Origin of the sequence: Clostridium simiarum, assembly GCF_018919175.1 — a bacterium.
GTDB lineage: Bacteria > Bacillota > Clostridia > Clostridiales > Clostridiaceae > Clostridium_L > Clostridium_L simiarum.
Window position 1 is genome coordinate 1 of sequence record NZ_JAHLQL010000010.1, and the last position, 46,785, is coordinate 46,785.

At 28.8% G+C, this 46,785-nt stretch carries 32 protein-coding genes, 5 tRNA genes, 1 rRNA gene and 1 other annotated feature; of the genes, 27 read left to right on the plus strand and 11 right to left on the minus strand.

Annotated features, from left to right (window positions below):
• Position 1 precedes the first annotated feature (1 nt).
• The 15 genes from rrf to addA all read left to right on the plus strand — a co-directional run bounded on the left by rrf (position 2) and on the right by addA (position 18,859).
• Positions 2–118, plus strand: a 5S ribosomal RNA gene (gene rrf / locus KQI89_RS16700).
• A gap of 8 nt (positions 119–126) precedes the next feature.
• Positions 127–203, plus strand: a tRNA-Ile gene (locus KQI89_RS16705).
• A gap of 3 nt (positions 204–206) precedes the next feature.
• Positions 207–282 (plus strand) — tRNA-Ala (locus KQI89_RS16710).
• Positions 283–393: 111 nt separating this feature from the next.
• The gene (locus KQI89_RS16715) at positions 394–903 is read left to right on the plus strand and encodes an HD domain-containing protein (protein WP_032123294.1); all 510 of its coding nucleotides are present in this window, start codon (positions 394–396) and stop codon (positions 901–903) included.
• Positions 904–916: 13 nt separating this feature from the next.
• Positions 917–1,432 (plus strand): transcription repressor NadR, encoded by a 516-nt coding sequence (locus KQI89_RS16720; protein WP_032123284.1) that lies wholly within the window; start codon positions 917–919, stop codon positions 1,430–1,432.
• Positions 1,433–1,517: 85 nt separating this feature from the next.
• Positions 1,518–4,214 carry a UPF0182 family protein gene (locus KQI89_RS16725; RefSeq protein ID WP_216458056.1) on the plus strand — a complete coding sequence of 899 codons (2,697 nt, stop codon included), beginning with the start codon at positions 1,518–1,520 and terminating at the stop codon, positions 4,212–4,214.
• 101 nt (positions 4,215–4,315) lie between these two features.
• Positions 4,316–5,707, plus strand: a complete 1,392-nt coding sequence (locus KQI89_RS16730) for an NAD(P)/FAD-dependent oxidoreductase (protein WP_216458057.1) — start codon at positions 4,316–4,318, stop codon at positions 5,705–5,707.
• A 12-nt stretch (positions 5,708–5,719) separates the two neighbouring features.
• Complete coding sequence (locus KQI89_RS16735; protein ID WP_216458058.1) at positions 5,720–6,082, plus strand: DUF1667 domain-containing protein; 363 nt, start codon at positions 5,720–5,722, stop codon at positions 6,080–6,082.
• Between the two features lie 103 nt (positions 6,083–6,185).
• Positions 6,186–6,390: a binding site (T-box leader), on the plus strand.
• A gap of 74 nt (positions 6,391–6,464) precedes the next feature.
• The gene (gene serS, locus KQI89_RS16740) at positions 6,465–7,745 is read left to right on the plus strand and encodes a serine--tRNA ligase (protein WP_032123280.1); all 1,281 of its coding nucleotides are present in this window, start codon (positions 6,465–6,467) and stop codon (positions 7,743–7,745) included.
• A gap of 108 nt (positions 7,746–7,853) precedes the next feature.
• Positions 7,854–8,372, plus strand: coding sequence for a sigma-70 family RNA polymerase sigma factor (locus KQI89_RS16745; RefSeq protein WP_216458059.1), 519 nt, complete (start codon positions 7,854–7,856; stop codon positions 8,370–8,372).
• 3 nt (positions 8,373–8,375) lie between these two features.
• Positions 8,376–10,295 carry a beta-propeller domain-containing protein gene (locus tag KQI89_RS16750; RefSeq protein ID WP_216458060.1) on the plus strand — a complete coding sequence of 640 codons (1,920 nt, stop codon included), beginning with the start codon at positions 8,376–8,378 and terminating at the stop codon, positions 10,293–10,295.
• Between the two features lie 849 nt (positions 10,296–11,144).
• Positions 11,145–11,235: transfer RNA gene (locus KQI89_RS16755), tRNA-Ser, on the plus strand.
• Between the two features lie 30 nt (positions 11,236–11,265).
• A tRNA-Ser gene (locus KQI89_RS16760) sits at positions 11,266–11,356 on the plus strand.
• Between the two features lie 272 nt (positions 11,357–11,628).
• Entirely contained in the window at positions 11,629–15,102 is a 3,474-nt protein-coding gene (addB, locus tag KQI89_RS16765) for a helicase-exonuclease AddAB subunit AddB (RefSeq protein ID WP_216458061.1), read from the plus strand.
• Complete coding sequence (gene addA / locus KQI89_RS16770; protein WP_216458062.1) at positions 15,089–18,859, plus strand: helicase-exonuclease AddAB subunit AddA; 3,771 nt, start codon at positions 15,089–15,091, stop codon at positions 18,857–18,859. The genes addB and addA overlap by 14 nt, the downstream gene beginning before the upstream one ends.
• A 21-nt stretch (positions 18,860–18,880) precedes the next feature.
• Here addA and KQI89_RS16775 read toward each other — a convergent pair whose 3' ends face one another.
• The 5 genes from KQI89_RS16775 to KQI89_RS16795 form a co-directional block, all read right to left on the minus strand.
• A complete protein-coding gene (locus KQI89_RS16775) occupies positions 18,881–19,978 on the minus strand; it encodes a GerAB/ArcD/ProY family transporter (RefSeq protein WP_216458063.1) in 1,098 nt (365 codons plus the stop codon).
• A gap of 4 nt (positions 19,979–19,982) precedes the next feature.
• On the minus strand, positions 19,983–21,095 hold the full coding sequence (locus KQI89_RS16780; RefSeq protein WP_216458064.1) for a Ger(x)C family spore germination protein: 1,113 nt from the start codon (positions 21,093–21,095) through the stop codon (positions 19,983–19,985).
• Between the two features lie 12 nt (positions 21,096–21,107).
• Positions 21,108–22,190: a GerAB/ArcD/ProY family transporter gene (locus tag KQI89_RS16785; protein WP_216458065.1), complete on the minus strand. Its 1,083-nt coding sequence runs from the start codon at positions 22,188–22,190 to the stop codon at positions 21,108–21,110.
• On the minus strand, positions 22,183–23,661 hold the full coding sequence (locus KQI89_RS16790) for a spore germination protein (RefSeq protein WP_216458066.1): 1,479 nt from the start codon (positions 23,659–23,661) through the stop codon (positions 22,183–22,185). The genes KQI89_RS16785 and KQI89_RS16790 overlap by 8 nt, the downstream gene beginning before the upstream one ends.
• 309 nt (positions 23,662–23,970) lie before the next feature.
• A complete protein-coding gene (locus KQI89_RS16795) occupies positions 23,971–24,921 on the minus strand; it encodes an AEC family transporter (RefSeq protein ID WP_216458067.1) in 951 nt (316 codons plus the stop codon).
• A 178-nt stretch (positions 24,922–25,099) separates the two neighbouring features.
• On the opposite strand from KQI89_RS16795, the gene KQI89_RS16800 reads away from it, so the two are divergent.
• The 3 genes from KQI89_RS16800 (at position 25,100) to KQI89_RS16810 (ending at position 27,878) form a co-directional block, all read left to right on the plus strand.
• The gene (locus KQI89_RS16800; protein WP_216458068.1) at positions 25,100–25,648 is read left to right on the plus strand and encodes a sigma-70 family RNA polymerase sigma factor; all 549 of its coding nucleotides are present in this window, start codon (positions 25,100–25,102) and stop codon (positions 25,646–25,648) included.
• A 30-nt stretch (positions 25,649–25,678) separates the two neighbouring features.
• Positions 25,679–26,326, plus strand: coding sequence for a PH domain-containing protein (locus KQI89_RS16805; RefSeq protein WP_216458069.1), 648 nt, complete (start codon positions 25,679–25,681; stop codon positions 26,324–26,326).
• A 184-nt stretch (positions 26,327–26,510) separates the two neighbouring features.
• A complete protein-coding gene (locus KQI89_RS16810; protein ID WP_216458070.1) occupies positions 26,511–27,878 on the plus strand; it encodes a CCA tRNA nucleotidyltransferase in 1,368 nt (455 codons plus the stop codon).
• Positions 27,879–28,037: 159 nt separating this feature from the next.
• On the opposite strand, the gene KQI89_RS16815 is transcribed toward KQI89_RS16810, so the two are convergent.
• A complete protein-coding gene (locus KQI89_RS16815) occupies positions 28,038–29,840 on the minus strand; it encodes a MutS family DNA mismatch repair protein (protein ID WP_216458071.1) in 1,803 nt (600 codons plus the stop codon).
• A gap of 475 nt (positions 29,841–30,315) precedes the next feature.
• On the opposite strand from KQI89_RS16815, the gene KQI89_RS16820 reads away from it, so the two are divergent.
• Together KQI89_RS16820 and pepT are read left to right on the plus strand one after the other, a co-directional pair.
• Entirely contained in the window at positions 30,316–31,278 is a 963-nt protein-coding gene (locus KQI89_RS16820) for a 3'-5' exoribonuclease YhaM family protein (RefSeq protein ID WP_216458072.1), read from the plus strand.
• A gap of 162 nt (positions 31,279–31,440) precedes the next feature.
• The gene (pepT, locus tag KQI89_RS16825) at positions 31,441–32,667 is read left to right on the plus strand and encodes a peptidase T (protein ID WP_216458073.1); all 1,227 of its coding nucleotides are present in this window, start codon (positions 31,441–31,443) and stop codon (positions 32,665–32,667) included.
• 73 nt (positions 32,668–32,740) lie between these two features.
• Here pepT and rbr read toward each other — a convergent pair whose 3' ends face one another.
• The 3 genes from rbr to KQI89_RS16840 all read right to left on the minus strand — a co-directional run bounded on the left by rbr (position 32,741) and on the right by KQI89_RS16840 (position 34,974).
• Entirely contained in the window at positions 32,741–33,328 is a 588-nt protein-coding gene (gene rbr, locus KQI89_RS16830) for a rubrerythrin (protein ID WP_032123266.1), read from the minus strand.
• 57 nt (positions 33,329–33,385) lie between these two features.
• The gene (locus tag KQI89_RS16835; protein WP_216458074.1) at positions 33,386–34,258 is read right to left on the minus strand and encodes a DegV family protein; all 873 of its coding nucleotides are present in this window, start codon (positions 34,256–34,258) and stop codon (positions 33,386–33,388) included.
• Positions 34,259–34,434: 176 nt separating this feature from the next.
• Positions 34,435–34,974 (minus strand): TDE2712 family protein, encoded by a 540-nt coding sequence (locus tag KQI89_RS16840; protein WP_032123264.1) that lies wholly within the window; start codon positions 34,972–34,974, stop codon positions 34,435–34,437.
• Positions 34,975–35,146: 172 nt separating this feature from the next.
• Between KQI89_RS16840 and KQI89_RS16845 the strand changes: the two genes are divergently transcribed.
• From KQI89_RS16845 to KQI89_RS16875, 7 genes are all read left to right on the plus strand, one after another.
• On the plus strand, positions 35,147–36,361 hold the full coding sequence (locus KQI89_RS16845) for a metallophosphoesterase family protein (protein ID WP_216458075.1): 1,215 nt from the start codon (positions 35,147–35,149) through the stop codon (positions 36,359–36,361).
• A 9-nt stretch (positions 36,362–36,370) separates the two neighbouring features.
• Positions 36,371–39,946 carry an AAA family ATPase gene (locus KQI89_RS16850; protein WP_216458076.1) on the plus strand — a complete coding sequence of 1,192 codons (3,576 nt, stop codon included), beginning with the start codon at positions 36,371–36,373 and terminating at the stop codon, positions 39,944–39,946.
• A gap of 200 nt (positions 39,947–40,146) precedes the next feature.
• Positions 40,147–41,514, plus strand: coding sequence for an alanine/glycine:cation symporter family protein (locus KQI89_RS16855; protein ID WP_216458077.1), 1,368 nt, complete (start codon positions 40,147–40,149; stop codon positions 41,512–41,514).
• A gap of 137 nt (positions 41,515–41,651) precedes the next feature.
• Positions 41,652–41,728, plus strand: a tRNA-Arg gene (locus KQI89_RS16860).
• 309 nt (positions 41,729–42,037) lie between these two features.
• Complete coding sequence (locus tag KQI89_RS16865) at positions 42,038–42,745, plus strand: GNAT family N-acetyltransferase (protein ID WP_216458078.1); 708 nt, start codon at positions 42,038–42,040, stop codon at positions 42,743–42,745.
• A gap of 104 nt (positions 42,746–42,849) precedes the next feature.
• Complete coding sequence (locus KQI89_RS16870) at positions 42,850–43,701, plus strand: DMT family transporter (protein ID WP_216458079.1); 852 nt, start codon at positions 42,850–42,852, stop codon at positions 43,699–43,701.
• A 211-nt stretch (positions 43,702–43,912) separates the two neighbouring features.
• Positions 43,913–44,497: an ATP-dependent Clp protease proteolytic subunit gene (locus KQI89_RS16875; protein WP_216458080.1), complete on the plus strand. Its 585-nt coding sequence runs from the start codon at positions 43,913–43,915 to the stop codon at positions 44,495–44,497.
• 171 nt (positions 44,498–44,668) lie between these two features.
• Here the strand turns inward: KQI89_RS16875 and KQI89_RS16880 are convergent, their stop codons facing one another.
• On the minus strand, positions 44,669–45,253 hold the full coding sequence (locus KQI89_RS16880; protein WP_216458081.1) for a YcxB family protein: 585 nt from the start codon (positions 45,251–45,253) through the stop codon (positions 44,669–44,671).
• 86 nt (positions 45,254–45,339) lie between these two features.
• Positions 45,340–45,885: a hypothetical protein gene (locus KQI89_RS16885; protein ID WP_216458082.1), complete on the minus strand. Its 546-nt coding sequence runs from the start codon at positions 45,883–45,885 to the stop codon at positions 45,340–45,342.
• Positions 45,886–46,785 lie beyond the last annotated feature (900 nt).

Below are 46,785 nucleotides of genomic sequence, written 5' to 3' on the forward strand. Positions count from 1 at the left end.
ATCTGGTGATTATGGCTTAGTGGTAACACCCGTTCCCATTCCGAACACGATGGTTAAGCACTAAAGCGCTGATGGTACTGCAAGGGAGGCCTTGTGGGAGAGTAAGTCGTCGCCAGGTGAAAACAAGGATCTTTAGCTCAGTTGGTTAGAGCAACCGGCTCATAACCGGTAGGTCCGGGGTTCGAGTCCCTGAAGGTCCACCATATGGGGGTATAGCTCAGCTGGGAGAGCACCTGCCTTGCACGCAGGGGGTCAAGAGTTCGAATCTCTTTATCTCCACCATAAAGTCATGAACTTAGGTTCATGACTTTTTATTTTACCCTTGTTTACAAAATATTAATTATACATAAGTGGCTAATTATATTAGAATATAAGGGAGAAAGGGGAGCTTGTATGTTTTATAGGTTAAAACAGTTCTTATGGGATATAACATCTCCTTTTAAACCTATAGATGATGAGTTTTTAAATAAGTATTTAGATAAAAAAGAATTAGAAGTATTTAATGAATTAAAACCAGCCGAAAAGCATCATTGCATACGGGTAGCTAAGGATGCTTTAAATTATATAAATAAAGAAAATATTAAAGATACTGAATTAGATCAGTGCTGGTTTATGAAGATTTGCCTTTTACATGATATAGGTAAGAAGTTTGGGTCTTTATCGGTTATAGATAGATCTTTATTGGTTTTAATAAATAAGGTACTTAAAGGAAATATGTGTAAGTATAATAGTAGTAAAAAGGTAGACTTATATTATAATCATCCCATAAAAGGGTATATTTATTTAAAATCTTTAAATAAATATGATGATAGATTTTTATATATTATCAAAAACCATCACAATTATGACATTAAAGGAGATAAGTTATTGGATATACTAATATATTATGATAACTTAAATTAAAAGAGGTGATATTTTGGGTTCCAAAGAAAGAAGGGAAAGTATAGAAAAATTATTAATAGAGTCAAATGTTCCACAAAAAGGAATTGATCTTGCCAATAATTTTAATGTAACAAGGCAAGTAATTGTAAGAGACATAGCTATATTAAGAGCACAGGGGCTTAATATAATAGCTACACCAGAAGGATATATTATTCCTAATATGTATGTAAATCAAGTTAGAAAGCTAATAGCATTAGCACATAGCAGAGCTGAAATAGAAAGTGAGCTTAAATCTATAGTAAAATTTGGTGGAATAATAGAAGATGTAATAGTAGAGCATCCTCTTTATGGAGAAATTAAAGCCATGCTTATGATAAAGACTTATGATGATATAAGTAATTTTATTAATAAATTTAAGCAGTCTAATGCAGAGCCTTTATCTTCACTTACTGGAGGTGTCCACATACATACCGTTAGCGCTGAAAATAATGAAGTTATGGAAAAAATACTTCATGAGCTAAGAATTAAGGGATTTTTGGTATCAGATTAAATGGGATTATTTTTATGTAAGAGGTTAGTGCTTTTTAATGGAGTTATAAATCTCTGATATTTTGCAGGAGAGGAGTTTAATCACAATGAAGAAAAAATATAAATTAATAATACCTTTAGTACTTATTTTACTTTTATTTGTTTTTTTTATTGATGCAATAGTAGAATTTGTAATTAATGTAAAATGGTTTAGGGAAGTGGGATATCTTTCAGTATATTTTACTAAGATAGTTGCCACATTAAAATTGATGATACCTATATTTTTAATCTGTTTTATAGGAATTATGTTATATTATAAAAGTCTTAGAAAAAATTTCATAAAAAATAAAAATATAATAGAAATAAATGCAAAAACTAAAAGAAAGGAAAGTATAATTTTTTTTAGTTTTAATACCGTATTGTCTTTTTTAATATCCTATATAACAGCATCTACATATTGGTATAGGATTCTTCAATTCAGCAATTCTGTTAATTTTAATATAAAAGACCCCATCTTCAATAAAGATGTATCCTTTTATATGTTCAAACTTCCACTAATTCAATCATTATTTGCCGCTATGATGGTATTTTTAATAGTACTTTTAGTTTTAACATTTGTAGCTTACATAGCTATGAATACTAAGGATAAGATTCATAATATAGATTTAAAAAATCCATTTTCAAAAATGAAATCCATGAAAAGCAATATAACAAGCTATGTTGGAAAGCAGTTAGCTATATTATCTAGCTTATTCCTTATAATGATAGGAATATTTTATATTTTAAAAGCTTATTATTTAGTTTATAGTCCAAGAGGTGTTGCTTTTGGAGCAAGTTTTACTGATGCTAGAGTTAGCTTGTATTTCTATAGAGGTATATCTGTAGTTGCTATTTTATGCTCTATAGTTGTATTTATGAGCGTAATTAAGGGAAAAGTAAAACCAATAATAATATCCATAATAGCAATTGGAGCGCTTATATTGTTAGAAGGAATTACTTCTTCATTAGTTCAGCAATTTATGGTTAAATCTAATGAACTTGATTTTGAAAGACCTTATATTAAACAAAATATAGATTTTACAAGGAAAGCTTTTAACATTGATCAAATAAAAGAAAATTTATTTGAAGTAAAGAATGATTTTACAAAAGAAGATATAGGTAAAAATAGAGATATTATAGATAATATAAAACTTAATTCCTTTCAACCAGCCTTAGATTTTTATAATCAGGTTCAAGTAATAAGATATTATTATAATTTTAATGATATAGATATAGATAGATATAATATAGATGGAAAGTATACTCAAGTATTTATAGCGCCAAGAGAGATAAATTCAGATGAAATAGAACCAAATACATGGTTTAATAAGCATTTGGTATACACCCATGGATATGGTGTGGTAATGAGTAAGGTAAACTCTGTTACATCTGATGGAAAACCAAACTTTGTAATTAAAGATATACCGCCAGAAAATAGTACTGATATAAAAATAGACAATCCAAGAATATACTTCGGTGAAAATACAAATTATTATGCAATAGTAAACACAAATCAAAGAGAGTTTGATTACCCTAAAGGGGGAGAAAATGAGACCAATAAGTACGATGGAGCTGCTGGTATAAAAATGTCATTTATTAATAGAGTCTTATTCTCTATAAAAGAAAAAAATATAAAGTTTATGCTATCTAATGATATAACTAAGGATAGTAAGATATTAATTAATAGGAATGTAATGGAGAGAGCTAAAACTATAGCACCTTTCTTACATTATGATAAGGATCCTTATATGGTTATACAGGATGGAAGCTTATATTGGGTTTTAGATGGATATACTACTTCAGATAAATATCCTTTCTCAGAGCCACATAAAGAAATAAATTATATACGAAATTCAGCAAAGGTAGTAGTGGATGCTTACAATGGTGATATCAATTTTTATATTTCAGATAAAAATGATCCTATAATAAATAGCTATTCAAAAATATTTAAAGGATTATTTAAAGATATAGATACTTTACCTAAAGAGTTTGTTGAGCATTTTAGATATCCAGAGGAGATATTTAATATACAATGTAGCGTTTTAGGAAAATATCATATAGTAGATCCAGAAGTTATTTATAATGGCGAAGACTTATGGGAGATATCTAAAAACCAAAAGGAAGTTAAGGCTGAATCAAAGCCTACTGAATCATCTTATATAGTTACAAGGTTACCAGATCATGACAAAGAAGAAATGATACTTTTTGAGTATTTTAATATGAGGAATAAAGAAAATATGGTAGCTCTATTTGGAGCAAGAATGGATGGAGATAATTATGGAAAATTAGTTTTATATAAATTTCCACCTAGTAAAACCATATATAGCCCATATTTATTTAAAAATCAGATTAATCAAGATCCTATAATTTCAAAGGAACTTTCCCTATGGAATACAGAGGGATCAAGAGTTGATTATGGAGATACTATAATATTACCTATAAAAAACTCTCTTCTTTATGTAGAGCCATTATATTTAAAAGCTAATGGAACAAATAGTATACCAGAGATGAAAAGGGTTATTGTTTCCTATGGAGATAAGATTGTTATGGCTGAAAATATGGAAAAGGCTCTTGAACAGATATTTAGCAATAATGTAGATAACAAAGCTACTGGAGGTACATCTACATCTGGCAATGAAAATATGAAATTGGCTAAAGATTTATATGATAAAGCTTTAGAGGCACAGAAAAATGGAGACTGGTCAAAATATGGAGAGTATATAAATGAATTAGGAAAAGTATTAGAACAATTAGGTAATAAATAAAAAAGATAATGTTTAAAAATTATCTCCCTCGCTGTAAAATATAGTGAGGGAGATAACTTTGTGACATGATTATATTTGTATTGTTAGGAGGATTTATTTATATGGATTATGATGTATTAGTTTTGGGCGGAGGAATAATTGGTTGTGCTGTGGCCTATGAACTTTCAAAATATAATCTTAATATAGCCCTTATAGAAAAGGATTATGATGTAGCTGATGATGTGGCTATGGTAAATGCAGATATAGTTTATGATGGTATAGAGTGCAAAGATGGGCTTATGGCAAAGTTAGAGATTATGGGTAATAAAATGCTAGAAGAAGTTACTTCTAAATTTAAAGTGCCATTTAAAAGAACAGGCTCATTAATAATAGCAGAAGATGAGAAGTCTGTAAAAACAATAGAAGATATGTATTTAAGAGCTAAAGATAGAGGCATAGACAATGTAGAAATCATAGATAACAATGAAGTGTATAAGCTAGAGCCTAATTTAACTATTGAAGTTAAAAAGGCTATATACTCTAAAAATATAGGTGTTGTTAGTCCATATGATTTAGCTATAGCTTATGCAGAAGTGGCTTTTGATAATGGAGTAAATTTTAGATTAGAAGAAGAGGTTTTAGATATACAAAAGTTATCTAAAGGTCTTAAGGTAACTACAAATAAAAATAAGTTTACTTGCAAGGTTGTTGTAAATACAATACCTAAGGACATGTATTCTATAGATACTGACAAAACCTATGAAAAGGAAAAAAGTGAAATACTTACATATATGCTTTTAGAAAATGAGTATAAAAACTATTTTTCAAAGGTTGTATTTTCTATGAAAGAGGATGAAAAAAAATACTCTGTTCCAACTTTAACTGGAGGGATTATTGGAGCATCTATAACACAAAATGTAGTTGATTTTAGCACTGCTTTAAATAGTGTATCTAGACTTATAGGCAATATAAATACTGAAAGTATAAAGACTGTGTATCATTCAAATTTCTATAGAGATAATATAATTGTAGATGATAGCGAAATAAATCAAGGATACGTAAAGGTTATGGGAAGAAATTATTCTCAGGTGACCTTGGCACCGGCTATAGCAAACTTAATTTGTGAAAGTATAACTAGCAGTTTAAAAAGTAAAAACAAGAAAAATTTTATAGATAAAAGAAGAGATTTTTATAAATTTAGGGAATTATCTATAGAAGAAAAAGATCAAATAATAAGCTTAGATAAAAGATATGGAAAGATAATATGTATGTGCAATCAGATAACAGAGGGAGAGATAATAGATTGCATAAGAAGACCTTTAGGAGCTAGGACTGTTGAGGGAATAAAGAGAAGAACTGGAGCTACTTTTGGAAATTGCCAAGGTGCATATTGTTTAAGTAAAATAGTATCTATACTTGCAAGAGAGACTGATAAAAAGCTTACGGAAATTATTAAGGACTCCAAGCATTCTAAAATGTTAATAGGAAGGATTAAAGAGTTTAATGAGATGTAAGGGGGAATAAAATTGATTGATAAAATATTATGTGAAGAGTGTCCCAAAAGGTGTGTTCTTGACATATATAAATATGAGGATGAAATTGAAATAAAGGGAAATCAATGTGAAGTAGGTATAGAGTACGGAATAAAAAGAATGAGAGATAATAAAAGAATATTTACAACTCTTGTTAGAATGAAAGGTTCTTCAAAACATACTGTGGTGCCAGTTAAAAGCAGTGCCCCTATAGATAAAAGCTTATGGATTGAATGTTCAAAGGCTTTAAGTAGACTACATGTTGGTCCACCTATAAGTATTGGAGATATTATATGTAAAAACATTTTAAATACAGGAGTAGATATAGTGTGCAATATAAACGTAAAGAGAGATTAAAAATATTACACATAAAATGTATTTTATGTTGTTATAAATAATTTATATGGTATAATATTGACATGATTTGATATAATATATATAATATAATATAAAAAAATAATACAAACCGTTGAAGAGGCTAGTATTAGAGTAATAGGTTAAAGAGAGTCAGTGGAAGGTGTAAACTGATACCTTTACTTTAAGAATCCACCTTGGAGGGACTGTGATGAGCAGTACGGATTTTCCGTTAAAATTTATAAAGAGAGTCAATTAGATATATTTAGTTGATTAACTAGGGTGGCAACGCGGAGCTTTTCGTCCCTTATTGGGTAGAGGCTCCTTTTTTATTTGTCTAAATTAATGTATTTTAATAAATATTAAGGATAAAAGGAGTGGTATCATGTTAGATTTAAAAAGAATAAGAAAAAATCCTGAAGAAATTAAAAAAGCTTTGGCTGATAGAGGGGAAGATTTTGATGTATCAGTCATAGATGAAATTGTAAACTTAGATGAAGAAAGAAGACAAATCTTAGTTGAAGTTGAAACCTTAAAAGGAAAGAGAAATCAAGTATCTTCAGAGATACCTAAGCTTAAAAAGGCTGGGGAAGATGTAGAGCCTATAATGAAGGAAATGAGAGAGCTTGGAGATAAAATTAAGGAGTTTGATATTAGAGTTTCAGAAATAGATGAAAGAATAAAGTATATAATGCTTAGAATACCTAATATACCAAATCCTAAGGTTCCAGATGGAGCTTCTGATGAAGACAATATAGAAATGAAAAAATGGGCAGAGCCAACAAGCTTTAGCTTTGAAGCAAAAGCTCACTGGGATATTGCTTCAAACCTTGACATTATTGACTTTGAAAGAGCAAGTAAAATAACAGGATCAAGATTTGCTATATACAAAGGACTAGGAGCAAGACTTGAAAGAGCTGTTATTAATTATTTTCTAGATAAGCACATTTATGATAATGGATATACTGAAATATTACCACCTTTTATGGTTAATAGAGAGAGTATGACTGGTACTGGACAGCTTCCAAAGTTTGAAGAGGACGCATTTAAACTTTCTAATGAGGATTATTTCATGATTCCTACAGCAGAGGTTCCTGTAACTAATATGTATAGAGATGAAACTTTTAATGGGGATATATTACCTATAAAACATTGTGCTTATAGTGCTTGTTTTAGAGCAGAGGCTGGTTCTGCTGGAAGAGATACTAGAGGACTTATAAGACAACATCAATTTAACAAAGTTGAGCTAGTTAAATTCTGTAAACCAGATCAGTCTTATGAAGAGTTAGATAAGCTTGTAGCTGATGCAGAGTCAGTACTTCAAGGATTAAATCTTCCTTATAGAATGGTAAGAATATGTAAAGGTGATTTAGGATTTACTGCTGCATTAAAATATGACTTAGAGGTTTGGATGCCAAGTTATAATAGATATGTTGAAATATCAAGCTGTAGTAATTTTGAAGACTTCCAAGCAAGAAGAGCTAACATTAAATACAAGGAAACTCCAAAAGACAAACCTCAATTTGTTCACACATTAAATGGATCAGGGCTTGCTATAGGAAGAACTGTAGCTGCAATACTTGAAAACTTCCAAAGGGAAGATGGAACTGTAGAAATTCCAGAAGTATTAAGACCTTATATGGGTGGGGCTGAAGAGATTAAGTAATAAGTAAAAAGATTAACGCAAAAATATTATTTTGTGTTAATCTTTTTTTATATATTAAAACTATTTTTAACATAGGTACGTCTAATTTATGAAGGGAGGGGGAATATATTGGATATTGAGAATTTAGTTAAGCTTGCACAAAAGGATGAAGATAATGCTTTTTATGAGCTTATTTCTTTAAATAAAGAAAAAATGTATGTTACGGCTTATGCTTACGTTAATAACAAAGAGGATGCTTTAGATATAGTACAAGAATCTGTATATAAAGCTTACACTTCAATAAAAAAGCTTAAAGAACCTAAATTTTTTAATACCTGGATAACTAGAATAGTTATTAATTGTTCCATTGATTTGGTAAGAAAAAATAAAAAACTTAAGATAAGCAAAGAAGAGGAATTAATGATAAATGGAGCTTACTTAGGGGATTTAAAGGAAGAAAAGATAGATTTAAGAGAAGCTATAAGTTGTCTTGATGAAAAATTTAAGGCTGTAGTTATATTAAAATACTTTCATCAATTAACCTTAGTAGAGGTAGCGGATACGTTAGGGATGCCACTAGGTACTGTAAAAACCTATCTTAATAAGGCGCTGAAAGCTTTAAGGATAGAACTAAGGGAGGTAGATTAGATTATGAATAATGAAAAAGATATTGATAAATATTTTGAAGGTATTGAAATTCCTAAGGAACTAGATTTTTCTATAGAAAAAGGAATGACTAAAGGAAAAAAGGCTAATAAAAGAAATAAAATTATTAAGATAATATCCACTATAGCAGCTATATTATTAATAGCATTATTAAATAAAAATGAGATTAAAAGCTTTAATGATAAACCTATGCCTGATAATTCTAGTGTTGTAGTAAGTAAAAAGTTATGGTTACCTACAGTAGATACAGAAGAAAAGCTTATATCATTATTGGAAAGTAATAATAAAATAGTACAAGAAAAAGGTATGGCTGATAAAGAGAGTTCAGCTTCATCATATTCTAAAACTAATAATCAAGTAGAGGGTGTTGAAGAAAGTGATATAGTAAAAACTGATGGAAAATATATTTATATGATAAGAGAAACTAATGACCATAAAAAGGAATTTATCATTGTAGAGGGATATCCAGCAGAAGATATAAAAATATTATCTACTATATCCTTAGGAAATAATGTTTATAATGAACAGATACAAATATTTGAGGATAAAATAGTGATTATATACGATGCTCAAAATAATCAAATAGATAATGATGTTAATGATGACAATAAAGTCAAAACTGATTTTATAGGAACCCTTCAAAGTAATGTAAAAATCTATGATAAAAAAGATATAAAAGATATTAAGCTAGTTAGAGAAATAAGCTATGAAGGATCACTAATCAGTGATAGGGTTATAGATGGGCAATTATATTTAGTAACAGAAAAAGGATTTTATTACGATTATATGAAAAAGGGAGAATCAATAAATAAAACTCCTCATATAAAAGACTCATTAGAAGGAGATAAGGCTATTGACTTAAAAAGCTTATATTATTGCCCTAACGTGCCTTCAGAAAGCCTTATAACTATAACTTCTATAAACTTAAAGAACCCTTCTGAAAAATCAATTTCAAAAACAATACTAGCATCTGCTAATAATATGTACGTTTCAGAAAATAACCTTTACCTTTCAGGTTTTAATTATGAGGAAAATAAGACATTATTGTTTAAATTCCAATTAAATAAGGGAGAAATAAATTATGTAGCAGATGGAGAAGTATCGGGGCATATATTAAATCAATTTTCCATGGATCAATATGGTGATACCTTTAGAGTAGCAACAACTAGCAATAAGGAAATGAGCAAAAGTGAAGATAATGAAAATAATATCTATGTATTAGGAAGTGATATGAAGCTTTTAGGAAAGCTAGAAGGGCTAGCTAAAGGAGAGAGGATATACTCAGCAAGATTTATTAAGGATAAAGCTTATTTGGTTACCTTTAAGCAGGTAGATCCTTTATTCGTTATAGATATTTTTGATAATAAAAATCCTAAGGTTTTAGGTGAGCTTAAGATACCAGGGTTTAGTAATTATCTTCATCCTTATGATGAAAACACCCTAATAGGTTTTGGACAAAATACTGTTGAAGTAAAAGAAAATGGTAGAGAATTTACGAGAGTTAATGGTATAAAGCTATCTATGTTCGATGTAAGAGACTTGAGTAATCCTAAGGAAATATATAATGAAATCATAGGGGGAGAGAGAACCTACTCAGAGCTTTTATACAATCACAAAGCGCTGCTATTTTCAAAAGAAAAAGATATAATGGGATTTCCTATAATGGAAAGAGAAAAAGATAAATCTTTTAATGGAGCAAAGCTATATAAGGTATCAAAGGAAAAAGGCTTTGAATTTATAGATAATATTACAAGTATAGATGAAGATATTCAAGAAAAAGCTATGTATACAAAACAAGTAAAAAGGTTAATACTCATAGATAATAATATATACTCTATATCAAATCAAGGTATAAAAGTTATGAGATTAGAAGATAGGAAGGTTGTAGGAACAATAAACTTCTAAGACCTTACATTTAGAATTTTATATAGTAAGATGATTGTTTTGAAAAAATCATATATTTCCATAGTTTTAATGGTTAGTCTTTCTATGATAATGTTGCTAGGATGATCATAAAAAACAGCTACTTATAATATTTCTAATAACGATAATAAAAGCACAAGCACTAATAGCAGTGAAGTTAATTCTGTTTTATATAACTTAGCTATACCTGAAAATATAGTTTATTATAGAGATAGAAATAAAGTTATTATTTCTAAAGAAGACACAAGGTTTGAGCTTATGTTTAACGAATTCAAAGAAAGTATTAATGGATTATATAAAAGTAAATTTTTTTATAGATGATTTGAAGAAAAAAGGGATGTTACTAGAATTTGATTACTCCAAAAATGAAACCTTGCAATATACTCATCTCAATGAATAAGGGGAAATTGGGAGTACTCACTTTACTAAGCTTTACTTTAATTTAAATGAAAAGGATAGTGGTAGCAATACCATGGGAACTGAGAGAGATGAAAAGGTCCTGTTGGATTATTTAAACTTAATTATGATAAATTGCTTAGCTTATTAAACAATTAAATAAGTGAATTCAAAAATCTAGTTAAATAAAAAGGTGTGGGAATACTTTAGGGAACTATAAGAAAAAATACTGTGAAAAATTTTTAGTTTGGCACAGTATTTTTTTAGAATTTATAAAATGAAGGGTGATCTAACATGATGCCAAGCCTTGAAAATACAAGGAATAACTGTTGAAATCTTTATACGAAAAATAAATTAAAATTCTACAAAAAAATTTAGAAAGGTTGTTGACATATAATATATGTGCTGATATAATAAAATATGTCGTAAGGACGTGGAAAGATGGTCGAGTTGGTTTAAGGCACCGGTCTTGAAAACCGGCGTACGGGTGACCGTACCTAGGGTTCGAATCCCTATCTTTCCGCCATTTTTTTATAATGAATTATTTTAAGGGCATGGAGAAATACTCAAGTGGCCGAAGAGGCGCCCCTGCTAAGGGCGTAGGTCGGGAAACCGGCGCGAGGGTTCAAATCCCTCTTTCTCCGCCAAAAACACCTAACTTTTAAGTTAGGTGTTTTTTTATAATTAATTTAAATAATTCAAGGATTCTATCCTTATTTTAAAATTTCAAGGCACTGGTAAAATTAAATAAAATTCAGAAGAATAATACAAAGATTTGGTTATTATGATATTCTATAAAGAAGAGATCATAAAATAACTTTGACAGTATTAAGTTTTTAATTGATATACATTAATAGATGAGGAGGTTTACCTCATCTATAACTCAATAAAGTACTTTTAGGTAGGTGAAGTTAAGGAAATGAGTATAAGATTTATATATGGAAGAGCTGGAAGTGGTAAAAGTACCTTTTGCCTTCAGCAAATAAAGAATAGAATTGAAAAAGGAGAAGGAGAAAAATTAATTTTATTAGTTCCTGAACAGTTTTCATTCAAAGCTGAAAAAAATCTTTTAGACAGTGTAGGAGAGAGAGCTTTAAAGCAGGCAGAGGTTTTAAGTTTTAAAAGAATGAGCAATAGGATATTAGATGAAGTTGGTGGTATTGCTCATAAAAGAATGAATGATGCAGGAAAGAATATGCTTCTTTTCAAGATATTAGATCAAATAAGTGATAAACTAAAGTTTTTTTATAAAGCTAGTAAGCAGCAAGGTTTTGTAGATATACTAGCAGAGGTTATTACGGAATTTAAAAGATATAATATAACTCCAAAGATTATAAAGGAATCTTTGAATAAAATAGAGGATTTAGAGCTAAAAAATAAATTAGAGGACCTTTCAAGTATTTATGATGATTTCCAAGAATATATTGAGTCTGGATATATAGACTCAGAAGAAGAACTTACAATATTAGCTAGAAAATTAGATGAAAGTAATTATTTTCATGGAGCAGAGGTTTGGATAGATGAATTCAGCACCTTTACACCTCAACAGTACAGCATAATAGAAAAATTACTTAGATCCTGTAAACGAGTAAATATCACTTTATGCTGTGATGGTTTAAATGGAAATAATGAAGTAGATAATACAGATGTTTTTTCTGTAACTAAAAATACAGAAAGAAAGCTTCTAAAAATAATTCAAGAAAGTGGTATAGGCTATGAAAAACCTATAGATCTAAACAAAGAGTGTTGTAAGAGGTTTGAACATAGTAAAGAATTACAGCATATAGAAAGACATTTCTTTTCATTTCCTTACAAATACTATAATCCACCAGTAAAAAGTTTAAGAATATATAAGGCTTTAAATAGTTATGATGAAGTAGAAAAAGTAGCAAGAGATATAGTTTCTTTAGTGAGAGATAAGGATTATAGATTTAAAGATATAGCAGTAGTTTGTAGAGAACTTTCAGATTATGAAAAGATAGTGTCTGTTATATTTAAAGAATATAACATTCCTTTTTTCTTAGATAAGAAAAGAGATGTTACAGATAATCCATTGGTAGTTCTTATAACCTCTATTTTTGATATATTTATTAAAAATTGGTCCTATGAGTCTGTTTTTAGATATATTAAAACAGGGCTTATAAAGATACCTAGAGAGGATATAGATGTATTAGAGAACTATATATTAGCCTATGGAATAAGAGGATCTCATTGGACTCATGATGAGATTTGGAAATTTGGTTTTGATGATAATAAGGAACTGAGTTTATATGAAGCTGACAAACTAAATAAAATAAATGAAGTTAAGGACACTATAAGAGAACCCCTACTAAAATTACACTCATCAATTAAAAGTGATTATAGAGTTTTAAATATTTGTAGCAGTATATATGAATTTTTGAAAGAATCGGGGACTTTAGAAACTATAGAACAATGGTCAAAGGATTTTTCAGATAAAGGTGAACAAGAAAAATCTGATGAATATGACCAGATAACTGATATAGTAATGCAGGTATTAGATCAGATGGTAGATGTTATGGGAGAGGAAAGGGTAAAGTTAGATAAATTCATAAATATGTTAAATGTAGGTTTTGAAAAATATGAAATGGGACTTATACCGGTTTCTTTAGATGAGGTTTTAGTAGGCGATATAGGTAGGATTAAAAGCCATGATATAAGATCTCTTTATATAATTGGTGTAAATGATGGGGTATTTCCTAAAAGCTCGAGAGAAGAGGGGATACTATCAGATTTTGATAGAAATATATTAAAAGAAAATGGAGTAGAACTAGCTCCAGATACTAAAACCCAAGCCTTTGAAGAGCAGTTTTTAGTCTATACTGCACTTACCATGGGAAAAGAATATATGATGATAACTTACCCCATGGCTGATTTTGAAGGAAAGGCTTTAAGACCTTCTATTATAATATCTAGGATGAAAAAGCTATTTCCAAAGATTATAGAAGAAAGTGATATTGTTAATAATGTAGAGGATAATTTTGAATATATAGTTTCTCCAGAGCCTACATTTAATGAACTTATATCTACTTTAAGAAGAAACTTTGAAGGGGAAGAAACAGAGAAAATATGGTCAGAGGTTTATTATTGGTATAGAGATAAAGAGCAATGGAAAGATAAAATAGCCTCAGTTTTTAAAGGATTTAAATATAATAATTTAGTAGAAAAAGCAGATGAAGATAAAATTAAAGCCTTATATATGAAACCCTTCAATTTTGATGTATCTAGAATAGAAAAATATGCTGAATGTCCTTTTGCTTACTATGTTCAATACGGACTTAAGGCAAAAGATAGGAAGATATATGAATTTTCAGCTCCTGATATAGGAAGTTTCATGCATGATGTAATAGATAAATTTTCAGATAAGGTAAAAGAAGAAAGTTTAAGTTGGAGAGAATTAGACGTAGATTGGTGTAGAACAACCATATCAAATTTAGTGGAAGAAACTATAGATGATAAAAATGCTATATTAAAAAGCTCTGCTAAATATAAATATATGGCTGGAAGGATGAAAAAGATAATATCAAAGTCCATTATGATAATTTCTGAGCATATAAAAAGAAGTAGTTTTGAACCTTTAGCTAATGAGTTAAAGTTTGGATTAGGTTATAGAGACTTAAAACCTATAGAGATATCCCTTCCTTCAGGAGAGATGGTTACCCTTCAAGGAAGAATAGATAGAATAGACAGCATGGAATTAGAAGATAAGGTTTATATAAGGATTATTGACTACAAAACAGGAAATAAGGATTTCTCTTTATCTGATGTATATTATGGACTTCAGCTTCAGCTTTTAGTATATCTTGAGGCTATATTAGAAAATGCGGATAAATTTATAGATTCACAAACCCTTCCAGGAGCTATATTATACTTTAGAGTTGATGATCCTATAGTAAAGGGAAAAAAAGCATTAAAAGAAGAAGAAGTTGAAAATTTAATATTAAAGAAGCTAAAAATGAGAGGACTTTTACTAGCTGATGCTAAGGTAGTAAAAGAGATGGATAATAATATAGAAGGGTACTCTTTAATAATTCCTGCAAGGATAAATAAAGATGGTTCCCTTGGTAAATCTTCAGCAATAACCTTAGAGGAATTTGATGTATTAAGAGAATATGTAAAAGAAACCTTAGTGAAATTATGTGATGAAATGTTAAGTGGAGATATCAGTATAAAACCTATTAAAAAGGATAAATATACAAGTTGTAGTTATTGCAAGTTTTCTTCTATATGTCAATTTGATGCATCTATTAAGGGAAATAAATATGAAAACATAAACAAAAAGACTGACGAAGAGGCCTTAGAGCTTATATATAAACAGGTATCTAATAGACTTATGATTGAAAGCAAGGGAGGTGACAGTGATGGGAGAAACTAAATGGACCAAAGAACAAGAGAAAGCTATAAAAACTAGAGGATCTAATCTTTTAGTTGCAGCAGCAGCGGGTTCAGGAAAAACTGCTGTATTAGTTGAAAGAATAATAAGGATGATAACGGATAAAGAAAAGCCTGTAGATATAGATAAGCTTTTAGTAGTGACTTTTACTAATGCAGCTGCTGCTGAAATGAGAGAAAGAATAGGTGAGGCTATATCTAAAAAGTTAGATAAGGAACCTGATTTAAAGGTACTTCAAAGGCAGCTCACCCTATTAAATAGAGCTAATATTACTACTATGCACTCCTTTTGTTTAGATATAATAAAAAATAATTTTCATTATATAGATTTAGACCCTAACTTTAGAATTGCTGATGGTACTGAGGCGGTTTTACTTAAACAAGAGGTAATGGAAGACTTATTTGAGGAAAAGTATGAAGAGAATAACAATGACTTTATTCTTTTGATGGAATGTTTTACTTCAGGTAAAGATGATATTCATCTTAAATCCATAATAGATGATCTTTATAACTTTTCTATGAGTGGACCTTGGCCTCACAAGTGGTTAAGAGAGAAGGCAGAGGATTTTAATATAGATGAGGCTTTTGATATAGGGCTTTCATCTTGGGGAAGAATAATACTTAATGATATAAATTTAGAGTTAAATGCATTAAGAGAAAAGCTTATGGATGCATTAAATATCTGCGAAGCATCTATTGGCCTAGAACCTTATAAGGAAACTATAATAGGAGATTTAAGTACCTTAGAAGCTCTTTTGAGCTCCTTGGAAAAAGGATTTGAAGAGGTTTATAAAGTTTTTTTATTATCAGACTTTCCTACTATTAAAAGATGTGGAAAAGAGGCAGACAAAGAAGCACAAACTAGAGTTAAATCCTTGAGAGATGAAGTTAAGAAAAAGATTAAGAAAATAACAGAGAATTATTTTATGGATTCCCCAAAAGAGATTAAGGATAGTTTAAAAGAAATGTACCCTGTTATGAGATCTTTAGTAGAGCTTACTATAGATTTTGATAATAAATATAAAGAAAGAAAAAGAGAGAGAGGACTTTTGGATTTTAATGATCTAGAACATCTTTCTTTAGAAATATTAACAGAGATAAATGATGAAGGTAACATAGTACCTTCTAGTATATCTAAAGAATTTAAAGAAAAGTTTGAAGAAGTATTAGTAGATGAATACCAAGATAGTAACAGTGTACAAGAAACCATAATAGATATGGTTTCAAGAAAGTATGAAGATAATCCAAATGTATTTATGGTAGGGGATGTAAAGCAAAGCATATATAGGTTTAGGCAAGCTAATCCAGAGCTTTTTATGGATAAATACATGAATTATTCAGAAGAGGAAGAAGAAAATAATAAAAAGATATTATTATATAAAAACTTTAGAAGTAGATTAGAAGTAATAAATGCAGTAAACTATATATTTAAAAAAATAATGTCAAAGGAAGTTGGAGAACTTGAATATGACTTTAAAGAAGCTTTAAATTTAGGGGCAGACTTTAAGGAAGTAGAAGAATTAGGAACTACCGTAGGTGGTGAGGTGGAACTTAATATAATAGATATAAATGGTGCTGAAACTCTAGAAGATGAAGAGGAAGTATCCTCAAAAAATACAGATTATGATGAGCTAGATGAAGAAGAACTAGATAAGATTCAACTAGAGGCTAGGTTAGTAGCAAGAAAAATAAAGGATATGATAAATCCATCTGAGGGTTTTGTGTTTAAGGTTTATGATAAGAATTTAAATAATTATAGACCTGTAATGTATAAAGATATTGTAATACTAATGAGAGCTACAGCAGGATTTGCACCTACATTTGTGGAGGAACTTGGATTAGAGGGCATACCAGTATATGCTGATTCTTCAGCGGGATACTTTCAAACTGTAGAGATAAGAACTATGATGGCCTTACTTCAAGTAATAGATAACCCTCTTCAAGATATACCAATGCTTTCTATTTTAAGGTCACCTATTTTTTCATTTACACCAGAGGAATTAATAGATCTTAGAATATATAGTAGAGAAAAATATTTTTATGAGTCCATAAAAGACATTGCAGAAAGTGAAGAGGAACTTGCTAACGACCAAGAAAAATATGAATATGAAGTAAACCTAAAAAGAAAATGTAAGTATGTAATTGAAGCTATTGAAAAATGGAGAGAAAAATCTATCCATACCTCTATAGATGAATTTATCTGGTATCTATATACTGATACATCTTATTATGGGTTTGTAAGAGCCATGCCTAATGGGGTTCAAAGGCAAGCTAATCTTAGAATACTATTCCAAAGAGCAAGACAATATGAAAAGACTAGTTATAAAGGGTTATTTAATTTTATAAACTTCATCAATAAGTTAAGAAAAACTAGTGGAGATATGGGAAGTGCTAAGGTATTAGGAGAAAATGAAAATGTAGTTAGGATAATGAGTATACACAAAAGTAAGGGTTTAGAATTTCCTGTAGTCATACTTTCAGGATGCGGAAAAAACTTTAATATGATGGATCTTAATAAACCTATACTATTTCATGAACAGTTAGGATTAGGACCAGATTATATAGATATTATAAAACGTATATCTTATGCTACAATAGCTAAGCAGTCTATAAGAAACAAGATAAGCCTAGAAACCTTGTCAGAAGAGATGAGAATATTATATGTGGCATTTACCAGAGCGAAAGAAAAGTTAATAATAACAGGATCTGTAACAAATTTAGATAAAGCTTCTTATAGATGGTGCTATAGTGCTATGAATTCTACAGATAAAATAGCTTCTTCAGAGACTATAAAAGCAAAAAGTTATCTAGATTGGATAGGTATGGCTATAGCAAAACATCCTGAAGGAAACCTAATAAGAGAAAGGGCTGGTATAGACTTAGATAATATAGATTATAAGGATGATTCTAAGTGGAAGGTACAGCTTTGGAATAAAAATAATATATTAAAAGATGTGGAAGAATCAGAGCTTCAGGAAGATAGAGATAAAATTATAATAGAGGAAAGTGAAAATATATATAAAAAAGAAATAGATAGAAGGCTAGGATATATTTATCCTTATGTTTACTCTTCATCTATGCCAGCTAATATATCCGTTTCAGATTTAAAGAGACAGTATTATGATGAAGAAATGGAGAACAGTGTTATAAGTTTATATAAAGTGGATAGAGTTAAAAAACCTAGATTTCTACAAGAATATAAGGGACTTTCACCAGCAGAAAAAGGCACTGCTCTTCACTCCGTTATGCAACGCATAGATTTAGATAAAATTAATAATTTACAGGATATAAAGACACAATTAAATTATTTTGTTATAAAAGAATTCCTAACTCCAGAAGAAATGGAGTCTATAAACCCATGGAAAATATTTAAGTTTTTCCAAAGTGATATAGGTAAAAGACTTATAAAGGTATATAAGACCTCTGGTGCAGTACAAAGAGAAGTTGCCTTTTATATGGATATACCAAGCACCACTATAAAAAAGGATCTTCCAGCTGTATATGAAAAGGAAAAGGTAAGACTTCAAGGAATAATTGACTGTTATTTTGAAGAGGAAGATGGATTAGTGCTAGTAGATTATAAAACAGATTATATAGGGGAAGATGGTATAGAGCCTATAAAAGATAGATATAGAATTCAATTAAAGTACTATGAAAGTGCTTTAATGAAGATAACAGGAAAAGCTGTTAAGGAAAAATGCTTATATTTATTTTACAATGATACTTTAGTAAATATGTAAAAAATAAGATTGCACAATAGTTTATAGCTTACTATTTTGCAATCTGTTTTTTTTACTCTTTATATATGTAAATATAGTTAAAGATGTTATATAGGCTATATTAAATATAACAAGGTAAGGAACTGCTAAGGTTTTTGTAAAATTTAACATTTTAAGATTATACATTAACACAGAAGCTACTATAAAAATAGGGAGTAATACTATAGAGACCTTTTTAATAGAAAAATTAAAAGTTTTACTCACAATGTAAGAGAGAATATAATATTCTATGGACATGGTTATATAAGCATTAGGAGACCATAAGAATAAAAATATATATCTAAAGCTACTTATAGCACTAGTAATTAAACTTTCAGAGTTAAATATTAAGGGCCAGTTAGTTTTAATTATTGTTTCAGTGCCAAAAAGGTACAGATTTATAACTACTGTCCATGTATACATTATTGTTACCACAAGTAAAGAAATTAAAGAATCCCGTCTCAAATTTTCTTTGTTTTTAACAAAAGGGTGTATTAATAATATAAGTTCTATTGTGGTATAAGAATAAGAGGTATTTATAGATGCCTCTAATATTTTGCTAATTTTAGCAGTGCTTAATATAGGCATTAAATTTAATATGCTACCTTTTTTTAGAGGTAATGAAATAAAAACAATTAACAAAAAAGTTAAAATAATAATTGGAGCACTAGCTTTACATAAAACTTTTAAGCCTCTTGTGGCAGAATAAAACACTATTAAAGTAGTGATTATAGATATTTTAGTAGGAGATAAATGTGGAGATATATATACATAATTTATGGATATAACATCAGAAATCATTTGAGGAATATATAAGATAAATTGTATGCAAAAAATTAACACTAGTATACTGCCTAATACTTTACCAAAAAGTATTTTACTTATATCTATGAGATCATCACAAGGAAATTTTTTTGCTATATAGTTACATAATAATATTATGTATAGGGGATAAATAGAGCCTAATATCACTGGTAACCAACCATCCTGCTGAGTTATAGTGGCTACAGTATATGAAAGTCTTATTAGCTCAACACCTATAAGAGAACATATCAGAAAAGAGGTAACATCTGAAGAATTTAAAAGTTCAGCTTCTTTCATGATACTAATACTCTCCTCTTCCAAATTTCTCGATATGGGTTTTTACATTAACATTAATAATAGAATTAGAAACCTCTTCGTTCCAGTCCACCCCCGTACCTCTACCATATTTAGCAGCAGCAACTCTACCTAAGTCTAAAGCATCTACTTTATATTGAGTTTGCATTTTTTTTACAAAACTTATGCATTGTTCTTCTATATTTTCGCTTATATTTTTTTCAAGAGCTTTTATATTTTCAGGGGAGTTTGACAAGTTATCATACATGGTGTTACCTAAAATATTTCCTGATAAATTTATAAATATGTCAAATACATATTTATCATCATCTTTACTACATTTTATTTTTCTTTTAGATTTAGCAACAAAATCTACAGATTCTTTAGGACTTTCTTTTATATTTATATTACCCATAACGTTACTTTCTCTCATTAAGTTCATAGCTCTACTTTCGTCTATATTTATGATGTTATTTACCTTATCTCCTTTAAAAACAGCCATACCTGTTGTTTTTAGCTTATTATCTTCAATTTGTATATAAGGAAGAACTATATTTCTTCCTTCAGCATCTAATCTAACGTAAATATCTATAAGTCTATAATTGTTAGAAAAAAAATTATAGTTTGTAGATGCCTTTATCATGCCTTCTAAATAATCTCCAGGGTTAGAAAAACCCTCTATATTAAAGTTTAATATATCTATGGATTCAGAGGCAGATACAATGCAAAATGTATTGTCTGTAACGGTTTCTGTGGCAAACAATGAGTTTATAAGATCCATTATGCCGTGATCTCCCATGGACTTTCCTATTACAAGAACCTTTTCAAGACCTGGAAAAAATTTTGCAGGTGCTTCTAGTTGTCTTTTGGATCTAGTTTCCCCTATGGTATTACCGGTACCTTCTAATATTATATTTTTACTTAACTTATCGTTAGAGTAATTATATATAGAGGAATATAGTTTAAACTTATTATTTCCATTTAAATTTTTTTCAATATCAGCTCCAATAATAGCAGGAATATCAAGTTCTTCCACAGGAGCATATACATTACCAACACGGAAGAAGGTATAGATGCTTAAAGTTATTAAAGTTATTGTAAAAAACTTTTTACCGCTCATAGCATACTCCTTTTATATATTCTTAGTTTTTTTATCCCTTATTTTTATAAGTAAGATAAGGGATAAAACGTAGATATAATTAAATAATACATAAGAAGAAGAAAATATGTCCATAAAGTAAGATCTATACTTTTGCTTATATAGAATTAAAGCAAAGAAAAAGAGTAGAGGTGTTAATATAATAGTTAAGTTTCTTTTTTTTAAGGTTGTAAGGGTGGATAACATTTCAAGTCCCATAAATAAGTATGTACCAAGGCAATTAAAAATAATAAAGGACCATATATATATAAAGATATACATAAAGTTACTTATTATTCTTAAATTCACTGTGCTATAAACATATATAAAAGGCCACTTTGATTTTAGCACTATGTCAGGACCTAGGAATAGTAATGTTATTAAAGTAGTTGAAACCCAAATTATAGTACTAAATACTATGGAAAGTAAGGAATATTTCAATATATTTTCTCTAGGAAAAACATATTTATTAAAGAAAAGTAATACCTCTGCTCCTAAGTAGAAGTAGGCTGTATCCTTTGAGGCTAATGCTATATTTTTTATTCCACTACCTAATACAGGTTGTATATTTAGTAAATTTAAATTTTTAAATGAAGAAAGAGATAATAAAATTAACATGAATATAAAAAATACAATCAGTTCATTTACTTTAGAAATAGTATCAATATCTTTAGAAGCTGTATAAATAGATATAAAAAAGCCTATTACAGTTATTTTAAGAGGAGTTAAAAATCCTACCACATAAGTTTCAGATATAGATATTAAATCTCCAGTTATAGTAACAGTAAATATAAGGCATTGTAACAAAAATAAAAATCCAACTATAGAGCCTAAGTATTTTCCCATATAGTCCTTAGTAACATCTATTATATCTCTAGAACCCACCCTTTTTGCAATATAGCAACAGAGAAGTATCATAGTAAAAGGATATATTAATGCTACTATAGTAGCAATCCATGCATCCTGTTTTGCAGTTTGAGCAAGTATGTTAGGCATTTTAAGAAATCCTGGACCTATAAAGCCTCCTATTATTAAAGAAAATAGCTGATAAGATGTAATTTTACCTTTATTATTCATTTTTATTTCTCCTAAAAAGATTTCTAAAGTTTTTTTGTCTTACCATATCGTTTATAGGAGTAGACTTAGGTCTTAAATTCATCTGCCATAAAGGTGCTCTTATGAGTATATCTTTCATATCACTACTATAGAAAGATAAATAAGGTACACCTAAGCTGGTAAGTGAGCATAAATGAACCACTATAAAGAACCAGCCTACAGATAGACCTAAAAAACCCATGGCATTTGCAAGTATAAGCATAGGGAATCTTAAAAACCTTATACTTAAAGACATTTGATAATTTGGTATTAAGAAGGTAGCCACAACTGAAGTACCGACTACTAGTAAGGTAGAGGGGCTTACAACTTTAGATTGTACTGCTGTATTTCCAATAATTATACCTCCTACTATACTAAGGGTTTGGGCTATCCTAGTGGGAAGTCTAAGTCCTCCCTCTCTTAAAAACTCTACAACTAGTTCAATAAAAAGTATTTCAAGAAAGGGAGTTAATGCAATTCCACTTCTTGATTGAACTATAGGAAGTATAAACTTTATGGGAACAAGCTCCACATTATAACTTATTAGTGTTAAATATAGTGGAGACATAGTTATTATTAGAAATATACTTAAAGATCTAAGAAATCTAGTTAAGTTAGAGACTAAAGTTCTTTGATTATAATCCTCCACAGCCTGAAAAAATTCAAAAAATACAGCTGGTGCAGTCATAATATTTGGTACTCCACTTATTACTAAAGCAATTTTACCTTGTAACATGTTTGCTTGAACAATATCAGGTCTTTCTGTGGTATAAAATTGAGGAAATGGAGAGAAGGTATTATCTTCTATGTATTGTGCTACGGTACCTGTATCTATAATAGAATCTACATCTATTTTATTTAGCCTATCCTTTAATTCCTCTAATATAGCTTTATCTACTATGTCATCTATATAAAGTAAGCACACATTAGTTTCAGATCTTTTACCTATCTTCAACATTTCCGAACGTAGATTTTTATCTTTTAGGTTTCTTTTTAATATACTTACATTAACTTCAAGGTTTTCAACAAAGCCTTCTCTGGTACCTCTTACAGAAGATTCATTTTCTGGGTCAGAGATAGTTCTGTATACGCCTCCAACAGTGTCAAGAATTATAAATTGGTCTGAGTACTGAAAAAAGATAATAGATTTTCCCGATTTTATCTCTTCTATAACTTCATTAATATCACTGCTAACCTTTGTATTAGATATAGGTATAAAGTTTTCACAAATGTTTTCAACCATATTTGCTGTTATTTCAATATCAACGTTAATTTTGGTCATAAGGGGGTTAAGTATATCCCTATCAATTACGGTTTTATCAGAAAGTCCATTTATATATACAAGCATTGAATTTATTTTATTTTTTCCTATAACAAATCTCTTAGAGACCACTTCATTTTTTACTCCAAGCTCTTCAACTATAGAATTAAGTTTATTAAGTAAAATATCCATAATATCACCCAACTATAGTATTTATGTATAATGAAAATAATATACCTTAATAATGAAAGTCCTCTTAATAAATAGAGTTCCTAACTTTAGAAGGAGCTTTTACTATCTCTAAAGCTTAGAAATCGTTATCCAAAGATATAACCGTTCTTTATTCCAACTTTGAAGATTGAAGAGGATGGGAATATTAGAGCGTTTAGTCATGGATAAATTCATTGGAGAGATGAAATAGTAAGGGATTACCATTAAACCTAAGCTTTCATGTTAATCCCTTTAAAGTCTATTAAAAAATTAATAATTTCAGGCATAAGGTTAAAATAGATAAGTAAACATTATCATATATAGTGGGATAAATATAAGACTTGCTAGGTTTGATAGTGTACCCATAACTGTAGCATATCTATAATCTACCTCATATGCTCTAGAAACTATTGCTATTTGAGTCATAACAGGCATAGCTGCTTCTATTATAAATACCTTAGCCATAAGATCAGGAACATGAAAAAACTTTATAACTATAAAGGTAACTAAGGGAGAGATTATAAATCTACCTATAAATATAAATAATGAGTCCTTACCTATATGAAAATCTTTAAGACTAAGGGTACTTAATGTCATACCTATAAATAAAGTTGATATGGGGGTAGTAAGGTTTCCAAGATATTTAAAGCCTTCTAAAAGAAATCTAGGAATTTTTATATTAAATGATATAAGAAATATAGATAAAATAAAAGTCACCAAAGGTGGAGAAAAAATGTTTTTTACTGACTTTAGGTTAAATAAACCACCGGCTTCTAGAATTCCACTGTCTTTTTTTATGCCATACACTCCAATGGTCCAAAACATAAAGGTATTTACAATATAGTAAAGTAATATATATGGTACACACTGTTCTCCAAATAAGGAAACATTAACAGGAAGACCTATGAATATGGTGTTAGATAGAAAAAACATGGTACTAAAAGTACCTTTTTTTTCTTTAGGTATAGATAAAAGGACTATAAATATCTTACTTAAAATATAAGTTATTGCCATGGAAATAAAGGGTACTAAAATACCTGAGATTGATTTTGTTAAGGCTTCCTTAGTAAAGGAAGTAGTAAGATTATATATCATAAAGGATGGCAGGGACACTCTTATAACTAGCTTTGAAAATAAGTTAGGAGTGCCTTCACTAAACCATCCTTTTTTACTTAAATAAAAGCCCACAGAAATTAAAAAGAATACAGTAAAAAGACTTTGCAGGGATTGAAGTATAACCATAAATAATCATCCTTCCTTAGTTTAAAATTACTATTCATTATAAATATAATTCTATATGGAGTTTAAAAATCTTTTTTTAATTAGTTAGGTTTATTTATATAATTAAAATAAATGTCAAATTACTTGATATCTATTCGTAATTATAGTGAAAGGGCAAGATAAGGAGGGCTAAGACTAAATGGATGATAAGGATAAAGAAATTATAAAAGGTATCATAGAAAAAGATCATAAGGCCTTAGATGGTTTTATATTAAAGCATGGTTCTATGATATACAATGTGGTTTCATCTGTATTAAATAATAGTCATGAGCGGGATAGCATAGATGAGTGTATAAATGATATACTTCTATGTCTTTGGGATAATATGGATTGTTTTTCTGTAGAAAAAGGAAACTTTAAATCATGGTTGATCTGTATATCAAAAAACAAAGCTTTAGATTATAAGAGAAAGTTAGTTAAGTCTTTAGATAGTACAGATATTGAAGATGTACAAATAAGCTCACAATCTGATATAGAAGAAAATTATATAAGTCAGGAAGAAAGTAACCAATTAGCTTGTGTATTAGATGAATTGGGTCAGAAAGATAGTGAAATATTTAAAAGAAAATACTTAAATGATGAAAGTGTGGAAGAAATATCTAAGAATATGGGAATGTCAACAATGAGTATATACAAAAGGTTAAGCAGAGGGCGGAGAAAGCTTCGAAAACTTATGGAAAAAATATAAAGAATTTTCATTGGAAATGGAGGATGTTTTATGAGTACAAGGGAATATCTATTAAGTTTAAATGATATAAAATTAGATGATGAAGAAATAGAGCAATACGAAATGGCAGAGCTAGATGAGCAAAGTTTAAAAGCTATGAAATCCAGAGTACTTACCATAATAGGTAAGAAGAATTTTAATGAATCAATGAATGTGATAGGTAAGGATTTACTTGATGGAGAAGAGATTAAGCATTCTTTTAGCTGTTGCAATTATGAGATTATTGCATTACACACCTTAATAAGTAGGGGATCTGGAATCTATACTAGTGACTTAGGAGTAAATTTAGGAATTCTAGTAACAAATAAAAGAATTTTTATAATGAACTTTAATGTTATATATAAATTATTAAACTACAAAGCATATTACTTTAATGAAATAAAATCTATAAAGCACTGCAAAAATAAATCTGATCACAGAATTCAAATAACTCCTAGAAGTGGAAGAACTATATATTTAGAATTATTCAATGATAATTATATTCCTGCTTTAAATTATCTAAAGCAATTTAAAGATACTGATAATATAGAAATACAAGAAAATCTTAAGAAGTTAAGACGAGGAGCATACGCATACTATATTTGGCTTATGCCTTTAATCATAGCTATAATTTGTATTATTGCAATTCTTAGTTATTAATAAAATTGTGAAAATACCAATATAAAGATAAATAGGAGAAAGAAAGTTTATTAAAAAAAGAAAAATTTCAATATTATCAGTTGCAAAAAACTTGGTTTTTTAAAAACAACACTTTATAATCATAGCAGAGGTATCTATAGAACTTAGAAAAATTAAAAAACCATAAAGAAGGGAGAACCCTTAGATGAATATAAATATTGATATACCAAAAAATCCTGCTTTAGCAATAAAAATGTTAATGAATTCAGGGTATGAGGCTGGTGTCGTTGGGGGATGCACTCGTGATTCAATTATGGGGATAGTACCTAATGATTGGGATATATGCACATCTGCTACCCCTAGCGAAATACAGTCAGTATTCAAATCATTTAAACAACTTAATATAGGATTAAAACATGGAACAGTAGTTATTATTATAGATGATGAGGAAATTGAAATTACTACCTATAGAATAGATGGTGAGTACTCTGATGGTAGAAGACCTGATGAGGTAGCTTTTACAAGAAATTTAATAGAAGATTTAAGTCGTAGAGATTATACTCAAAACGCTATATTTTTCAATGAATTTCAGGGTATTGTAGACCCTTTTAACGGTATATCAGATATTAAAAATAAGATTATAAGATGTGTTGGAAACGCAGACAAAAGATTAAAAGAGGATGCTCTAAGAATTTTAAGAGGAATTAGATTTGCCTCTAAATTAGGTTTTGAAGTTGAAGAAGCTACAAAGATTGCTATGCTTGAAAACAAAGAACTTCTAAGCAATGTTTCAAAAGAACGAATTACAGAAGAATTTGTTAAAATGCTTCAAGGAAAAAATGCAGTAAATATACTTGATGAGTTTAAAGAAATTATAGCATATATCATTCCAGAAACAAAAGCTATGATGGGGTTAGAACAAAATAATCCTTATCATGTTTATGATGTTTGGAAACATACACTGGCTGCATTAAATAATGCGGAAGGATTAATATTAAAATTAACCATGTTCTTTCATGACATAGGAAAGCCAAGTTGCCATACTATTGATAAACAAGGGATTGGTCATTTTTATGGTCATGCAGAGGTTTCTTTTAAGATTACATCTGAAATTTTCAAAAGAATGAAAATCACAGGTGCAGAAGGAGTCAATGGGAAGGACTTGAAAGATATTTTAGAATTAATTAAGTATCATGATACTATTATTGAACCAAGAAAGAAAAGTGTGAAAAGGATGTTAGCTAAATTAAATGGAAATAGAGAACAGTTTGAAAGATTACTTTCAGTAAAGAGAGCAGATGTTTTAGCTCAATCTCCTGACAAATTAATAAATAGTCTAAAAAAAATTGATGCCATTGAAACAATTTTAAATGAGGTACTGGCTGAAGATGCTTGTACAACATTAAAAGATTTAGCCATCACTGGTAAAGAATTAATTGATTTGGGTGTTCCAAAAGGGAAGGAAATTGGTATAATTTTAAATGGATTACTAGAAAGTGTTATTGATGAAAAGATACAAAATGAAAGAGAAGAATTGTTAGCAGAAGCAAATAAATATCTTGAGAATAAATAGATATATACTTTAAATATTAATAAGATATTTAAAGTTATAATGTAAAGGCACAGTTTTATACCATAATAAATTAGCTTATATCTTGATTTGAAAGTTAGAGATATAAGCTAATTTATTTATAATATTTACTTGATATTAATATAATTTACTTTTTTATAGTTATTTTAACTCTATACCAGCTAATTTAAGCAGATATAAGGCATTTCTAGTAGTTGATACTCCTTCACGAATTCTATAGTCAAATTTTAATTCATTGTTTATATAATACTCTTTAAAATGATAATTTTTAATTTTGGGATACTTGTACTGTAAATTGCATAATTCTAAGTCATGAGTGGAAATAAGACCTGATGCTCCTTGGTCACCTAACTGTTTTATTAATGCTTTAGCTCCATCATGTCTATCAATAGAATTTGTTCCTTTAAATAATTCATCTAAAAGGAAAAAGACTTTTTTATTACTTTTAACATTTTCAACAATCATTTTAACTCTTAATATTTCAGCATAAAAAGAAGAGATATTATTTTCTAAGTTATCACTTGTTCTCATACAAGTAAAGATATTCATCAGTGAACATTCAAATTTCTTTGCACATACTGGAGCACCAATATAACTTAATATTAAATTTATACCAACAGTTCTTAAAAAGGTGCTTTTACCAGACATATTTGACCCTGTTATTAATAAAATATTTTTATTATTATCAATAGTGATATTATTACTTACTCTTTTTTCACCTAAAAGTGGATGCCCTAACTCATTGGCTTTTAATATAAAGGCACCCTCTTTAATTACTGGCATAGTCCACTTAGGGTTATCATAAATAATATTTGAAATGCTACTTAAAGCTTCAAATTCACCTATAACTTCAAACCATTTTTCTAAGTTCTTACCTGAATTAACTCTCCACTTTTCAAACTCTATCATACATTGATAGTCCAATAGGAATAATATATTAATTATTATAAAAAACATATTATTTCTATCAGATACTTTGTTATATATAGAAGAGAATTTTTTTATTGATTTCGCTGCAGATTCATTTTGAGAATTCATTAGATTATTCTTTAATTGGTTTAAATAATTACTTTTGAACTCTTTGTTTTCGATTAAACTTACCAGCTTAGAATATAAAATTATACTGTTTTTATATTTATAAATATTATTAAATACATCAATTCTTTTTTTCCCACCAATAAATAAAATCATTAATTGAATAAATGCCATAAAACCTGGCAATTTAAAATTTATTAGAGATGTAAAGCAGGATAAAACAATTAGTATTAAGGTTACGCATGGTAATAGCTTAACTAAAAAAATAAGCCATGATTTAGTATAAAAGTCATTCCTATCATTTCCCCACTTGTATAGCTCTTCTGGGTTAATACATTGATTAGCTATGACCATACCTTCAGCTTCAAAAAACTGTCTCCACTCTAAATTTTCAGCTAACTCAATTAAGGATAATTGTATACTCCTTATATCAGCAGAATTTGTTAGTGGATGAGTAAGTCTATTTTTTAGTATCTGTCGTCCCATAAATGTTTTACAGCTATTAATCCATTGAAATAATGAGTTTGTACCAAATATATCTAAGTCATCTGAATATGTATGTTGGTTATCTTTAAATTCAGCACCATGATCTTCAAAGGTTTTCCACTGTCCATTTATTCTTTTTATTGATCTCTCATTTATCTCTTTTAAGGCTATTGAATAACTTCTATTTTTAAATTCCTTATCATGTTTATCAATTAGATAAATAAAAAGAATCAGTGAAGCGATAAAGACTCCTGTACTTACTAAATAATTTTTAGTAGTAAAAGTATAAATTGTAACACTAAGTCCAACTATAAATGTAAGAAGTCTTAAATACTGTATAAGCTTTATTGATTTGTTTTGTTCCTGGATTAAACCTTCATAAGTTTTCAATCTACTAGTGTAATAATCATATGAATTATCCAATGGTGATCCTCCTAATCCTAGTTTAGTATTTAATCTTAATGGCTTAAAATACATAATAACATGTATAGATAGCATTATAACTGCACATTTTTAAAATATATATCCATTATATAGTTTTTATTACAATATAATCAACATAATTAGTTGTAATAAAACCATATTATTTGGTGACATTTTTTACTTTTATTTATATACTCATTATTAATCCTTTTCTATAAATAAGTAGCAATTTGTACAATATTAAAAATAAATATATAATAAAATCTTTATTTATGAGTGTTATTAATATTAATTTTAGTTGGAAGGCTTATAGTGATAAAATCCTTTCCATCTTAACATTTATAATATAATAGTGAGACTTATAAAACAATAAAGTATGATATAATTATATAGGTAAGATTATGAAATAAATTATAAATTTTAACCGTAATTTGTATTAAATATATTAATTATAAGTTAAAGTGAGGATGATTAAATGGAAGTTAAAAACATAAATATAGTTGAATTTGAACCTGGTATTAGAGTAGAAGGGTTCTTTATGATTAAATCTGTAGATTCTAAAACTACTAATTCAAATAATAAAAAATACTTAGATTTTAATCTATGTGATAAAACAGGGGAAATAAATGCAAAGCTTTGGGAAGTAGGAAATTTAGATGAAGGTCAATATAATGGAAATACAGTGGTAAAGGTGAGGGGAACCATACTATCATGGCAAAACTCCCTTCAATTAAAGATAGAAAAAATAAGAAATATTACTGAAGAAGATAATATAAATATAGAGGATTTTGTGCCAACAGCGCCTCTAAAACCAGAGGTTATGTATGAGGAAATATTAAACTATATCAATAATATTAATAATAAGGATATAAAAAATATAGTAAAGTATATCTTTGAAGAAAATAAAGAGGAGTTATATTATTATCCAGCAGCTAAAAAGAACCATCATGCTATAAGATCTGGTCTTCTCTTTCATGTTATGACAATGCTTCATGTAGCAGAAAAACTATCGGAAATATATACATTTTTAAACAGAGATTTGTTATATGCTGGGGTAATATTACATGATATGTCAAAGCTTGAGGAAATGGATTCTAATAATTTTGGTATAGTAAGTGAATACACTGTAGAAGGACAGCTTTTAGGCCACATAACTCAAGGAGTAAAAAAATTAGAGGTGGTGTCAGAAAAACTTGGAGCTGATAGGGAAGTTACTATGCTACTTCAACACCTTATATTATCACACCACTATGAGCCAGAGTACGGAAGTCCAGTAAAACCTATGATAGCTGAAGCTGAAATGTTACATTTTATAGATGTTATAGATGCAAGAATGTATGATATTAAAAAGGTTTTGGGGGATACAAAGGAAGGTGAGTTTTCAGAGAGATTGTGGTCTCTTGAAAATAGAAGGATATATAAAACTAAATTACAATAATTAATATAAAAGCATAAACAATAATTAAAGCATAGTAGTAGCGTATTATGAATTGAGACAAATGTATTAAGGCTATAAGCTAAGCTTATGATTAATATGAGTCTCAGAATTAGGAAATATTTAATAAGAATAATTAAATTTTAATATAAAGGAGTGTTAATTATGTCAACAGTGGTAGAAAATTTTTTAAAGTATGTAAAGTTCGACACAAAATCTGATGATACTACAGGAACTACACCAAGTACTGAAGGACAAATGGTACTTGCAAAAGAATTAGGTAAAGAGCTAGAGGCTATGGGAATGACAGAGATATCTGTAGATAAAAATGGATATGTAATGGCTACACTACCTTCTAACCTAAGTAAAAGCGTACCTACTATAGGATTTATCGCTCACATGGATACTTCACCAGATATGTCTGGCAAAGATGTAAATCCTCAATTTGTAGAAAACTATCAAGGAGGAGATATAGTTTTAAACAAGGATTTAAATATAGTATTATCTCCAAAAGACTTTAAAGAGTTAGAAGGGTACATAGGAAAAACATTAATAACTACAGATGGAACTACACTTTTAGGTGCAGATGATAAAGCTGGAATAGCAGAGATAATGGCAGCTATGGAATATTTAATAAAACATCCTGAAATAAAGCATGGAGCCATAAAGGTAGGATTCACCCCTGATGAAGAAATTGGAGAGGGTGCAAATCACTTTGATGTAGAAAAATTTGGTGCAGATTTAGCTTATACTATGGATGGTGGAAAAATAGGTGAACTTGAATATGAAAACTTTAATGCGGCAGGTGCTAAAGTGACTATTAATGGAAGAAATGTTCATCCAGGATATGCTTACAAAAAGATGATAAATTCATTAATTATAGCAAATGAATTTATATCAATGCTTCCAGAAAATGAAGTTCCTGAAAGAACCGAAGGCTATGAAGGATTCTATCACTTAACAAATGTAAAAGGAGAAGTGGAACAAACTTCATTAGAATATATAATAAGAGATTTTGATAAGGATAGCTTTGAAAAGAGAAAGGCTAATATAAAAGAGGTAGGAGAGCAATTAAATAAAAAGTATGGAATGGATATTGTAGAGGTTGAAGTTAAAGATCAATACTATAATATGAAAGAAAAGATAGAGCCAGTAAAACATGTAGTTGACATAGCTTTTAAGGCTATGGAAGAAGTAGGAGTAACTCCTATAGTACGTCCTATTAGAGGAGGTACAGATGGAGCAAGACTTTCCTTTATGGGGCTACCAACACCTAATATATTTGCTGGAGGAGAGAATTTCCACGGAAAGTACGAGTATGTATGCAAAGAATCTATGGAAAAAGCAGTGGAAGTTATATTAAAGATAGTAGAACTTTATAGTGAAATGTAATTAATTTAAAAAAGGAATGGATTTTTCAAAAGCTTATACTTTAGAAAATTCATTCCTTTTTTTATTAGAAGTATTAAGATATTCCGTCGTATTTAATCTCAAAATACCCTTGAGGATGTTTACAGGCTGGGCAAATATTAGGAGCATCTGTCCCTTCATATATAAAGCCACAGTTTCTACACTTCCATTTCACGGAATTAGGTTGTTTATAAAGGGTTCCATTTTGCATTCTACTTAATAAATCAAGATATCTTTGCTCATGAACTTTTTCAACCTCAAGTATCTTTCTAAAAGCAAATTCAACCTCTGGAAATCCTTCACTTTTAGCTATATCAGCAAAGGATGGATAAGCAGTTCCCCACTCTTCTTTTTCTCCTTCAGCGGCATATTTTAAGTTTTCTTCTGTGGTTCCATAACCTATAGGGTATTCAGTATCTACTTTTATATTAGAGTGTCCTAAGCCTTCTACAAGAAAATTAAAAAATACTCTAGCATGTGCCCTTTCATTATCTGCTGTTTCGTAAAATATCTCAGCTATTTGCTTATGACCTTCCTTATCAGCTACAACACTATAAAAAGTATATCTGTTTCTTGCTTGAGATTCACCAGCAAAGGCTTTAGCTAAATTCTCAGCAGTTTGAGTTCCAACTAAGCTTTTCATATAAATAACCTCCATTTATATTAATTTCTTAATTAGTTTTAGCTAAAGCCTTTTATTTTATGTATTTCTAGTATCTCCAATAAAGAATAAAGCAAGAGTTCCAGGCCCAGAGTGAGATCCTATTACTGGCCCTACAAAGTTTATTTTAAATCCTTTAACATTATACTCTTTTTCTATAAGAGATTTTAAATAAAGTGCATCCTCTTCACAGTCACCATGACTTATAAAGATAGTTTGATTTTCTGGTTCTACAATATGAGCTTTAAGATTATCTAAAAGAGTTCTTATAGCTTTTTTTCTTCCTTTTACTTTAGATACAGGAATTAATTGACCTTCATTATTAACATGAAGTACAGGTTTAATATTAAGTAAGGTTCCAACAATAGCACTAGCTGAGGATACTCTTCCTCCTCTTTTTAGATGGTGTAGATCATCTACAGTAAACCAGTGATTTACTCTAAGCTTATTATCTTCAACCCAGTTAACTATTTCTTCTTTAGAAAAACCGTTGTTTAACATATCATAAGCATAATGAACTATAAGTCCTACCCCCATAGAGGCTGAACGAGTATCTATTACAGTTATATCAGCATTAGGATAACGTTCTAGAACTTCTTCTCTTGCTATTAAAGCGCTATTATAAGTACCACTTAAAGCTGATGAAAAACCTAAATAAATTATAGATTTTCCATCTTTAATGTGTTTTTCAAATTCTTCTACAAATCTATATGAATTTATCTGAGATGTGGTTGGCATCTCACCTTCCCTTACTTTATTATAGAATTCTTTATGATCTAGAGTTTTACCGAAGTCTTCTATATAATCTTTTCCCTTAAAGTTACAAACTAAACCTAAAGCTGGGATCTTATTTTCGGTTATATAATCCAAGGGAAGATCACAGCTTGAATCTGTAATTATAACTATATTCATATACAATCTCCTTACATTAATTATTTTTAAAATATTATTATAAAGCCAAAATCAGGGTTCATTGATAATAAAAATTAAACTTGTTTAGTATTAATTATACCATTATAAATTAAGGCTAAACAAGTTTTTACCAATACAATAAATTCAGATTGCATAAGATATAAGGTTTTCAGGTCTTATTTAGTTAATAATTCTACCAACTTCTCTTCAATATAAGATTTCAATTCTTTATCACCTATAAATGTGTTATCATCAAAATCGCTAGGTTTTACTCTAAAGAAGTTAATTACTAACTTATTTTCTTTTATAAAGTACTCATCTAAGTGTAATGGAGAAAACATAACTTCTAAGGTTTCATATTTTTCTTCAGGTACCTTTTTATTTAAGATATCCACAAGATAATCTAAGTTTAATTGTTTTAAGGGTGTTATCATGAGCTTAGTGTACTCTAAATCCTCCATCATCCACATGTTATTGTTCCAAAATCTTTTTTCTTTTTTAGTACCAGCAGATAAAAGCTCTCTGTTTTTTATAGCACTTAATACTTTTCTTACTGATTCATCATTAAATTCATCATCGTAAGCTAACTTAAGAGCATCCATGGAAGCTACATCATAGAAAAACATCTCAGCAACATTTTCTCTTTCACTGGTTGCTTGCCAGAAATATAGCATAGCTTCGAGTACATCAATATTTACTTTTATATTTTGTAACATTTATAAAGCCTCCTTTGAAAACGATTCTATATAGTATTCTATAATATTAATTTAAAAACCTTTAATTTTGTCTTAATTTCTCACAAGGATTTTTTTAATACACATAGAAATAAACATTTAAGAGACTTATCCACAATTCTTATTTATTTTATAGAAAGGCTGTGAATAATTTATGAGAATTATACACACATCTGATTGGCATTTGGGGAAATATTTAGATGGAATAAAAAATAGTAGATTAGAAGAACAGAAGATGTTCTTAGAAGAGTTTATAGATATAGTAGAAAAAGAAAAGGCTGATATGATTATAATTGCTGGAGACATATATGATAATGGTAATCCACCAGCTAAGGCAGAAAGGTTATTTTACGATACATTAAAAAAGCTTAGTAATGATGGGAAAAGACCTATAATTGTAATTGCTGGGAACCATGATAACCCAGAAAGACTTATGGCAGTTAGCCCACTTACCTCAGAGTATGGAATAATAATATTAGGAACTCCCAAAAACTATGTAGAAAAAGGGGAGTATGGCAGTTGTAAGGTTTTAGACTCTGGAGAGAGTTTTATAGAAATAGAATTAAATGGTGAAAGGGCTGTAATATTAGCATTACCTTATCCTAGTGAAAAGAGGCTTAACGAAGTATTCATATTTGAAGATAATGATAAAGAAAGAATGATGAGTTATTCAGAAAAAATAGGAGAAATCTTTTCTAATCTTTCAGAAAAGTATAGAGAGGATACTATAAATTTAGCTGTATCACATATCTTTGTAAATGGTGGTATTACATCAGATTCGGAAAGAAGTATAGAACTTGGTGGAAGTCTTGCGGTAAATGTAGAAAATTTACCTAAAAATGCTCAATACATAGCATTAGGACATTTACATAAGCCTCAAAGAGTAGGAAATACAAAGAATGCTTATTATTCTGGATCACCAATTCAGTATAGTAAAAGTGAAATCAACTATTCTAAGTCCGTATATAAGGTAGAAGTTACTGCAGGAGAAGAAGCTAAGGTTGAAAAGATACTCTTAAGAAATTATAAGCCCATTGAAATATGGAAGTGTGAAAGTGTTTCAGAAGCTATAGAAAAATGTAAGGAAAATTCTAATAGGGATGTTTGGGTATATCTTAAGATAAAAACTGAAGAATATATAAATCAAGAGTATATAAAGCTTATGAATGAGTATAAAAAAGATATAATTGAGATAATTCCAGATATAACATCTAAAGAAGAAGAGATAGAAGAAATTGAAGATATAAGAGAAAAGTCTATGGGAGAACTTTTTAAAGAATTTTATTCAAATCAAAGAGGCTACAATATAAGTGAAGAGCTTTTAGAATTGTTCTTATCCATAGTTAATGAAGAGGAAGAAGAGGAGTAGGGATAGTATATGAAACCTAAAAGACTTGCTATAAAAGGATTAAATAGCTTTGTAGATGAACAGATAATTAATTTTGAAACGTTAACTTCAAAAGGTTTGTTTGGAATATTTGGACCAACAGGTAGTGGAAAGTCCACTATACTTGATGCTATAACTATGGCTCTTTATGGAGACATTGCTAGGGATTCAAGGGAATATATAAATAGTTTTTGTGATGGGGTCAGTGTAAGCTATGAATTTGAAATAGGAGTAGGAGGATCTAGAAAGACTTATATAGCTGATAGAGTAGTAAATAAAGATAAAAAAGGAGTTTATAAATTAAAGACTTGTAGACTTTTAGAAAATATAGATGGGGAGATAGTTCCTATAGCTGAGGGTGCAAGAGAGGTTAGAGGTAAGGTTGAAGAGATAATAGGTCTTAAGGCGGAGGATTTTACTAGGTCTGTAGTGCTTCCACAGGGAAAGTTCAGTGAGTTTTTGAAACTTTCTGGGGTGGAGCGAAGAAATATGCTAGAGAGAATATTTAACTTAAGAAAGTACGGAATAGCTTTATCTGAAAAAATTAAAATAGAAAGAAGAAAAAGGGCAGAAGAGTTAAGTGTATTAAACACTCAGATTCAATCTATAACTAGTAGAGAAGTGTCAGAAGAAGCTTATAAATTACTTGAAGAGGAAATAATCTCTTTAAAGAAGGAAGAGAGTTCTGTTAGAGATGAAAAAGTAGAGGTAGATAAAAAATACCAGCACTATAACAATCTTTGGATAATGAAAAAAGAACTTTTAACTTATGAAAACCTAAAGGAAGAACTTTTAAAGGATAGGGATTCCATGGATAAAAAATCCCTAAAACTTCTTAAAGGAAAAAAGGCTATTTTAGTTAAACCCTATATAGATAGCTATATAAATACTGAAAAGGCTCTAGTAAATTTCGAAAATCAGTATGATTCTATGGAATTTAATATAAGAAATCTAGAAAAACAGCTAGAAGACATGAAGGGGCAGTATGAAAATGCATTGAATTTAAAAGATGAAGAACTTCCAAAGCTTGTAGAAAAGCAAACTAAGCTTCAGAGAGCCTTAGACCTAGATAAAAATATTTTAGAAATTACCAAAGAGAGAAACTTATTAGCAGATAAGTTTAAAAAAGTAATGGGAAGATTAAAGGATTTAAATTCCCTACAAAACAGTATTAAAGAAAGCATCAAAGATGAAGATTTATTAATGGAAAAATTAGAAGGTGAAATAGAAGAAGTAAAAATAGATCCAAGCATAAGAGAAAAGATATTTAAAGGATCTATAGTTTCTACGGAAAAAATAAAAAAAGAAGAGGACTTATTTAAACTAGAGTCAAAAATTAAAGAAATAGAAAAAAATTTAATTACTTTTAAGGAAGAGAAAGATGTATTAGAAAAATTCATTGAAGAAACAGAGGGGTATATTAAAGAAAGAGAAAATAAGTTGAAAAGTATTGAAGATAATTTCCCAGGACATAAAGATAAACTTATAGCTATGGAAAAAAAGGATACTTACTATGTAATGGTTCTTAATCAATATGAAGAAATTATAACCTCTAAGTATAGTTTAGAAGAGAAGATAAAAAATCTACAGGAAGATGTAAAGAATAATAATAGTAAAAAGGAATTTATAGAAAAAGAAATCCAGGTTTTAAAAAATAACATAGGAAAAACATTGGAAGAAATAGAAGAGTTAAATAGGGAAAATCTAGCTTATACCTTATCTAAGGATTTAAAAGAAGGGGATTCATGTCCTGTTTGTGGATCTATTCATCATATAAGATATGCAAATAGTAAAGATGAAAGTTTACTTTTAAAAAAACAGGATGAAAAAGATCAAATTGAAAAAGAATTGTTAAAGTTAGAAGCTAGTTTAAAAGAAATAGAGATTAAGATTTTTCAAAGCTCTACCTTTATGGAATCCTCTTTAAAGGAGTTAGAATTAATAGAAAATAGATTAGAAAATATAGACTCAGAGGGAATTTTTAATTTAAAGGAAAAAGCACCATCTATAGAGGAATTTAAAAGTTATTATAATGAGTTTAAGAAAGAGCATCTAAAGCTTAAAGAAGCTATAGAAAATTATGAAAAGGAAAGAAATATTTTAGAATCAGAAATAAAAGAAGGCAAAGAAGTTTTATCAAGCAAAAAGCTTAATTACGAAAAGGTTAGAATAGAAATAAATTCAGAAGAAAACAATTGTATTGCTGCTAAAAAAGACTTAGAAGAAGCATTGTATTCTGTTAAAAAACTAGAAGAAGAGCTGATGGTTTTAAGAAAAGATACTTCTTTATGGGACTTTGTGGAAGAGAGTAAAAAAATAAATGAAAAGGATAAATCATTTTCTATTATTCAAAACAAGATTAAAGAGTTAAAGGAATGTTTAATAAAACATCAAAAGCAAAGTGAAGAATATTTAAAAGAGATAAATTTATTAGAAGTAGAAAAAGCAAAGATAGAAGAATCAGGAAAAGAAAAAAGAAGTATCTTAGATAAATACACTAAAGAAAAAGAATTACTTACAGAGGGAAAAGATGCAGGTGACTATATAAAAGAAGTTATAAACAAGAAAGAATATATAATTACAGAAGAAGCTAGACTAAAAGGACTTTTAGAAAAGTTAAAAAAAGAGGCAGAAGAATTAAAGGATAAATTTATTTCATTAAAACAAAACATATTAAACTGTAGAGAACAAAGATTAAAGGATGAACAATCTTTAATTAAGGCATTAGAAGAAAATGAGTTTCTATCAAAGGAAGAAGCTTTAGAGTTCATTTTAGATAAAAGAGAACTTGATATCTTAGAAATTGAAATAAAAGATTATGAGAAAAGATTAAGTGAAGTGGATACAAACATTAAAAATATAAGTGATAAACTAAAAGGAGAAGACATCAAGGAAGAGCTTTGGAAAGAAATAAAATACAAAAATCTATATCTTGGAGAAAAATTAGAGGGAATAATAAAAGATATAGCCTCAAAAGAACAGATATTAAAAGATATGGATAGAGATTTAAAGGAACTGAAATCTATAATTAAGGAACATAAGAAAATGGCTCATTTATGTGGTAACCTAGATGAATTATCAAAGCTTATAGAGGGAAACAAGTTTGTAGAGTTTGTAGCCCAAAGTCAGCTTAAGTATATCTGCATAGAGGCATCAAAAAGACTTAAAGATATTACAAGGGGAAGATATGCATTAGAACTAGATGATTCAGGAAGCTTTGTAATGAGAGATGATTTTAATGGAGGACATAGACGTTCAGCAAGTACCTTATCTGGGGGAGAAACCTTCTTAACATCATTATCCCTAGCGTTGGCCCTTTCTTCACAAATTCAGTTAAAAGGCAGTGCACCCTTAGAGTTCTTTTTCTTAGATGAAGGGTTTGGTAGTTTAGATAAGGCTTTACTTGATACGGTTATAGATTCTCTTGAAACTTTAAGGTCAGATAGATTATCCATAGGTCTAATTAGTCACGTGGAAGATTTAAAAAATAGGGTTCCTATAAAGTTAATTGTAGATAGTGGTTCTAATGGAGATATGGGAAGTGTTGTAAAAATAGAACTAACATAATTATATTTTTTAGGTATATTTATGAAATAAGTCAATATATTCAGAATGTTAAGAAATGATTATAAAGTATATCAATTCATGTTATCAGAAAAATGAATTGGTATATTTTTTTTATTGAACATATAATTAAATTATAAATATGTCTATTTTTTAACAAAACTATTAAGAACTTATTAATAATTAATAAAGGAGGATTAGTTATGGATTTATTAAGCACCATGAAAAAGATTAATGATATTTTTTGGAGTTATATTTTAACCTTCTTACTTTGTGGTACAGGCATATTTTTTACATTTAGACTTAGATTCGTACAAGTTAGAAAGTTTAAAGAAGGTTGGAAGCGAGTTTTTGGTGGTTTAAGTCTAAAAGGAGAGAGGGCAGGAAAAGATGGTATGTCATCCTTCCAAGCATTAAGTACAGCCATAGCAGCGCAAGTTGGTACAGGAAATCTTGCGGGAGCAGCAACAGCTATAGTATCAGGAGGACCTGGAGCAATATTTTGGATGTGGGTAAGTGCTTTCTTTGGTATGGCAACTATATTTGCAGAAGCAACCTTATCTCAACTATTTAAAGAAAGAGTTGATGGGGAGATTACAGGAGGACCAGCATACTATATAAGTAAAGGTTTAAATAATAAATATTTAGCTGGATTTTTCTCAGTTGCTATAATAGTTGCTTTAGGATTTATGGGTAATATGGTTCAATCTAATTCAATAGGATCAGCATTTAGCACTGCCTTTGGATTTGAACCTGTTATAGTAGGAATCATAATTGCAATAATTGCTGGTTTTATATTTATAGGAGGAGTAGGAAGAATAGCATCTGTTACTGAAAAGATTGTACCTATAATGGCATTATTTTATTTACTAGGTGGACTTGTTATATTAATTTTAAATTATACTAACGTATTGCCAGCTTTCAAGATGATATTTGTTGGAGCTTTTAAGCCAGAGGCGGTTTTAGGTGGAGCTATAGGTGTAAGTGTTAAACAAGCTATTAGATATGGAGTTGCAAGAGGATTATTCTCTAATGAAGCAGGTATGGGATCTACACCGCATGCTCATGCTGTAGCAAAGGTTAAACATCCTGGAGAGCAAGGTACAGTAGCTATAGTTAGTGTATTTATAGATACATTTATAGTTCTTACAATGACAGCCTTAGTTATATTATCAACAGGAGCTTTAAATACAGGAGTAACAGGTATTGAACTTACACAAAATGCTTTTTCAATGGGATTTAAGAGTTTGGGTAACTTTGGAAATATATTTATTGCTATATGTTTACTGTTCTTTGCCTTCTCTACTATAATAGGATGGTACTTCTTTGCAGAGGCAAATGTAAAGTATCTTTTTGGAACCAAGCATTTGAATATATTTAGATTGCTAGTTTTAATATGTATAGTAGTAGGAGCTGCTTTAAAAGTTGATCTAGTTTGGGAGCTTGCAGATACCTTCAATGGACTTATGGTTATACCTAACCTTATAGCCCTTATATTCTTATCATCTAAAGTTAGTAATAGCTTAAAAGAATATGAATCATTAAAACAGGATTATATTGATTATGAATAATAATAAAGCTACTTCTTTTTAGAAGTAGCTTTACCCTATTAATAAGTTATCTAATATAGAGTAGGTTAAATTTATTACTATATTCAAAAAATATTGCTTTATATATAGTTTTATGTTAATATGATTGTGTTAGTCATGCGGTGGTAGCTCAGTTGGATAGAGTAGCTGGCTACGAACCAGTTGGTCGGGGGTTCGAATCCTCTCCGCCGCACCATAGAAGCCTTACAAACACTAAGTTTGTAGGGTTTTTGTTTTGCTCTTAAATAAACTTTTACCTCCATATATACAAATCATTTAATTTTCACATGGCTTTTTCTTTAATGGACCGTGTTGATCAGGATAAAAAATAGGTATTATTTAAAAATTTGCCTATTTCTATTACAAATATAGTTTACCCAAATAATGAAATATGCTAATAATTATTTAGTAAAACATGGTATAATTTTCATGTAATTAGTTATGTTTTGTAAAATATTATAAACTAAAGAATGGTTATATTAGCATATAAGAGGGGTAATAAAGAATGGATAAATCAAGTAAAATAACTTTTGTACAAAAGCAATTAGCAATGGACTGGAAATGTGATTGCAATGTTTTTAAAGATGATAAAAATGTTTTTATTAAATCAGAAAATAAGTTTTTTGAGATAGTTACATTTGGGAAAAATGCAGTTATTAAAGCACATCCATCTATCTATAATTGGTGTATAGAGCTTTTTTCAACAACATCCGCAGAGGATATAATGGATGGGGAGAATTTATTTTTTATTGAAACGAAACTAAGAGAATTTGGGAAAAAGCTTGCAGGTGAACACACTCGATATCTATATCTAAATAAGAATGAAACTATTTATAAACCTAATGATTTTGAGTATAAATTCTTTGATAAAACTAATATTAATACTTTATATTCTAACAAAGGTTTTGATAATGCATTAAACTACAAAAATGATGTTATTGCATTTGGAGCATATAAAGAAAACCAACTTGTTGCCATAGCTGGAGCTGATGACTATATGTCAAGTTTATGGCAGATTGGAATAGATACCTTACCGGAATATCGAAATAAGGGACTAGCCTCTTATCTTGTAAAAACTTTGGCTGATGAAATTGAAAGACGTGGCGCATTGCCATACTATACCACATGGAGTGCCAATATTGCATCAACAACAGTTGCTCTCAAAGTAGGGTTTTCACCTATTTGGGTTGGATATTATGCAACTGACATATAATACATGAATAAAATCTGTCATTAGTGAAGTAAGGAATTAATAAATTAATGTACTATAAATAACAATAATTAAAAAAACTTTAGATTGCTTTAGGAGGTGATTGTGTGAATATAAAAAATAAAAGTCTAATAGAAATTCATTTAGCTGTTTTTTTATTTGGATTATCAGGCTTATTTGGGAAATTGCTATCATTATCATCAATAATAATTGTTTTTGGGAGAGTTTTCTTTTCAAGTATTTTTTTATTGATTATAAATCTTTATATTAAGAAAGACATGAAACTAAAGCAACAAAAACATTATTTTTATTTGGTAATTATGGGTGTAATTTTAGCAATCCACTGGAGTACTTTTTTTAAGTCTATTCAAGTTTCTACAGTAGCAATAGGATTACTTACATTTTCTACATTTCCTGTTTTCGTTACTTTTCTTGAGCCATCTTTTTTCAAAGAGAAAATTAAGCCATCAGATATTGTGGTGGCAATTGTTACAATCTTTGGAGTAGTACTTGTTATTCCAAAGTTTGAATTGGGAAACAATTTAACTCAAGGAGTTTTATGGGGAATAGTATCTGGTTTTACTTATGCCATTCTTTCAATGCTTAATAGAAAATATGTAAAAGAATACTCAAGTTCGGTAATTGCTTTTTATGAACAGTTTGTAGCAACAATTATATTAATTCCCTTTTTATTTTTGCAAAAACCAGTTTTTCAACCTAAAGACATATTATTACTTATCCTATTAGGTACGGTTTTTACTGGAATTTCTCATTCACTTTTCATAAATGGTTTAAAGAATATTAAAACCCAAACAGCAGGTATTATATCAAGCCTTGAGCCAGTTTATGGTATACTTTTTGGTGCTTTTTTATTAAGAGAAATACCAACATTAAGAGAAATCATAGGTGGCATTATTATTTTAGGTACTGTTTTTTACTCAACTATTAAATCTAAATAATTCATATTGTTAACTTTAGGTATAATAATTTAACAAATAAACAATTTATAAACTTCCTTATTATTCTGAAAAAGAATTTTATGAGATTTTTATTTTACAATTAACAATTTTTGGCTGCTTGTGGTATAATTAATTAAATTAAATATAGTTAATGATAATTATATTGTTATCATTAAATTTAAACATATTAAATGGATAGGAGAATGATATAATGAACAATCAAGAGCAGAAACAAGAAAAAGAAACTTCAAGCTTAGTACTAGAAAAACAATTACAATCTAGATCAATCATAATTTCTGGAGAGATTAATCAAGCTTTAGCGGAAAAAATAACTGCACAACTCTTAATTCTACAAGAAATGGGCGATGAACCAATAAAATTATTTATCAACAGTCAAGGTGGTCATGTGGAAGCTGGTGATACAATTCATGATATGATTAAGTTTATTAAGCCACGTGTTATTGTAATTGGTACTGGTTGGGTTGCAAGTGCCGCTATAACAATTTATCTTGCGGCTGAAAAGCAAGATCGTTATTCTTTACCAAACACAAGGTATATGATACATCAACCATTAGGTGGATTCAACGGTCAAGCTACAGATATTGGTATTGAAGCAGAAGAGATATTAAGAGTACGTAAGAGGATCAATAGCATAATCAGTGAAGCCACTGGTCAACCATTAGAAAAAATAGAAAAAGATACGGATAGAAATTATTGGTTAAATGCTTATGAAGCAATTGATTATGGGATAGTAAATAAAGTTATTTCCAAATATGAAGAATTAGCGGATCTGTAATTTATCAAAGTATTAATCTATATATAAGAAATATAGATTAATAAGTCTTTAATTATTATTAATACCTGATTGAAAGAATATTATAATGCATGAGTGGAAATTATAGAATCAAAAAATACAAAGACCTATAACGGGAAACAGACAAAAAAATAGAAAAAGGGAGAAAATAATCTAATTTTTTCTCCCTTTTGGTTTTTTAAAATTTATTGAATTTACTATATTAACATCATGTTGTCTAATGATTTCTAAAAATGATTCTTTTTCTGAAGGCTCATTAAAGGTTCTTAGAGGGATAATAAATAGGTTAAAATTACTACTATATTTTATGTAAATAAATATATGATTTTCTGTAATCACAGCTTTTTCTATATTAGACCATGGAGTTTTATATGATAAAGAACTATCTTCTACCGATATTCCTTCTTCACTCAATATTAAGGTTGTATTGGTGAAAGAGTCTTCTTTTATATTTTTATTAGTTTTTTTAGCAAGCTCCTTTACCATTCGATCTTTGAAGGTATTAGGTTTAGTTATAATAAATATTATATATAGTATTAATATTAATACTATAAAATAAAATAAAAATTTGTTATGTTTAGTATAAGTAAAAATCAATCCTTCTATAATTAAACATAATAATATAATTTTCTGTAATGTAAACTTCCATTTATCACTAAAATATTTTTCTGAATTATAAACAAGATCAACAATAAAATCCATCAAATCTTCTTTAGTATTTTTATAAGATATTTTCATTGATATCACTCCCAAAAACATTCTTTTCAATGTAAAAGATGGCAGACTGTAAACATAAGTTATGAACTACTTTTTATTACTATCAGTTATATATAAATTATATTAATTTTATATTGCTTAAAAATCTGTAAAAAAGTATCTTTTTCAGAAGGGTCCTTAAAGGTTTTTATAGGTACAATCAAGTATCCAAGTCTACCTAAATACCTTATGTAGATACATATGTAAGATTCCATAACTTTGACATTTTCTACGCTAGACCAGATAACTTTATATTGAGAAGATCTACTCTCTTTTGCTACCCCTTCTTCATTTAATGTTAATGTTACATCCATGGGAGAAAAATCTTTTAGCTTTTTACGCTCATTTTTTATAAGGCTCTTTCGCGCTCTTTTTTTATACATCTCAGGATTAATTAAAAACCATAGTAAACCTACTAATAATATACATAATATTGACAATTCGGTTGATAGTAAATTTCTAATCTTATAAACAAAGATAATGACAATTCCAAGAAAAACCCATACTATTAAGGTATAAAGTTTAATAAACTTTTTAAAAGTAGATGAGTTTTCTGTAGTATAAACATTATAATCTACCAAATCTTCTAGAGCGTTTTTATAATATATTTTCACTACTATTCCCCCTAACATTAAAAGATAAGTCTACTTGTATATAATATCATTTTATGTATATATTGTAAACGAGGTGCGTTAATCTGGAGTTGCAAAGCCCACAAGTTAGTAAGAAGTATATAACTAAAAGCTTATTTACATATCCTTATATTAGTGCTAATATAAGGATAATAAAGTGCCTAATTATAACTCTTTCAATATAATTTCTATAAGACTTAATTAATCAGTAACTTAGTATGCTTCTCCAATAACTTATAATCAAATTATATTATTGTATAGGAGATGTTACTATATATCATATGTAAAAGTATATTCAATAATTAAATATTTTAGTTCAATGGAAATAGATATTCAAGTTAAGGTCTTTAATAAAATGCTAAGGATAGCAATAGTTGGCAAGTGACGGATTAAATAGGTGCTACAAAAATGCCTGTCAGAGATAGATTTAAAAAGGCCAAATATAACTATGGCACAGAAGTTAATTAACATATTACTTCTTCTGACACAGTCAGTAATATTAAATAATAAAAAAGAAAGGTTAAGAGTATAAAAACACATGCTGAAGTTTTAATTGAATTTAATAAGTTCATAGGAGATCATAAAGAATTTAAGTAACAGGATGTTATAGCATAAGTTGTGTTAGGATATGAGTAAAAATGTGAATTTAGGAACAGATAATTTATGTTTAGATAATAATAGATAGTTTACTGGATAAATACAACCATTATGTGGTTGTAAAAATAATATTAATATAGCGAGGTTTGTTTATGAAGAAAATTAAAATAATTTCTGGTGTGGTAATAATTTTCATTGTTGTAGCAATAATTTTTTTTAGAAGTGAAAATAGTCCGTTGGATAATATGAGTAATTTACCAAAGGGGGAATATTTGAGTAATTCCA

Bases quoted from the DNA above. Each gene is read 5' to 3' on its own strand.
- KQI89_RS16725 (WP_216458056.1), top strand. From the start codon at position 1,518: ATGAAGAAAAAATATAAATTAATAATACCTTTAGTACTTATTTTACTT.
- KQI89_RS16800 (WP_216458068.1), top strand. From the start codon at position 25,100: ATGGATGATAAGGATAAAGAAATTATAAAAGGTATCATAGAAAAAGAT.
- KQI89_RS16775 (WP_216458063.1), bottom strand. From the start codon at position 19,978: ATGAAAGAAGCTGAACTTTTAAATTCTTCAGATGTTACCTCTTTTCTG.
- KQI89_RS16795 (WP_216458067.1), bottom strand. From the start codon at position 24,921: ATGGTTATACTTCAATCCCTGCAAAGTCTTTTTACTGTATTCTTTTTA.
- addA (WP_216458062.1), top strand. From the start codon at position 15,089: ATGGGAGAAACTAAATGGACCAAAGAACAAGAGAAAGCTATAAAAACT.
- KQI89_RS16715 (WP_032123294.1), top strand. From the start codon at position 394: ATGTTTTATAGGTTAAAACAGTTCTTATGGGATATAACATCTCCTTTT.
- KQI89_RS16730 (WP_216458057.1), top strand. From the start codon at position 4,316: ATGGATTATGATGTATTAGTTTTGGGCGGAGGAATAATTGGTTGTGCT.
- KQI89_RS16790 (WP_216458066.1), bottom strand. From the start codon at position 23,661: ATGGATATTTTACTTAATAAACTTAATTCTATAGTTGAAGAGCTTGGA.
- pepT (WP_216458073.1), top strand. From the start codon at position 31,441: ATGTCAACAGTGGTAGAAAATTTTTTAAAGTATGTAAAGTTCGACACA.
- KQI89_RS16835 (WP_216458074.1), bottom strand. From the start codon at position 34,258: ATGAATATAGTTATAATTACAGATTCAAGCTGTGATCTTCCCTTGGAT.
- KQI89_RS16785 (WP_216458065.1), bottom strand. From the start codon at position 22,190: ATGAATAATAAAGGTAAAATTACATCTTATCAGCTATTTTCTTTAATA.
- serS (WP_032123280.1), top strand. From the start codon at position 6,465: ATGTTAGATTTAAAAAGAATAAGAAAAAATCCTGAAGAAATTAAAAAA.
- KQI89_RS16750 (WP_216458060.1), top strand. From the start codon at position 8,376: ATGAATAATGAAAAAGATATTGATAAATATTTTGAAGGTATTGAAATT.
- KQI89_RS16820 (WP_216458072.1), top strand. From the start codon at position 30,316: ATGGAAGTTAAAAACATAAATATAGTTGAATTTGAACCTGGTATTAGA.
- KQI89_RS16865 (WP_216458078.1), top strand. From the start codon at position 42,038: ATGGATAAATCAAGTAAAATAACTTTTGTACAAAAGCAATTAGCAATG.
- addB (WP_216458061.1), top strand. From the start codon at position 11,629: ATGAGTATAAGATTTATATATGGAAGAGCTGGAAGTGGTAAAAGTACC.
- KQI89_RS16880 (WP_216458081.1), bottom strand. From the start codon at position 45,253: ATGAAAATATCTTATAAAAATACTAAAGAAGATTTGATGGATTTTATT.
- KQI89_RS16845 (WP_216458075.1), top strand. From the start codon at position 35,147: ATGAGAATTATACACACATCTGATTGGCATTTGGGGAAATATTTAGAT.
- KQI89_RS16875 (WP_216458080.1), top strand. From the start codon at position 43,913: ATGAACAATCAAGAGCAGAAACAAGAAAAAGAAACTTCAAGCTTAGTA.
- KQI89_RS16780 (WP_216458064.1), bottom strand. From the start codon at position 21,095: ATGAGCGGTAAAAAGTTTTTTACAATAACTTTAATAACTTTAAGCATC.
- KQI89_RS16840 (WP_032123264.1), bottom strand. From the start codon at position 34,974: ATGTTACAAAATATAAAAGTAAATATTGATGTACTCGAAGCTATGCTA.
- KQI89_RS16850 (WP_216458076.1), top strand. From the start codon at position 36,371: ATGAAACCTAAAAGACTTGCTATAAAAGGATTAAATAGCTTTGTAGAT.
- rbr (WP_032123266.1), bottom strand. From the start codon at position 33,328: ATGAAAAGCTTAGTTGGAACTCAAACTGCTGAGAATTTAGCTAAAGCC.
- KQI89_RS16810 (WP_216458070.1), top strand. From the start codon at position 26,511: ATGAATATAAATATTGATATACCAAAAAATCCTGCTTTAGCAATAAAA.
- KQI89_RS16805 (WP_216458069.1), top strand. From the start codon at position 25,679: ATGAGTACAAGGGAATATCTATTAAGTTTAAATGATATAAAATTAGAT.
- KQI89_RS16855 (WP_216458077.1), top strand. From the start codon at position 40,147: ATGGATTTATTAAGCACCATGAAAAAGATTAATGATATTTTTTGGAGT.